This window comes from Lacisediminimonas sp., from assembly GCF_030645335.1.
In the GTDB taxonomy this organism is placed as follows: domain Bacteria; phylum Pseudomonadota; class Gammaproteobacteria; order Burkholderiales; family Burkholderiaceae_D; genus Lacisediminimonas.
The window spans coordinates 1-53,489 of the sequence record NZ_JAUSNH010000121.1; the positions used below are offsets into that span (position 1 = coordinate 1).

Here is a 53,489-nt window from a genome sequence, read left to right on the forward strand (position 1 = left end):
GCTACTGTGGTGGCCATGTCGTCTCCTTGTCTTGTCCTGGTGTGTGGCTGTGGCCGGCTTGATGGGGGCGCTTGCCGCTGGCAATCATGCGCGCCCGAGCGCCAATCCAATCATCGTACTGCCGGGGTCGCCGAGTTGCCAGCGCGCCGAAAAATGATCGACACCGGGCAAGACCAGCACGCGCGGCTGGTCCCGCGCACCCCGCCAGGCTGCGCCGAATTCGCGCGCCTGTCGCAAGTATTCATCGCCTTCATGTTCGCCCACGGCAATCGTCAGCGGGCACCAGACCAGGCGCGGCAGGCAGCGCGGACTGTTGCGGGCTACATGTTCGGGTTGCAGGTGCAGGGTCTCGTTGAGGAAGCACAGGCGTATCGGCTCCAGCTCGAAGATGCCGCTGATGGCGCAGGCATGTGTCATGGCCGGCATGCCGGCGCTGGCCAGCATCATCGCCGCGATATGGCCGCCGGCCGAGTGGCCGGAGATCGAGATGCGGGCAGGATCGCCGCCGTAGCGGGCGATATTGCTGGCCACCCAATGCAGCGAACGGCGGCATTGGGCGATCAATTCATCCATTGTCACGCCCGGCATCAGCGCGTAGTTCACCACCACCACGGTCACGCCTTGCGGCACGAAACCGTCGGCGATATAGCTGAAGTCTTTCTTGTCCAGCAAACGCCAGTAGCCGCCGTGGAAAAAAACATGCACCGGCGCGTCGGGCTGCGGCGCACGGAAGATGTCGAGCCGCTCGGCCGGGCTGTCGCCGTAGGGCAGGTCGAGCACGCAGTCATGGCTGGCGCGGGCGGCTTCGCACTTCTGTTCGCAATCGCGCAGGAAGCTGGCGAAATCGAAACCCGGCACCTTGTTGCGATTGTCGTATTCGCGGTCCAGTCCAGCGCGGTCATAGCCGCGGAACAGCAGCTTATTTTCCATGTTGCCGGGTTCCAGCCTGGCCAGCCTGGATGGCCGACAGGCGCTCCAGCACCTCGGACGTCGGCATCACGTCGGCGTACTTGCTGGCCATGTCGAACAGGTTGACCTTGTGCGAAACCTGCGAGCGGTCATACACCGCATCCTGCGGCACGATGGTCTTGTAGTTCAGCGAGCAGGCGTCCACCACGGTGCCGCGGATGCAGCCGCTGGTGGTGCAGCCGGTCATGACGAGTGTGTCGACTTTCAGGCTGACCAGGTAGCTGGCAAGCGAGGTGCCGAAAAATGCGCTGGCATGGTGTTTTGGTATGCAGATGTCGCCCGGCTGCGGCGCGACTTCGCGCACGAATTCATAGCCTTCCGGCGGGATCGTCATGACACCGGGCACCTTGTCAGCGAACTGGCCGCGGTCATGGCTGGCCTTGGGCGCAACATGCGGATAGATCACCGGCAGATTGTGGGCGCGAAACAGCGCGACCAGCCTGGCGATATGCGCCACTGCGCGCCAGCCGATCTCGCCGCAACTGGTCGGGTACTGTGCAATCGCCTGCTCGATCGGCATCGGGGTATTGCCGACGGTACGGTACTGGACGTCGATCACCAGCAAGGCGGCTCGTTCGCCGAAGCCGACCGGCTTGCCAAAGCCGGCGAGCCGGTAAATGTCCAGCTCCTGCTGGGGGATGATGTCGTCCCACGGATGGGTTTGCTTGTCCATTTTTCGCCTTTGTTCTATCGGTCAGATGGCGACCGTGTTGGCGTCGTAGGAGAACAGCCAGTCGTAGCGCTCTTTCATCTTGGCCGGACTCCAGTTCTGGTTCACATAGTCGGTCGCGGTGGCGGGATTGGCCAAGGCGTCATTGTGGAACACATACTGCATCGCCAGCGAGCGCTGGACCGTGGCGGCGCCGCGTTCGGCGCGCACGGCCGAGTAGCGCATCAAGGCTGCCGGCGTGTCGCCCTCACCCTGCATTTGCAGGCAGCGCGCCAGCACGCAGGCATCTTCGATCGACATGTTCACGCCCTGGCCCAGGTAGGGAACCATCGAATGGCAGGCGTCGCCCAGCAGGGTGGCGCGGCCGGTGCTCCAGCAAGCCAGCGGCTCGCGGATGAACAGGCCCCACTTGTACAGGGTCTCGGCGTTCTCGATCAGGTCGACGATATCCTGGTGCCAACCCTTGAAGTCTTGCAGGCAATCCGCAATCGAGCCTTGCTCCGACCAGGATTCGACGGTCCACTGGCTGGTTTCCGCCTGGCCGGAAAAGCTGACGAATTCCTGGTCCCCCTTGCGTACCGGATAGCTGGTCACGTGCGCCGTTGGTCCCAGCCAGGTCGAGGCCACCGGCAGTCGGTGATGTTGCGCCAGGCGTTCCATCGGCACCAGGCCGCGCCAGGCGACCGCATTGGTAAAGCGCCCGGGCGAGGGGCCGAATGCGGCCGCCCGCACTTTCGAATGCAGGCCGTCGGCGCCGACCAGCGCTGTGCCGCTGATGCTGCGGCCGTTTTCCAGTTGTAGTTGTACTTGTTGCCCGTCCTGCGTAAAGCCAGCGGCGCGGGAATCCAGGTGCAGCGCATCGGGCTTGATTGCCTGTACCGCTTCGGCCAGCACGCGGTGCAGTTCCGAGCGCAATACCATGATCAGGTTGTGGTCAGTGCCGGTCTGCTTGGTGTAGACCGACCATTCCTGGCCGGTGTTCCACATGCGCACGACGCGGTCGCGCGCCGACAGGTTGATGCTGTCGATGGCGGCTTGCAGGCCCAGCGCATTCAGCACCTTGGCGCCGTTGGGCGATATCCATAATCCGGCGCCGACCTCGCGCACTTGTGGCGCCTGTTCGTAGACGTCGACATCGATGCCTTGTTTCAGTAGCGCCAGCGCTGCCGTCAGTCCGCCCATGCCGCCGCCGGCGATCAATACATGCTGCTTGCTCATTCGGTGCTCCCCTCTCCAATTTTTTGGGGCGTGTTTGCGGCCAGTTGCGCCGCCACGTCCTTGATTGCTTCAATGATCTTCACGTAGCCGGTGCAGCGGCAGATGTTGCCGCGCAGGTAGTGGCGGATCTGTTCATCGGTCGGTTGCGCGTGCTCGGCCAGCAGGCTCTTTACCGCCAGCACCATGCCCGGCGTGCAGAATCCGCATTGCATGGCGCCGTGCTCGATGAAGGCGCGCTGGATCGGGTCCAGCCGTCCGCCCTGGCTCAAGCCCTCGATGGTGGTCACGCTGCGGCCGTCGGCGTCAGCGGCCAGCGTGCTGCAGCTCGACACCGGCAGGCCGTCGACCAGCACGGTGCAGGCGCCGCAGACTTCGACGTCGCACGAACGCTTGGTGCCGGTCAGGCCGAACTGGATGCGCAGTACGTCGATCAGCAGCTCGCGCGGTTCCACGCTGGCGCTGCGCTGTTCGCCATTGAGTTGCAGCACGATGTCGATGACGGGGTAGACAGGTGTCATGGGAGAAGGGTTCATGCCAGGCAAGCCTTTGCAGCACGGTGCACCAGCACCGATGCCAGGTGTCGTTTGTAATCGGCGCTGCCGTGCAGGTCGTCCTGCGCGTCCAGTGCCGCGCACAGCGCCGGCGCGTGCTGTTCGATGGTGGCGGCAAGCGCATGCGCGGGCAGGCCTGCGCACAGATCTTCCAGCGCCGCCAGCCTGGTCGGCGGCGCGCACAGGGCGCCGACCCAGAAGCGCCAGGCCAGCTTGCCGCCATTGTCGATGCAGACGGCAGCCACGCCGGCGGCCGGACGCTCAAGCTGTCCGAATGCGCGGTAGGCGGCGCGCATGCCGGCCGCCGGCAGGGGCAATTCAACGGCCACCATCAATTCGCCATCCGCGCGCGCGGTGGTGAATTCGCCGAGGATGAATTCGCCCATCGGTATCCGGCGCTGGCCATTCGGGCCGGCCAGCAGGACCACGGCGTCCAGCGCGCACAGCAAGGCCGGAGGGTCCGCATGCGGTTCGGCAAAACACAGGTTGCCGCCGATCGTGCCGGCTACCCGGACGCGTATGTTGGCCACGTTATCCGACAGTTCGGCATAGGCCGGAAAGTGCTCGCGCACCAGCGCGTGCTGCGCGATCTGGTAATGGGTCGACAGTGCACCGATCACCAGCTTGTCGCTGTCGATCCGGATGCCGTGCAGTTCCGGCACGCGCTTGATGTCGACTACCTGCGCATAGCGCAGCACGCGCGCCTTCATCGCGATCAGCAGTTCGGTGCCGCCAGCGTAGGCGGTGGCGTCGTCGCCATGTTCGGCCAGCAGGGCCAGAGCCTGCGCCAGCGTGTCGGGACGATGCAATGCAAAGCGTGCGGGCAACATCAGACTGTCTCCAGTTCGGCCCGCAGGCGGCGTTCGAATTCAATGAACAGCTCTTCGGATTTTTTCTTGACCACCGAATAGCCCAGCGAGGCCAGTCGCCCGTTGACCTGCATGTCGGCATCGACGGCCAAGCGGGCGCCACCATCCGGCAATGCAGCCAGCCCGACTGTCAGCAGCACTTCCAGCGTGGTGCCGGTGAACTTGTCGCGGCCGCTGGCGCGCATGCGCACACGGCTTGGCGCGGTGTGTTCTTCGACCTTGATGTCGGTGGGCATTTCCAGCTTGAACGGTCCGATCTTTTGCTTCATCACGGCAGCGTAGGATTCCAGCGGCGTGATTTCCCGCACGTTCTCGCAACCCGGGATCAGGGCGGCGACGCGCTGCACGTCGAAAAACAGTACCCACAGCCGTTCCGGTGTGGCCGGCAAGTCGGCGTTGATGGTGAAGTTCATGGTTTGTTTGCGTGTTTGGCTTGTTGCAGTGCGCGCCATACGCGCTCGGGCGTCAGCGGCAATTCCCGTATCCGTATGCCATGACTTCTGGCGAGTGCATTGGCAATGGCCGGTGCCACCGGCAGGATGGCGCCCTCACCCATGCCGCGCGCGCCGCCCGGTCCCGGGCCGTCGCCACTTTCGATCAGCAAGGTCAGCATGTCGTGCGGCGATTCATCCAGCGTCGGCACGTGATAGTCGAACAGGGTGCCGTTGATCAGCTGGCCGTCTTCATAGACATATTGCTCGGACAGCGCGTGGCCCAGGCCCATGATGGCAGCGCCTTCGTCCTGGCCTTCGGCCGCCTTGCGATTGATCACGCGTCCGACATCGGCGGCGCTGACGTAGCGCGCCAGCCTGATGGCGCCGGTATCCTCGTCGAGTTCGATTTCGCAAATGCCGGCGGCGGTTTCCCAGAACAAGGGCGCTATTGCAAAGTCGCCTTGCCGGGTCTTGGGCGTGACGCGGCCCACGCCTACGAATTCGCCGCTGTCGATGCCCTGGAAACGTCGCAGCAGTTCGCGCAGGCTGAATGTTCCCTGCGGACCGGTCACGCCGGCTTCGCACAGTTCCCAGGTGAGGGCCGTCGTGGCGTCGCCGCCGAAGACATCGATTGCCATTTGCCGCACCTGCTGCACGATGTCGGCGCAAGCCAGCTCCACCGCCAATCCGGTAATCACGGTGGAACGGCTGGCGCCGGTGCCCCAGTCGTAGGGAGCATGCTCGGTGTCCGGCTCGGCGGCCGTCACCCGCTGCAAGGGCTGGTTCAGCGCGGTCGATGCGACCAGGCGCTGGACGCCGCGCGTACCCTGGCCGATTTCCACCGTATTGGCCAGCACCCGCACCGAGCCGTCCGCCTTGAGCCGGACGATGGCGCTGCCGATCGGCATGATGCCGGGGTCAGTGGCGGCAACCGCCATGCCGCGTGCGCGCTGTCCATCGTCGGCGCCGGCCAGCGCCGTCATCGCGTCCGCGGCCTGGCGCAATGCACCCTTGAGATCGACGTCGAGCGCACGCAAGTCCGGCTTGATGGTCTCGCCTTTCTCGACCATATTGGCCAGCCGGAATTCAATCGGGTCGCGCCCGAGTGCGGCTGCCATGATGTCCATTTGCGATTCGGTCGCCCACACGCCTTGCGGCCCGCCGATCGAGCGAAACGCAGCGCCAGGGACGGTGTTGGTATAGACCGCCACCGCTTCCAGTCGCAGGTTGGGTATGCGGTACGGGCCGATCGCGCGGATTGCGGCCTTGATCGCCACCGCCGGGCCGGTGTCGGCATAGGCGCCGCCGTTCATCACCACCCGCACCGACTTGGCCAGCAGCTTGCCATCGGCATCCACCGCGGTTTTCAGGCTGATGTCGGCCGACAGGCGGCGACAGGTCAGCATCGATTCCTGGATCGACAGGCAGACCCGTACCGGCCGTTTGGCTTTCCAGGACAGCGCCGCCACCAGCGGGTCGATCTTGACCGAGGCCTTGCCGCCGAAACCGCCGCCGACATAGGGCGAGTGCACGCGCACTTGCGCCAGCGCGATGCCAAACAGATCCGAGCAGACCCGCTGCACGGCGGTCGGCGTCTGGCCGCAGCTCCACAGCTCCAGGCTGTCGTCGCGGCAATCGGCAATCACGACATGCGGCTCCATCGCGTAATGGAACACCATCGGGAAGCTGAAAGTGTCCTCGAAAATCCGGTGTGCGCGGGCAAACGCCTGCTCCGGCTGGCCGGATTCGTAGGCGTAGTCCTGGAAGATATTGGACCCTGCTACCGGGGTTGCCTTGCCGCGGAAATAAAAATCGCCGAGCGCCGTCATGTTGTCATGCAGGATCGGCGCGCCGGCTTCCATTGCCTCGGCCGAGGTGGTGACGTAGGGCAGCGGTTCGATGTCGACCAGGATCGCGTCCAGCGCTTCTTCTGCGCTGAACTCGTCGACGGCGGCAATCGCGGCAATCGGATCGCCCACATAGCGCACGCGATCGATTGCAATCACCGGACGATCCTTCAGCGACAAGCCCCAGAATGGGCTGCCGCCAGGCAGCCTGGCCAGGTCGGCGCCGGTCAGGATCGCGACCACGCCGGGCATGGCCAGCGCCGCCGAGATGTCGATGCTGCGGATGCGTCCGTGCGGCACGGTGCTGCGCAGGATCCGGCCGTGCAGCATGCCGGGGATGACCAGGTCGCTGGCGAATTTCGCCGCCCCGGTCACCTTTTCCAGGTAGTCGCTGCGCGCCTCGGTGTTGCGCTGTAATTCCTTGACATCCATCCGGCGCCCCAGTCCTTCAATGTGTCAGTTGGACAGCGAGATGTTGGCGCTCTTGATCAGGCGGCCCCATTTTTCGGTGTCGCGCAGCTCACGTTGCTTGAGCGCGGCTGGCGTGCTGGTGTCCGGCTCGACGCCGGCGCCAAGCAAGCGTGCGCGGATTTCTGGCGTCTGGAAACCCTTGCCGATTTCAGCCGAGAGCTTGTTCAGGATCTCGGCTGGCGTACCCGCTGGCGCATACACGGCAAACCAGGTCGATGCATCGAAGCCTGGCGAAACGGTTTCTGCAACCGTTGGCACATCCGGCAAGGCCACTGCGCGTTTTGGCGTGGTCACCGCCAAGGCTTTCAGGCGGCCCGACTTGATGTGCTGCAGCACGGCCGGGCCCTGCTCGATGCCCATCAGCACGCGGCCGGCAATCAGGTCCGTCACCATCGGCGCGCTGCCCTTGTAGGGTACGTGGAACATGTCGGTGCCGGTGGCCTGCTTGAACAGTTCGACGAACACATGCTGCGAAGTGCCGGGGCCGGCCGATGCATAGCCGTGCTTGCCGGGAGCCGCCTTCAGCATGGCGACCAGTTCCTGGATGGTGTTGATCGGCAGCGTCGCCGGCACCACCACATACGAGGGGTTGATGCCGACCGTCGTCACCGGCGTCAGGTTGGCCTGGGTCTTGCCCATGTTTTCATTGAGCAGCGGCAGGATCGTGTGCAAGGAGGCCGCACCGATCAGCAGCGAATAGCCATCGGGCGGCATGCGTGAGGCGAGTTCCGCACCGATCATGCCGGACGCACCCGGCTTGTTGTCGACCACCACCGGCTGGCCCCATGCCTTGGTCAGCGTGTCGCCCACTGCGCGGGCATACAAATCGGTTGCGCCGCCGGGAGGAAAGGGCGCCACGATCTTGATCGGCTTGTTGGGAAAGTCCGCAGTCTGGGCGAAGGCGGCAGGCGCTGCGGCCATGACCAGGGTCACGAGAAATGAACGGACGAACAGGCTTTTACGCATGCGAAAACCTCCAGATGGCAGGGCGGGCTTTTTCGGGTTTCCGAGTCGGGTTGGCCCTGGTGTGGCGCCAGCGCCCTTGCCGGATGGCGCACCGGCGCTGGCCTCTTTCCCGAATCGATTCTCTTAAAACAGAATTGCATTCTATTTAGCAGAATCCGGGGGTGTCAACTATAATTTCCCGCAATCTTCCCCAAAACCCTATCCGGTCGGAGTCGTCGTTGACTGAAAAACAATCTGGTGTTGCTGCTGTCGAGCGTGCGCTTGCCATCCTGAACAGTTTCAGGCCGGGCGATGGATCGCTCAGCCTGCATGACATCGCCGAACGTACCGGTCTGTACAAGAGTACGATCTTGCGGCTGATCGTGACGCTGACGCAGTCGCACTGCATCCAGCGGCTCGATGATGGCCGCTACCAGCTCGGTTCAATGCTGCTGCACTGGGGAAGCATGTACCAGTCTTCGCTGCGGCTGGACGACCATGTGTTGCCGGTTTTGCGCAAGCTGGTCGACCAGACCCTGGAAGGCGCGTCGTTTTTCACGCGCGAAGACAATGTGCGGGTGTGCCTGTTCCGTGTCGATTCGCCGCGCATGTTGCGCGACCACGTACGCGCCGGCGACTTGCTGCCGCTCGACAAGGGTGCCGCGGGGCGCGTGTTGTGCACCTTCGATCGGCAATTGCAGCCGGCCGGCAAGATGCCGACCTCGCCATTGGTCGTAACGATAGGAGAGAGGGAAGCGGAAATCGCGGCGGTTGCCGCGCCGGTGTTCGGCGCCGGCGGCAGCTTGCGGGGTGCGCTCGCCGTTTCCGGTCCGAGTACGCGCTTCGATGCACTCGCGATCCAGAAGATTTCCGATGCGGTGTACGAAGCGGCAGTCGACCTTACGCGCCGGCTCGGCGGCCACCCGGGCATGTTGCCGCCGTATGGTGGACCGCCTGAAACAAACCGGTCATCGCGCTAGATCACCAGCGCGATCCGGCATCAGAACCCGGACAGAACGCTGGCTATCAGAATTCGACAGCCTGGCCGGGTTCGATCGCATACACCTTGGTGGGACTGCTGCCCAATGCCGAAATGTACTCGGCCGGTGTGCCCTTGAGCACCGGAATCGTACCGTAGTGAATAGGGATTGCGTACTTCGGCTTGATCATGTCGCGTGTGGCCACGGCGGCGTCCTTGGGCGACATCACGAAATGCCCGCCAATCGGAATCAGCACCAGGTCCGGCTTGTAATAGGAGCCGATCAGGCTCATGTCGCCGAACAGGCCGGTATCGCCCATATGGTAAATCTTGAAGCCGTCTTCCATTTCAATGATGAAGCCGGCCGGCTCGCCGCCCACATGCACCTCGTCCTTGCCGGTTGCGGCATTCTTGTGCGCCACTTCGGAGCTGTGTTCCGCACGGGTCTGGGTGATCTTGATCTTGTCGCCCAGCGGCATGACGGTTCCGCCCTTGCCAAAGCGCACCGCCTGCGTGGCCGGCACCAGGCCCAGCGCCGCAAAGGTTTGCATCAGCCCGGCCGGACCGTAGATCGGCGCATTGTTCAATTTTGCCAGCGCAGGCGCATCGGCCATATGGTCGAAGTGACCGTGGGTGACCAGGATCAGGTCCACTTTGCCCAGCGCGCCCAGGTTCTTGTAGGCCGCCGGTGTCTTCGGATTGCTGGTCAGCCAGGGGTCGATGACGATCACCTTGCCGCCCGGGGTCGTGATCTTGGTCGTTGCCTGGCCAAGCCACTGCACCTGGGTCTTGTTCTGGGCCGATGCCCATGTTGCCGCGCCCGCGAGGCTGGCGAACAGGACCGCCGCGACGGCACGCATGTAATGACGATGACGCATGACTGCTCCTTGTGTTTTTGTGTCGAAGATCATGGACTGGCGCCCCGGCCACGGGAAATCATGGCCAAAGAGCAATTTTTTCTGCTGGACTGAAAGCGTAAAAATTATAGGCCAGTTCCGCATTGTCTTCTTGCCAGCGCCCAAAAGCAGCCGCAATGGCTTATCGCCAATAGGTGATTATGCGTATCTGGTTAACACGTGAATAACATGATAATGCAATGCAACATCGGTATAAAATCTTCCAAAACCCTCTGTTTTCAAGGGATTTCACGATCAAATGCTCTTGGATATGGTGCAAAGCACCATGAAAACAGCCATTGCGCTGAAATCGTTGTTCGTTAAAAATCACGCCTTGGCTAAAAGCAAGGCCTAAAAAATTTCAAAGGAGAGTGGCAGCAATGCACATCAAGAATCAGAAGGACTTCTGGGCGGGAGTGATGTTCATCCTGTTCGGCGGTTTCTTCGCCGGTTTCGGCACGCAATACACCTTTGGCACGGCTGCCCGCATGGGGCCCGGCTATTTCCCGACCGTGCTGGGCGTCTTGCTGATCGTACTTGGCCTGGTGGTCGCCGTCACCGGCCTCTCCAAAAACAATACCGAAGAAAAAGTCGATCGTTTTGCATGGGATGTGCTGGGCCTGATCATCGGTTCGGTAGTCCTGTTCGGTGCGCTGCTCAATCCGCTCGGACTGATCGGCTCGCTGCTGGTGCTGATCCTGGTGTCGAGCTATGCCAGCCATGAGCACACGTGGAAGGCATCGCTGGGCAATTCGGTCGTCCTGATCTCGCTTTGCATGTTTGTTTTCGTCTATGCGCTCAAGCTGCAATTCCAGCTCTGGCCTATATTTTTGAGGAGCTAAGGAGCAACCATGGAAACATTACTCGCAAACCTGGGAACCGGATTTGGTGCTGTGCTGGCGCTGTCGCCGTTCAGCATCATGGGCATCACGTTCCCGATGCCGATGAACCTGGTGTACTGCCTCATCGGCACCGTCATCGGCACCCTGATCGGCGTGCTGCCCGGCCTTGGCCCGATCGCCACCATCGCCATGCTGCTGCCGGCAACCTACGCATTGCCGCCGCTTGGAGGCCTGATCATGCTGGCCGGTATTTATTACGGCGCGCAGTACGGCGGCTCCACCACGGCCATCCTGGTCAACCTGCCGGGTGAGACCTCGTCGGTCGTGACCTGTATCGATGGCTACCAGATGGCGCGCCGTGGCCGCGCTGGCGTGGCGCTGTCGACAGCGGCAATGGGCTCGTTCTTTGCCGGCTGCGTCGGCACGCTGCTGTTGGCTGCATTTGCTGCGCCGCTGGCGGAAGTCGCCTTCAAATTCGGTCCTGCCGAATACTTTTCGCTGATGGTGCTGGGCCTGATCGGCGCCGTGGTGCTGGCGTCGGGCTCGCTGGTCAAGGCCATTTGCATGATCGTGCTGGGCCTGCTTGGCGGCCTGGTCGGTACCGACGTCAACACCGGCGTGTCGCGCTATGCGTTCAACATTCCGGAACTGACCGATGGCATCGGCTTTGTCGCCGTCGCCATGGGCGTGTTCGGTTTCGCCGAAGTAATCACCAACCTTGAACAGAAAGACAAACGGGAAGTGTTCACCAACAAGGTGACCAACATGTTCCCGACCAAGGAAGACTTCAAGCGGATGATCCCGGCTGTGCTGCGCGGTACCACGCTCGGGTCGGCGCTGGGAATCCTGCCTGGCGGCGGTGCTGCGCTGGCTGCTTTCGGCGCCTATTCCCTGGAGAAGAAAGTCTCCAAGCATCCGGAAGAATTCGGCAAGGGCGCAATCGAAGGCGTGGCCGGCCCGGAGTCGGCCAACAATGCTGCGGCCCAGACCTCGTTCATCCCGCTGCTGACATTGGGCATTCCGCCCAACGCCGTGATGGCATTGATGGTCGGCGCGATGACCATCCATAACATCCAGCCGGGTCCGCAAGTCATGACCAGCAACCCGACCCTGTTCTGGGGCCTGATCGTGTCGATGTGGCTGGGCAACCTGATGCTGATCATCCTGAACCTGCCGCTGATCGGCATGTGGGTCAAGCTTCTGACCGTGCCTTACCGCTTCCTGTATCCATCGATCCTGACGTTCTGCTGTATCGGCGTCTATACCGTCAACAACAGCACTTTCGACGTCTTCATGACGGCCGGGTTTGGCGTGATGGGATACATTTTCCTGAAGCTGGGTTGCGAAGGCGCGCCGCTGTTGCTCGGTTTCGTGCTGGGACCAATGATGGAAGAAAACTTCCGTCGTTCGCTGCTGCTGTCGCGTGGTGACTTCACGGTGTTCTTCACCCGTCCGCTGTCGCTCGGATTGCTTTTGGCAGCAGCATTGCTGATCGTGATCGTGGCATTGCCGGCGATCAAGTCCAAACGCGAAGAAGCGTTCCAGGAAGAGACGTGACCTGCTGACTCAGGCAGTCCGGATGGGCGGGTGATGAACCCGCCCATTTTTTTTGCTTCAGGCCGCCATCGCCAGCTTGCCGCACGCGGCATGGCGCCGCAGGGCCGTCAAACGTTGTCGCTGAACCGGTCGCGCAATTCGCGCTTGAGCACCTTGCCGATCGGACTGCGTGGCAGCGTGTCAAGCAGCCGGACTGCGGCGATCCGCTGCATTTTCCCCAGCCGCTCGTTGCACCATGCCAGCAACGCAGCTTCGTTGGCCGTGTGCCCGCTGCGCGCCACCACGAACGCAACCGGCGTCTCCCCCCACTTCTCGGACGGCACGCCGACGACGGCGGCATCGGCCACCGCCGGATGCGCCAGCAGCACCGCTTCGAGGTCGGTCGGATAGATATTGAAGCCGCCGGAAATGATCATGTCCTTCTTGCGGTCCAAAAGGACCAGGAAGCCGTCTGCATCGAAATGCCCGAGGTCGCCGGTGCGGATGAACCGCTTGCCGGACGGGTCGAACCATTCCGCTTCCGCGGTCTTGTCCGCTTGCTTGAAATAGCCGGTCATCATCGAGCCTGAGTGGCCGACGATTTCGCCGGTCTCACCCGCTTCGACCTGCTTGCCCTGCTCATCGATGAGCCGGATGTCGTGGCCCGGCGCCGGCAGGCCCACCGTGTGTAATTTGTCCGGATACAAATGGGCCGCCAGCGTGCAGGTGCCGCCGCCTTCGGTCATGCCGTAGTACTCGACCAGCCCGCCCGGCCAGCGCCGCAGCACATCGGCCTTGAGCGCCGGCGCAAACGGCGCACTGGTGCTGAACTTCATGCGGAATGCGGACAGGTCGTAGCGGTCGAAATCGGGATGCGCCATCAGTCGCTGGTATTGCACCGGCACCAGCATCGCGTGCGTGGCGCGCACCTTTTGCGCCATTTCCAGGAAGCCGGTGGCGTCGAACTTCGGCATGATCGCCGCAGCGCCGCCGAGTCCGATCGCAGGGAACAGGCTGACCAGCGTCGTGTTGGAATACATCGGTGTCGAAAGCAGCACCACCGCGTCCGGCCCATAGCCGGTCAGGCGGCCGCGATTGATGTGCATCCAACGCATCGAATGCGGCTGCATGATGCCCTTTGGCGTGCCCGTCGTGCCCGACGAGTAAATGATGTTGAAGGCCCACGACGGCTCGATCTTTACCGGCCGCGCCGCGTTGGCGTCGCCCAGCCAGTCCAGCCAGCGCACGCTGCCGGGCGCCGCAGCGCTGCCCGTGCTATCGCCGCCGCTGTCGAGCATGACCCGACGCAGCGCCGGCAGGCTGGTCGCCCGGTCAAGCAGGCCGGCGCTGGCTGCATCGAGCAGCAGATGGGTGGCTTCGCAATCGCGCAGCATGGCGGCCAATGCATCCGGGGTCGACGAAGGCGCCAGCGGTGCGACCACAGCGCCCGCGCGCAGCGCGCCCAGGAAGGCCACGGCGTAGTCGATCGAGCCTGCGGCGCAAATGGCAACGCATTGTTGGGGCTCAAGGCCGTCGCGCTGCAGGCTGGCGGCGACCCGGTTTGCCAGGTGATCGAGTTCGCCGTAGTCGATGCTGCGCGCCGCCTCGATTAAGGCCATGTGGCGCGGATTGGCGGCAGCATGCTGCGCCAGCAGGTCGGAAATGGAAATGAATGCAGGATCCGGCGACGCAATGGTGGTCATGGCATGGACTGAAATGGCGCCTGCGGGCAGGCGGGACTGGCGGTCGGGGAGGCGGCCCGGGCGGCAAGGTGACTCATGTCGGCCGGGGTGCAAAAATATCTATTCTAAACAACTGTCCGGCCAGCCAGCGCCCGATTTGTGGTTCGATGCAGACGGGCTGGCCGGCCGATCGACTTTGCTGCGAAGCGGGCGGGCCGGGCCGGTATAATCGTGCGCATCCCGCAACTCATTGCGCAGCGCCACGCGCCGCCGCCATTCCATGCTCGCCCTACAGAAACAACAGATAGTCGATCTTTTCCTGTCCGCGCTCGCGCCGATAGTGGACGGATCGGGGCTGTCGCCCGTCGTCACGCTCGAGCGCCCGCGCGATCCTGCGCATGGCGACATGGCGTGCAACATCGCCATGCAACTGGCCAAGCCGCTCAAGCGCAATCCGCGCGAACTGGCGCAAATGCTGGTGGCGGCGGTGCTGGCCGACCCCCGCCGCATCGGACTGGTCGAGTCGGCCGACATTGCCGGCCCCGGCTTCATCAACCTGCGGGTGGCGGCGGCAGCGCGGCAATCGGTGGTGCATGCAGTGCGCGAGCAGCTTGGCCGCTTTGGCATCAGCGATGCCGGCAAGGGCCAAAAAGTGGTGGTTGAATTCGTTTCCGCCAACCCGACCGGGCCCCTGCATGTGGGGCACGGCCGCCAGGGCGCGCTGGGCGACGCGCTGTCGGCGCTGCTGGAATCGCAGGGATACGATGTCACCCGCGAGTTCTACTACAACGACGCCGGTGCGCAGATCGGCAACCTGGCCTATTCGGTACAGGCGCGCGTGCGCGGCCTGAAGCCCGGCGATCCGCACTGGCCCGAGTCCGCCTACAACGGCGATTACATCGCCGATATCGCGGCCGACTTCCTGGCCAGGAAGACCGTATCAGCCAGCGATGGCGAACCGGTAACGGCCAGCGGCGACCAGAACGACCTGGAATCGATCCGCCTGTTTGCCGTGGCTTACCTGCGCCGTGAACAGGATCTCGACCTGCTCGCTTTCGGTGTGCGCTTTGACAACTACTTCCTCGAATCCTCGCTGTACCACGACGGCCGGGTTGAACAGGCAGTTGCCGCGCTGACCCGGGCCGGCAAGACTTACGAGCTCGACGGCGCACTGTGGCTGCGCACCACCGAGTATGGCGACGACAAGGATCGCGTCATGAAGAAATCCGACGGCTCCTACACCTATTTCGTGCCGGATGTCGCCTATCACATCACAAAATGGCAGCGCGGCTTTGCCAAGGCGATCAACGTGCAGGGCAGTGACCACCACGGCACCATTGCCCGGGTGCGCGCCGGCCTGCAGGCCGCTGGCGTTGGCATACCGCCGGCTTATCCCGACTATGTGCTGCACAAGATGGTGACCGTGATGCGCAATGGCGAAGAGGTCAAGATCTCCAAGCGCGCCGGCTCCTACGTCACGCTGCGCGACCTGGTCGAGTGGTCCACTGGTCCGCTTGAAGAGGACCAGCAGCGCGACCTGACCCGCGGCCGCGACGCCGTGCGTTTTTTCCTGATTTCGCGCAAGGCCGACACCGAGTTCGTGTTCGACGTCGACCTGGCGCTGGCGCAGTCCGACGAGAACCCGGTGTACTACGTGCAGTACGCCCATGCCCGGATCTGTTCGGTGCTGGCCCAATGGGGCGGCGACGAGAGCGAACTGGCTGGCGTTGACCTGTCCCCGCTGGTATCGGCGCGGGAGTCGGTGCTGCTGGGCAAGTTGTCGGCCTATCCCGAAGTGCTGGAGCGGGCGCTGGAAGAGCTGGGTCCGCACCAGCTGGCCTTCTATCTGCGGGAACTGGCCGGCGAACTGCACAGCTACTACAATGCGGAACGTGTGCTGGTCGACGACAATGCCGCCAAACTGGCCCGGCTGGCGCTGCTCACTGCAGTGCGACAGGTCATCCGCAACGGCCTGGGCCTGTTGGGCGTATCGACACCGGCACGCATGTAAGACGCGCAAAGACACATAAAACACACAAGAGCGGAACCAGCATGCAGAAAGCAAAAAACAGGCAGGCGGGCGGGACCCTGCTTGGCCTGATCCTGGGCCTGGTCATCGGCCTTTCCATCGCGGTGGTGGTTGCCATCACGATCAAGAATACGCCGCTGCCTTTTACCAACAAAGTCGGGCGGCCGGACAAGGCGCCGGATGCGGCCTCGGCCACGCCGCCGGTCGATCCCAACCGCGCGCTGCGCGGCAAGGAGGCGGCGCGCGCTGGCGACGCCGCGCCAGCCAAGCCGGCCGACGAAGCCAAGCCGGCAGATACCGCGCGTGAAGCGGCACAAGCCGCCCGGGAGGCGTCCAGGGAAGCCTCCCGCGAGGCCGTCAAGGAAGCTGCCAGGGAAACCGCCAGGGACGCCGCTGTAAAGGCGGAGAGCCGCGCCGACAGCAAGGCGCCGGTAGTGGATAAATCGGCGGCCGCCGACAGCCGCATTGCCAAGGCCGAGCCCTCGTCAGCAGCCGATGAGAAATTCACCTACTATTTGCAGGCAGGCGCATTCCTCGAGAAGGCAGACGCCGAGAACACCAGGGCCAAGCTGGCGCTGATGGGCATCAGCGCCAATATCGCCGAGCGCAAGAATGACAATGTCACCTTGCATCGTGTGCGCATCGGCCCGTTCGCGCAGCTCGAGGCAATGAACCGCGTGCGTGGCAAACTGACCGACAATGGCGTGGATGTTGCCGTGGTGCGGGTACCGAAATAACCGACAGCGAACAAACAAAGGAAGATTCCCTCATGCGTACGATCAAGCACTTCCTCGCAGCATGCAGCCTGGGCCTTGTGGCGCTGTCAGCCAGCGCCACGCCGGCCAATCCGCAAAATGGCGTGGATTACCGCACGCTGGACAAGGCCCAACCGACCGAAGCCGGCAAGAAGGTCGAAGTGACCGAGTTCTTCTGGTACGCCTGCCCGCATTGCTACGCGCTGGAGCCGGCCCTGGTGGATTGGGTCAAGAAGCAGGGCGACCGCATCCTCTTCAAGCGCGTGCCGGTGGCATTCCGCGAATCCTTCATCCCGCAGCAAAAGCTGTATTACGCGCTGGAAGCGATGGGTGAAGTCGGGCGGCTGCACAGCAAGGTATTTTCGGCCATCCATGCCGATCGCCAAGCCATCAACACCGACGCCACGATCACGGATTTCGTCGTCAAGAACGGGCTCGACAAGAAGAAATTCCTGGACGTCTACAACTCGTTCGGCGTGCAGACCAAGGCCCGGCGCGCTGCCCAGTTGCAGGGCGATTACAAGGTCGACGGCGTACCGATGGTGGCCATTGGCGGCAAGTACCTGACCTCGCCATCGATCGTCGGCGCAGCGATGGGCAACCAGCCCGAGCCGGTGTTGCACGCGGCGGCCTTGCAGGTGATGACGCACCTGGTGGCAAAGGTGGAGAAGGAAGCAGGCGCGCAGAAATAGACGACGCACAATGCGTGCCCGGGTGACATCGCCCGGGCTGCGCTTTGCGATTGCCCGGTCGTCCTGGATTTTTCGTGACTGCCGGCGTCCTGCCGGCAGCCTCGGCAATCGCAACATCAGGCGCTATCAGGACCTTGCGCTGAACCTGAATACGCCGTGCTCGTCCTGTGTGCGCACCAGGCTGCCAGCCAGCCACAGTTGGTGCAGGTGCGCCAGCGCCTCTCCCAGTGCGAACGAAATCTGGTGCGCATCGAGCTTGCGCCGGAACATGACCGGCACGATATCGAAGCCCGACATCGGCGCCTCGCGGCATGCCACCAAAACTTCTTCCAGCCGTTCGGCATGATGCTCGCGCAATTGCCGTATCCGGATATGCATGCCACGAAACGGTTTGCCGTGTGATGGCAACACCAGTGTGTCACCCGGCAGCGACGAAAACTTGCCCAGCGAGTCCAGGTAAAGCTGGACCGGATTGCCATCCGGCTCGAAACATTGCACCGAGACATTGGTCGAAATGCGCGGCAGCACCATGTCGCCGGCGATCAGCAGATTGCGTTCTTCGTTATACAGCGCAGCGTGTTCCGGCGAATGGCCAAAACCTGTAATGATGCGCCAGGCGGCATTGCCGATGCGGATTGACTGTCCGTCAATCATGCGCCGGTAGCTCGTCGGTACCGATGGCACCAGCGACGCATAGTGGTTCCTGCGCTGCCGGACTTCTTCAGTGACTTCGCCTGCCAGTCCATTGCGACGGAAATGCTCCACCATCGAGGCGCTGTCGAATCCCGGCAAGCCGGCCGACATCATGCGGGCGACCGCGTATTCGCCGGCAGTGGTCCATAGCTGTACTCCCCAGCGCTGGCAAAGCCAGCTTGCCAGCCCCATGTGGTCCGGGTGGTAGTGGGTGGCGATGACACGCAGCACTGGCCGGCCTTGCAAGGCCGTGGCGAACACGCTTTCCCAGGCCGTGCGGGTCGGATCGGTGGCAATGCCGCAGTCGATCACGGTCCAGCCGCGCACCATGCCCTGCCCGTTGTCCTGCTCGTCTTCCAGCAACCACAGGTTGATGTGGTTCAGCGCAAAGGGCAGCGCCATGCGCAGCCAGAGCACGCCAGGGGCTACCTGGTGCACGCCGCCGGTTTCCGGCAAGGTGTCGCCCAGGGGGTAATCCAGTTCCAGCTCAAGATGATTCATCACTCTTTCTCAAAACAAAGCGTGGCCGGCATCTGCTGTCCATTTGCCGGCCACGCGCTACAATGCATCGATGGTTTTCCAGTCGTCGACCGCAATTCTAGTTCACTAATCGTCTGGCGCGCTGCCAGTGCCTTGTCGGCGCTTCCTGCCCGCTGCATTCGAGGTCCCCATGCTTCATGTTCCCGGCCTGAGTTTTGACCACGGCGAAGACATCGCCGCCCTGCGCGAGAGCGTGCAACAATTTTCCGCCGCCGAGATTGCGCCGCGCGCTGCCGATATCGACCGCAGTGACCAATTCCCGCCGGACCTGTGGCGCAAGATGGGTGCAATGGGTCTGCTTGGCGTGACCGTCGAGGAGGAATACGGCGGCAGCGCGATGGGTTACCTCGCGCACATCATTGCGATGGAGGAAATCTCGCGTGCGTCGGCCTCGGTCGGCCTGTCTTATGGCGCGCACTCGAACCTGTGCGTCAACCAGATCCGCCGCAACGGCACCGACGCGCAAAAGCGCAAATACCTGCCCGGGCTGGTGTCGGGCGAACTCGTCGGCGCGCTGGCGATGTCGGAGCCCAACGCCGGCTCGGATGTGGTCGGCATGCGGCTGCGGGCCGACTTCAAGGGCGACCGCTGGGTGCTCAACGGCACCAAGATGTGGATCACCAACGGTCCCGATGCCGATGTGCTGGTGGTGTACGGGAAGAACGATATCGAAGCCGGTGCGCGTGGCATGAGCGCGTTCCTGGTCGAAAAAAGCTTCAAGGGATTTTCGGTTGCCCAGAAGCTCGACAAGCTGGGCATGCGCGGCTCCAACACCGGCGAACTGGTGTTCGAGGACTGCGAAGTGCCGGCCGAGAATGTGCTGGGTGGATTGGGGCGCGGCGTCAACGTGCTGATGTCGGGCCTGGACTTCGAACGCACGGTGCTGTCGGGCGGTCCCTTGGGCATCATGCAAGCCTGCATGGATGTGACGATTCCCTACCTGCATGAGCGCAAGCAGTTCGGCCAGCCGATCGGTGAATTCCAGTTGATGCAGGGCAAGCTGGCAGACATGTACTCCACCATGATGGCCTGCCGTGCTTATGTGTATGCAGTGGGCCAGGCCTGCGACCGCGCCGGCACGCCCGAAGCGGTGCGGGCATTGCGCAAGGACGCCGCCGGTGCGATCTTGTATTCCGCTGAAAAAGCGACCTGGATGGCGGGCGAGACGATACAGGCGCTGGGTGGTAACGGCTATGTAAATGACTATCCTGCCGGGCGCTTGTGGCGTGACGCCAAGCTCTATGAAATCGGCGCCGGCACCAGTGAAATCCGGCGCATGCTGATCGGCCGCGAGTTGTTTGCACAGACGCGGCAAGACTGAAAGCTGCGCTGCTTGCACCGGCCCGGCGCAACCGGGTGCAAGCTCATGCCCGGCGTGATCAGGACCCCGACCCACCGACATGGTGCAAAATACCGGTCACGCAATGCACAGCCGGACTTGGCAAACCAGCCAGTAAACAATGAAGCACACCTCAATAATGGAGCAAGCAAAATGAATGATCCGATCGTCATCGTCGGTGCCGCCCGCACGCCAATGGGCGCATTCCAGGGCGACTTTTCTTCGGTTACGGCCAGTGAGCTTGGCGCCGTGGCGATCCGCGCCGCGGTCGAGCGCGCCGGCATCGCAGCCGACCAGGTTCAGGATGTGATTTTTGGCAACTGCCTGATGGCCGGCCAGGGCCAGGCACCGGCACGCCAGGCAGCGATCAAGGCCGGCATACCGACTTCCGCCGGCGCCGTGACCCTGTCGAAAATGTGCGGCTCTGCGATGCAGGCTGCAATGTATGCGCACGACGCGCTGCTGGCCGGCACCAACGATGTCATCGTTGCCGGAGGCATGGAGTCGATGACCAATGCACCCTACCTGATCCCGAAAGCACGCGGCGGTTACCGCATCGGCCATGCCATGATGTATGACCACATGATGCTCGACGGCCTGGAAGACGCTTATGAAGCCGGTCGTTCAATGGGCACTTTCGGCGAAGAATGCGCCGCCAAGTACCAGTTCACGCGCGAAGCGCAGGATGCCTTTGCGATTGAATCGGTCAAGCGCGCCCAGGCCGCGACGGCGGACGGTTCTTTTGCATGGGAGATCGCGCCGGTCACGGTAAAAGGTCGCGGCGGTGACGTCGTGGTCGACAAGGATGAAGGTCCGCTCAAGGCAAAGCTGGACAAGATCGCTACGCTCAAGCCCGCCTTCAAGAAAGACGGCACCATCACCGCAGCATCGTCGTCATCGATCAATGATGGCGCCGCCGCGCTGGTGATGATGCGCGAATCGACGGCGCAGAAACTTGGCTGCAAGCCGATTGCCCGCATCCTGGGCCATACCCGCCATTCGCAGGCGCCGAACTGGTTCACCACCGCACCGGTGGGCGCAATCGACAAGCTCTACAAGAAAGTTGGCTGGAGCACCGCGGAAGTGGACCTGTTCGAAGTCAACGAAGCATTTGCCGCCGTCGCCATGGCCGCCATGGTCGAGCACAAGATCCCGCATGAGAAAATCAACATCCATGGCGGCGCCTGCGCGCTCGGCCATCCGATCGGTGCATCCGGCGCACGCATTATCGTCACGCTGATCGGCGCGTTGAAAAAGACGGGCGGCAAGCGCGGCGTTGCCACGCTGTGCATTGGCGGTGGCGAAGCCACTGCCATGGCAATCGAGTTGATGTAGCCATGCCGGTCGCTCTGGTCATCGGCGCGTCGCGCGGCATCGGCCGTGAATTCGCGCGTCAGTTGCTGGATGAAGGCTGGCAAGTGTTCGCGACGGCGCGTGATGCTGGCGCCGTAGCCGAACTCAATGCCGCCGGTGCGGCTGGCATCAAGCTCGACGTCACGCAGCCGGAGTCGCTGGCCGCATTGGGCTGGCAAATGGACGGCGTCGCGCTCGACCTGGTGCTTTATGTCGCCGGCGTGTACGGCCCGCGCATTGGGCCGACGCAGTCGCCAGGCGCCGCCGATTTCGACCTGGTGATGCATACCAACGTGCTGGGCGCAATCCAGGCCGTGCCGCTGCTGGCGCCGATGGTGGAAGCGGCGGATGGCCGCTTTGTTTTCATCAGCAGCGGCATGGGCAGCATCGGCGGCCTGCAATCTGGCGATGGCTGGCTTTACCGCGCGTCCAAGGCCGCGCTCAACATGGTGGTCCGGGCGGCTGCGTTCGAGTATGCGCGGATCACGATGATCACCATGTCGCCCGGCTGGGTAAAGACCGACATGGGCGGCGTCGATGCACCGATTGGCGTCGAACAAAGCGTGGCGGGCATGTTGCGCGCAATCGGCAGCACCACGCGCGCCGACAGCGGCAGCTTCATCAATCATGAAGGCAATATCGTGCCATGGTGACGCTGCCGATGGACCGGCAATAGCCGCCGGCCTGAGTGGCCGGTGGCAGCCGGCATCATGAAGAATTGAATAGCGAAGGGGACAGCATGGCAGCAGAGATCGAATTCTTTTTTGATTTTTCTTCGCCTTACGGCTATTTCGGATCGACCGCGATCGAAGCCTTGGCGGCGCGCCACGGTCGCACCGTGCGCTGGCGTCCGATCCTGCTGGGCGTGATCTTCCGCGCCACTGGCAGCGGTCCGCTGGTATCGATCCCGCTCAAGGGCGACTATGCCCGGCTCGACTTCAAGCGGACTTCGCGATTCCACGGCATCGATTTCAACCTGCCCGATCCGTTCCCGATATCGAGCACGGCACCGGCCCGCGCCATGTTGTGGACGCGCGCGGAACATGGCGACCAGCAAGCCGTGGCATTGGCCAAGGCCTTGTATCGCGCCTATTTCGTCGACAACATCGACATCAGTTTGGCGGCCAATGTCGTGCAGGTCGGCTCGTCGTTGGGTCTGGATGCCGCTGCGCTGGCCGTCGGGCTGGACAGTACCGAAGCCCGCGCGCAACTCAAGGCCGATACCGATGAAGCGATGCAGCGCGGCGTATTCGGTTCGCCATTCGTCATCGTCGACGGCGAGCCATTCTGGGGTTTCGACCACTTTGCGCATATCGACGCTTACCTGTCCGGAATGACGACGGCCGCCGCGACCCCAGCGGCTGCGCCGGGGCCGATCAAGGGCCATCGCCAGATGGTCGATGAGGCGAGCGCGAAGATCCGTCGTTACACGGTAGAAGAAGCGATGGCCAGGCTGCAGGATCCCGATGTGCAGTTTGTCGACATCCGCGACGTGCGCGAGCTCGAACGCGAAGGCGTGGTGCCGGGCGCGATGCATGCACCGCGTGGCATGATCGAGTTCTGGGTCGATCCATCATCGCCCTATCACAAGCCGCAGTTCGCCCAGCCCAAGGAATTCATTTTCTTTTGCGCCGCCGGTTGGCGCAGCGCGCTGACGACTGCCACTGTGCAGGAAATTGGCCTGCAGAATGTGGCCGACATCGAAGGGGGATTCGGCGCCTGGAAAGCGGCCGGCGCGCCGGTCGCAGAAAAGGCGAAGAAGGCTTGAGCGGCAAGAGCTTGCCTTGCCCCTGCGGCGGCGCCGACTATGCCCAATGCTGCGCGCGCATGATCGAGCACGGCGAGATCGCGGCGAATGCCGAAGTATTGATGCGCTCGCGCTACAGCGCTTTTGTGCTGCGCAATGAAGGTTACCTGCTGCAGACCTGGCATGCATCAACCCGGCCGCAGCCGCCGCTCACAGATGATGGCGTCAAATGGCTGGGACTGGAAGTCAGGCGGCACCAGCGGCAAGCGCAAGACGAGCGCGCTACGGTCGAGTTCGTTGCGTGCTACCGCAGCGGCGGACGTGGGCATCGTCTGCATGAGCTAAGCAATTTCGTACGGGAACAAGGCAGGTGGTGGTACGTGGACGGCAGTTTCCCGGGAAAAGAAAAATGACGAAGATAGAAAGCCGGCTCAATCCGCGCGCGGATGATTTCATTGCCAATGCCGCAGCGATGCGCGCGCTGGTGGCCGACCTAGAACAGAAAGTGGCCCAGGTTGCGCTTGGCGGTGGCCAGCAGGCGCGCGACAAGCACACTGGACGCGGCAAGCTGTTGCCACGCGACCGCGTGCAGGCGCTGCTAGACCCCGGCACGCCCTTCCTCGAATTTTCGCAACTGGCCGGCTACCAGATGCATCGCAATGAAGCGCCCTGCGGCGGAATCATCACCGGCATTGGCCGGGTGGCGGGCCGCGAGTGCGTGATCGTCTGCAACGATGCCACGGTCAAGGGCGGCACCTACTATCCGATCACGGTGAAAAAGCATTTGCGGGCACAGGAAATCGCCGAGCAGAACCGGCTCCCCTGCATTTATCTGGTCGACAGCGGCGGCGCAAACCTGCCCAACCAGGATGAAGTATTTGCCGACCGCGACCACTTTGGCCGCATCTTCTTCAACCAGGCCACCATGTCGGCCAAGGGCATTGCGCAAATTGCGGTGGTAATGGGTTCCTGCACAGCAGGCGGCGCGTATGTGCCGGCAATGAGCGACGAGTCGATCATCGTCAAGGACCAGGGCACGATCTTCCTGGGCGGCCCGCCGCTGGTCAAGGCAGCCACTGGCGAAGTGGTTTCCGCCGAGGACCTGGGCGGCGGCGACGTGCACACGCGCTTGTCCGGCGTGGTCGACCACCTGGCGCAAAACGATTTGCATGCACTGGCGCTCGCGCGCCGCATCGTCGGCAACCTGAACGCCAGCAAAAAACACGAACTGGAACTGCGTCCGCCGCAGGAGCCGGCCTACCCGGCCAGCGAATTGTATGGCGTGATACCGACCGACACGCGCAAGCCTTTTGATGTGCGGGAAGTGATTGCGCGTATTGTGGACGCCAGCGCCTTCGACGAATTCAAGGCGCGCTACGGCACCACGCTGGTGTGCGGCTTTGCCCATTTGCATGGCATGCCGGTGGGCATCATCGCCAATAACGGCATCCTGTTTTCCGAGTCCGCACTCAAGGGAGCGCATTTCATCGAGCTGTGCTGCGCCCGCAAGATTCCACTGGTGTTCTTGCAGAACATCACCGGTTTCATGGTCGGGCGCAAATACGAGAATGAAGGCATTGCCCGCAACGGCGCCAAGATGGTGATGGCGGTGGCCAACGCGGCAGTGCCCAAGCTGACCGTCATCATCGGCGGCAGTTTCGGCGCCGGCAACTATGGCATGTGCGGCCGCGCATTCGCGCCGCGCTTGTTGTGGATGTGGCCCAACGCGCGCATTTCGGTGATGGGCGGCGAGCAAGCCGCCAGCGTGCTGGCCACCGTGCGGCGCGACGGCATCGAGGCGCGCGGCGAGAGCTGGAGCGCGCAGGACGAACAAGCCTTCCGCCAGCCGATCCGCGAGCAGTACGAGCACCAGGGACATCCGTATTACGCCAGCGCCCGCCTGTGGGATGACGGCGTCATCGACCCGGCCGATACCCGCCGGGTACTGGCGCTGGGCCTGTCGGCGGCGCTCAATGCGCCGATCGGAGAGACTCGCTTTGGCATCTTCCGGATGTAATCGATTCAGTTGCAATGAAACCAGCCGCAATGAAACAAGGTGCAATGAGCAGACCATGACCCAGGAATACGCCGGCTACCAAACCATCGCCGTCGCCATCGACGCCCGGGTCGCGACCGTGACGCTGAACCGGCCCGCGTTGCGCAATGCATTCAACGAAATCACGATCGCCGAATTGAGCGCCGTATTCGGGCAGCTGGGGAACGATCCCGCGGTGCGGGTGATCGTGGTGGCTGCCAGCGGTCCGGCATTCTGCGCTGGCGCCGACCTGCACTGGATGAAGAAAATGGCCAGCTACAGCCATGCAGAAAACCTGGCCGATGCGGCCGCGCTGGCCGCCATGTTGCGCGCCATCGACCTGTGTTCGAAACCGGTCGTGGCCAGGGTGCAGGGCGATGCCTATGCCGGCGGCGTCGGCCTGGTCGCTGCGGCTGATATCGCGGTGGCCGCGCAGGGTGCGCAATTTTGCCTTTCCGAAGTCAAGATCGGGCTGATTCCTGCGACAATCTCGCCCTATGTGATTCGCGCAATGGGCGCTTCGGCCGCGCGCCGCTATTTCCTGACCGCCGAGCGATTTCCTGCACAGCAGGCGCACCGGATCGGACTGGTGCACGAAGTGGTCGAAGCACAAGCGCTGGACAGCACCGTGGCCGGCATTGTCAATGCGCTGCTGGCGGCCAGCCCGCACGCGGTGGGCGCGGCCAAGCAACTGGTGCGCGACGTCGCCGGGAAGGCGATCGACGATGCACTGATCGCCGACACGGTTGGCCGCATCGCCGACATTCGCGCCTCTGACGAGGGCCGCGAGGGCGTGCAGTCCTTCCTCGATAAACGCAAGCCGCGCTGGCTGGACTGAGCCAGCCGACTGCCAAGAACAATTCGGAGCATTCATTGAAGCCATCATCGCAGGATGATTGGGTGGCACGCAGCCTGGACAGCGTGTGGCACCCATGTACGCAAATGCAGCATCACGAAACCATGCCGCTGGTGGCGCTTGCGCGCGGCCAGGGCGCATGGTTGTTCGATCACGACGGCCGGCGCTATCTCGACGCCATCAGTTCCTGGTGGGTCAACCTGTTCGGCCACGCCAATGGCCGCATCAATGCCGCGCTGGTGGATCAGTTGCAGCGGTTGGAGCACGCCATGCTGGCCGGCTTCACCCACGAGCCGGTGGTGCAACTGTCCGAGCAGCTTGCTGCGCGCACCGGCCATGCGCTCGGCCATTGCTTCTACGCTTCCGATGGTGCGTCGGCTGTCGAGATTGCACTCAAAATGAGTTTTCATTCCTGGCGCAACGGCGGCCAGTCGGACAAGCAGGAATTCGTCTGCCTGCAAGGCAGCTATCACGGCGAGACCATCGGCGCGCTGGGCGTGACCGATGTCGCACTGTTTCGCGACGCCTATGGGCCGATGCTCAAGTCCGCCCATGTGGTCGCCACGCCGGACGCCCGCCTGGCAGCGCCGGGCGAGACCGCCGCCGACGTCGCGGCACGCGCTGCGGGGGCGCTTGAAAGTTTGCTGCAGCAGCGCGGCGAGCGTATCGCCGCCGTCATCGTCGAGCCGCTGGTGCAGTGCGCGGCCGGCATGGTCATGCATGACCCGTCCTACCTGCGCGCCGTGCGCAATTTATGCGACCGCTACCAGGTGCACCTGATCGCCGACGAAATTGCCGTCGGCTGCGGTCGCACCGGCACTTTCTTCGCCTGCGAGCAGGCCGCCATCTGGCCCGATTTCCTGTGCCTGTCCAAAGGCATCAGCGGCGGCTACCTGCCCTTGTCGCTGGTGATGACGACCGATGCCGTGTACCAGGCCTTCTATGATCGTGACATGGCGCGCGGCTTCCTGCACTCGCATTCCTATACCGGCAATCCGCTGGCCTGCCGCGCCGCGCTGGCAACGCTGCAGATTTTCGATGAAGACGATGTACTGAATCAAAACCGCCAGCGCGCAAGCCAGTTGGGCCAGGCCCTGGCGCCGCTGGCGGCGCATCCGCAGGTGCGCCATTTCCGGCAACGGGGAATGATCCTGGCTTTCGATGCGCAGGTCGACAACCCGACGCAGGCTGCGTCGTTTGCGCGCCGCATGTTTGCCGCCGGGCTGGAACAGGAAGTCCTGTTGCGTCCGATCGGGCGCACGGTCTACCTGATGCCGCCCTATGTGCTCGACGAGGAAGAAATCGCGCTGCTGGCGCAGCGCACCCAATCCGTATTTGAACAAGAGGTATCACGCTGATGGAATTGATCGATCAATTGCAGCAACAGCTGGACCAGTTGAGCCATGCCCAGCTGCGCCGCCGCCGGCGCGTGGTCGGCTCGCCCTGCGCGCCCGCCATGCAGGTGGATGGCCAGCCCTTGCTGGCATTTTGCAGTAACGACTATCTTGGCCTGGCCAATCATCCGGCATTGGTCGAGGCGCTGGCCGAAGGCGCGCGCATCTATGGCGTCGGTAGCGGCGCATCGCACCTGATCAACGGCCACAGCCATGCCCACGTCGTGCTGGAGGAGCGTTTTGCCGACTGGTTGTCGCCGCACATCCCGTCGCCTGGCGCGCTGACTTTCTCGACCGGGTACATGGCCAACCTGGGCGTGCTGACAGGTCTGGGCGGGCCACACGCTGAATTGTTTTCCGAGGAACTCAACCATGCCTCGCTGATCGACGGTGCGCGGCTGTCGCGCTCGCAGGTCCGGGTCTATCCGCATGGTCGCATCGACATGCTGGCCGAACTGCTGGGGCAAAGCCAGGCGCAGGTCAAGATCGTCGTCACCGACAGCGTGTTCAGCATGGATGGTGACATTGCGCCCTTGCCGGCGATGTTGGCATTGTGCGAGCGCCATGGCGCGTGGCTGGTGGTGGATGACGCCCACGGCTTTGGCGTACTGGGCCAGCGCGGGCGTGGCGTGCTGTCGCATTTCGACTTGCGCTCACCATATCTCGTGTATGTCGGCACGCTGGGCAAGGCAGCCGGTGTCGCCGGCGCCTTCGTCGCCGCCCATGAGACCGTGATTGACTGGCTGGTGAACCGTTCGCGGCCGTATATTTACACCACCGCCTCACCGCCCGCACTGTCGCACGCGCTGATGAAGAGCCTGGACCTGATCGAAGGCGACGAGGGCGAGCAGCGCCGCGCGCACCTGCGCGCGCTGATTGCGCAAGTCAAACATGAGCTGCGCGACATGCGCTGGCAATTGATGGCATCGGAAACCGCGATCCAGCCGGTGATCATCGGCAGCAACAGCGAAGTGCAGAAGGCGGCGGCCGCCTTGCAGGAGCAAGGCATCTGGGTGCCGCCGATTCGCCCGCCAACCGTGCCGGCCGACTCGGCCCGCCTGCGCGTCACCCTGTCGGCCGCGCATACGCGCGAGCAGGCCAGCCGGCTGACATCGGCATTGCTGGCCATCGACAGCCTCGACCTGTGCCCGGCGCCATGACACAGGGCGCCGCCTGGTTCGTCATCGGCACCGATACCGAGATCGGCAAGACGCTGGTTTCGGCGGCGCTGCTGCACACATTGGCGCAGCGTGGCGTGCGCGCGGCGGGCATCAAGCCGGTTGCGGCCGGCGCCACCTGGCGCGATGGCGCCTGGCATAACGAAGACGCCGACATGCTCGCCGCCAACGCCGGTGTCGAACTGCCGCTGGAATTGTTGACGCCCTGCCTGCTGCGCCAGCCGATGGCGCCCCATATTGCCGCCGAGCTGGAACTGCACCGGATCGACCTGCCCCACCTGCGCGCCTGCTACGACCAGGTCGCTGCGATGGCGGATGCGGTGGTGGTCGAGGGCGTCGGCGGTTTTCGCGTGCCCCTGACCGATGGCGCCGATACGGCCGACATGGCGGTACAGTTCGGACTGCCGGTGATCATGGTGGTCGGCCTGCGCCTGGGTTGCCTGAGCCATGCCTTGCTGACCGCTGAAGCGGTCGCGGCCCGCGGCCTGGACCTGGTGGGTTGGGTCGCCAATACCGTCGATGCCGACATGCTGCAGATACAGGCGAATATCGATGCGCTGCAACAGCGTTTGCCCGCGCCGCTCTTGGGCGTGGTGCCGCGACTGGCGATTGCCGACGCTGCCCATGCGGCAGCGTACCTGGATTTTTCTTGCCTGCCGGGCTGGACTGCCGGCCGTGCGCAATAGCATGAACATGAGCCCACCAAAGGAACAACAGATGTCAAGTCAAGTCGTCGAATTCTTTCCCGCCGCCAAAGCCACGGCGGCCAATGCCAACGCAGCAGAAAGCCGGTGGCCGGTAGAGCAAGTGGCGGCATTGTTCGCCCTGCCCTTCAGCGATTTGCTGTACCGTGCGCAGCAAACGCATCGCGCGCATTTCGACCCGACCGAAGTCGAGCTGGCGACCCTGCTGTCGGTGAAGACCGGCGGCTGCGCGGAGGATTGCGGCTACTGCCCGCAGGCGGCGCGTTATGACACCGGCGTGACGGCGCAGAAAATCCTGCCGCTCGATACCGTGCTCGAACACGCCCGCGAGGCAAAGGCGCATGGCGCGACACGCTTCTGCATGGGCGCTGCCTGGCGCGAACCGAAGGAGCGCGATCTCGACCAGATCGAGGCGATGGTGCGCGGCGTCAAGGCGCTTGGCCTGGAGACCTGCGTCACACTGGGCATGCTGGGCGACGGCCAGGCCGAGCGGCTCAAGGGCGCGGGGCTTGACTACTACAACCACAATATCGATACCGCGCCGGAGTTTTACGACAAGGTCATCACCACGCGCGACTACCAGAATCGGCTCGACACCCTGGGCCGGGTACGCGACGCCGGCCTCAAGGTTTGCTGCGGCGGTATCGTCGGCATGGGCGAATCGCGCCTGCAGCGTGCCGGCCGGGTTGCGCAACTGGCCAACATGGATCCGTATCCGGAGTCGGTGCCGGTGAACCACCTGGTGCAGGTGGAAGGCACGCCATTGCATGGCACCGACCCGCTCGATCCGCTGGAGTTCATCAGGACCATTGCGGTGGCGCGCATCACGATGCCCAAGGCGCGGGTGCGCCTGTCGGCCGGCCGGCGCCAGATGAGCGACGCGGTGCAGGCCCTGTGTTTCATGGCCGGCGCCAATTCGATTTTCTATGGCGACAAGCTGCTGACCACCGGCAATCCGGAAGTGCAAGCTGATGCCGTCCTTCTCGACAAGCTGGGCATGCACAGCCGCAGCGGCCATGTCGATGCCCGCTGCGAGCTGGAATAGCAGAAGTACGGCCGGCGCCGGTGTGACCAACGCAGGACCATGACCGGCGCCGGCCGGATTTGCATCAGCATCAGCACCAGTATCAGAAACAGCGTTAGCAGCAGCATTAGCAGCAGCAGGACCACGCCCCGTATCCGTACCGGCCATCCACAACAGGAGCTACTGTGTTCACCAAGATACTGATTGCCAATCGCGGAGAGATCGCCTGCCGGGTGGCGGCGACTGCCCGTCGCCTCGGCATCAAGACTGTGGCGGTGTACTCCGAAGCGGATGCGCAGGCACGCCATGTTGCCGCTTGCGATGAAGCGATCCTGATCGGGCCGGCTGCTGCGCGCGACAGTTACCTGCGCGCCGACCGCATACTGGCTGCGGCCAGGGCCAGCGGTGCGCAGGCAATCCACCCGGGCTATGGCTTCCTGTCCGAGAACGATGCTTTTGCCGAAGCCTGCGCCGCGGCCGGCATCGTATTCATCGGACCGCCGGCGTCGGCCATCCGCGCAATGGGCTCGAAGTCGGCTGCCAAGACGCTGATGGAAAAAGCCGGCGTGCCGCTGGTTCCCGGCTATCACGGCGCAGACCAGGACGGTGCGCTGTTGCGCCGTGCGGCCGACGCCATTGGCTATCCGGTCTTGATCAAGGCCAGCGCCGGCGGTGGCGGCAAAGGTATGCGGATCGTTGAAACCAGCGGCGAGTTCGACGCCGCGCTGGCTTCCTGCCAGCGCGAAGCGATCAACAGTTTTGGCGACGACAGCGTGCTGGTCGAGAAGTACCTGACACGCCCGCGCCATATTGAAATCCAGGTATTTGCCGATAGCCATGGCGAGTGCGTCTACCTGTTCGAGCGCGATTGCTCGGTCCAGCGGCGGCACCAGAAAGTGCTGGAGGAGGCGCCGGCGCCAGGCATGAGCCATGAGCGGCGGCGGGCAATGGGCGAAGCGGCGGTTGCCGCCGCCCGGGCGGTCGGCTATGTCGGCGCGGGCACGGTGGAATTCATCGCCAACCAGGATGGCTCGTTTTATTTCATGGAAATGAACACCCGCCTGCAAGTCGAACATCCGGTGACGGAAATGATCACCGGCACCGACCTGGTGGAGTGGCAGTTGCGGGTGGCCTGCGGCGAGCCGCTGCCGTGCCGCCAGCAGGACCTGAGCATGTCCGGCCATGCGATCGAAGCGCGCGTGTACGCCGAAAATCCGGACAAGGGATTCCTGCCGGCCATCGGCACGCTGCACTATTTCTGCCAGCCGCCAGCGCTTGAATTCTGCACACCGGCCCGGCCATTGACGGCGGCGGCGGTGGCGGCAGAAGCGGCGGTGGCGACCAGGCCGGTGGTCCGGATCGACTCCGGCGTCGCGCAAGGCGATGCGATTTCGCCCTATTACGATCCGATGATCGCCAAGCTGATCGTCTGGGCGCCCACTCGCGACCAGGCCTGCGTGGCGATGGTCGCAGCACTGGCGCAAGTCGAAATCGCCGGCCTGGCGACCAATGTCGCCTTCTTGAAGCGGCTGGTCGGCAGCGCGCCGTTTCGCGCTGCCGACCTGGACACCGGCCTGATCGAGCGCCATCGCGATGCGCTGCTGCCTGCACCATGCCCGGCATCCCGCCATGCGCTGGCGCTGGCTGCGGCGTCGATCCTGGCGGCCGAGTTGCGACAGGCGGTGGGCAACAGCGACCCCTGGGCCGATGTCGGCGGCTGGCGCATGAACAGCCGCCTGACGCGAACCCTGCGCTTCGATGACGAAGTCGGTGCGCGCGCCGCATCGATCGCTTACAGCGGCGACCACTGGACCTTCACGCTCGATGGCAAGTCCGATGACATGCTGCTGGTGGCGGCAGAAGGCCAGCGGCTGGCGCTGCGCCTGGGTCATGAGACCGTGCATGGCAACGCCGTGCGGGTGGGCGAGATGGTGCATGTGTTCGTCGATGGCGAACATGCCCAGCTGCACTGGCAGGATCCGATGGCGCATGCCGGCGAGCTGGAGGAAGAAGGCGGCCGGCTGACCGCGCCGATGCCGGGCAAGATCGTGGCGCTGCTGGTCGAGCAGGGCGCCAGTGTGCAAAAAGGTGCGCCCTTGCTGATCATGGAAGCGATGAAGATGGAACACACGATTTGCGCGCCGCATGATGGCGTGGTCGCCGAGCTGATGTATGCCGTGGGCGACCAGGTTGCCGATGGCGCGCAACTGATCGTCTTTGCGCTTGGCGCCACACCAGCGGCGGCCTGAAGTCGCACCCGCTCGCAGCGGCCCGAACAATTCCAATCCCGAACAACACCAGCACGCAAGCAAGATCGAACCACAAGCCATGCAAATCCTGTTCTATGCACCCGAAGGCCGGCCCGAGCCCTGGCTGGCCGAATTGCAGTCCCACCTGCCGCAGGCGCAACTGCGGGCCTGGCAGCCGGGCGACAGCCAGCCGGCCGATTACGCCGTGGTCTGGGAGCCGCCGGTGGAACTGCTGCAGCAGCCGGGCCTGAAGGCCTTGTTCAACCTTGGCGCCGGTGTGGATGGCATCCTGCGCCATGGCGAGCAGATCCCGGCGGGCTTGCCGATCGTGCGGCTGGACGACGCCGGCATGGGCGAGCAGATGGCGCAATACGTCAGCTGGGCGGTGCTGGGCTACTTCCGCCGCTTCGCCGATTTTGCACGGCAGCAGCAGCAGGCCAGTTGGCGCTTCCTCAAACCGAACAACAAGCAGCAATTCACCATCGGCATCCTGGGCATGGGCGTGCTGGGCCAGTGCATTGCCGCTTCGCTGCTGCACTTCGGTTTTCCGGTCAATGGCTGGAGCCGCACTGGCAGGTCGACGCCGGGCGTCACCTCGTTCGCGGGGGACGGACAACTCGACGCTTTCCTGCGTGCTTCGCGCGTGCTGGTTTGCATCCTGCCGCTGACGCCGGCCACCACCGGCATCCTGAACCGGGAAAACTTGCAGAAGCTGCCGCCGCAATCGTTCGTGATCAATGTCGCGCGCGGGCCGCATGTGGTTGAAGAGGATTTGCTGGCATTGGTGCAGAATGGCCATATCGCCGGCGCGACGCTGGACGTGTTTTGCGAAGAACCGTTGCCGCCTGCCCATCCGTTCTGGTCCGAGCCTGCGATCACGGTCACGCCGCATATCGCCGCAGTGACCTTGCGGCCGGTGAGCCTGGCGCAGATTGCCGGCAAAATACGCAAGCTCGAAAACGGCGAGGAAATCGCTGGAGTAGTCGATCGCACAAAAGGATATTGAACATGACAAAACCCAATCTGCCGGGCAAGGTCAGGATTGTAGAAGTCGGCCCGCGCGATGGCCTGCAAAACGAACAGGCGACCATCCCTGCGGATGTCAAAGTGGAACTGATCGACCGCCTGACCCGGGCCGGCTTTCCGAATATCGAGGCGGCATCGTTCGTGTCGCCCAAGTGGGTGCCGCAGATGGCGACCTCGACCGAAGTCATGGCGCGCATACAGCGCAAGCCTGGCGTGGTCTATTCCGCGCTGGTGCCGAACATCAAGGGGTTCGAGGCGGCGCTGGCAGCACGCGTGGACGAAGTCGTGATCTTTGGCGCGGCATCGGAAGCCTTCTCGCAAAAGAACATCAACTGCTCGATTGCGGAATCGATCGAGCGCTTTGCCGAAGTAGCGCGCGCCACCAAGGCGCATGGCCTGCGCTTGCGCGGCGCCGTCAGTTGCGCCTTTGGCTGCCCGTACCAGGGCGCAGTGCCGGCGCAGGCAGCGGCCGATGTGGTGCGCCGCCTGCGTGACATCGGTTGCGATGAAATCGACATTGCCGACACCATCGGCGTGGCCACCCCCAACATGGTGGTCGACGTGATGGAGCAGGTCATCCGCGATTTTCCGGTGTCGCAATTGTCGGGTCATTTCCATGACACTTACGGGCAGGCGCTGGCCAATATTTACGCCAGCCTGGAGTGCGGCATCACGATCTATCATTCCTCCGTGGCGGGCCTGGGCGGTTGCCCGTATGCGAAAGGCGCGACCGGCAACGTCGCCACCGAAGACGTGCTGTACCTGATGCAGGGCCTGGGCATTGAAACCGGCATTGACCTGGACCAGGTGGTTGAGGCCGGCCAGTTCATTTCGGCTGCGCTTGGGCGCAAGTCCACCAGCCGTGCCGGCAATGCCATTGCCGCGAAGCGGGCGGCCTGATGGTGACGACCCTGCCTCGCCCACTGCCTACTTCCCTGAAGCCGCAATCGATGAACGACAAGCTGCCGCCACCATCGCCCTGCATTGATATCTGTCGCATGGAGCAGCACACCGGCCTGTGCGTCGGATGCCTGCGCACGATCGACGAAATCACGGCCTGGGGCGGTGCCCCGGACGAGTACAAGCGCGGCATCTGGCGCGCCATCGAACGCCGGCGCAGCGAGCTTGCCGACGTGGCCGCCAACGCCACCGACGCGGTCGTGACCGGGGGCCTGCAATGAGCCTGAATTTTTACCAGCCGGACCGCACCGTCACCGGCCCTGCCTACAGCGCCTGGTTCAAGATATTGGCGACACTGGTATGCACCGCCCTTGCCGTGTACAGCGTGCGCATCATCCTCGGATTTCCGCTGCTGCAATATGGCTTTGGTGTGAAAGTGCTGCTGGCGGGTGCGGCGCTGATGCTGGTGATCAGCTACTACTGGTTCCTGCGTTCGATGGTGACGATTGACGGCCGGGGCATCTCGCAAACATGGATGTATAACCGGCGGGTCGAGTGGCCCGACGTGCGCAGTGCCAAGATGATCGGCATTCCCTACCTGAGCTGGCTGTTCCCGCCGCGCCTGGTAGTGCGCACCGGCACCGCTTTCGTCACTTTCAATGGCGGCAACCGCGAATTGCTGATCGAGTTCGCAAAAATTTCGATGGCTTACCGGATGAAGCGATGAAGCTGCCGGCGGGCATGCTGGTACTGGAACGGGGCTGGCTGTCGGCCAACAACATCCTGTTCCTCGGGCAGGACGACAGCGCTTTGGTCGATACCGGCTATGTCACACACGCCGCGCAAACCCTGGCCCTGGTCGCCCACGGCCTGGCTGGCCGGCCGCTGGACCGGCTGCTCAATACCCACCTGCACTCCGATCATTGCGGCGGCAACGCGGCGCTGCAAGCACAATATAACTGCCACACAACGATTCCACAGGCCGAAGCCGCCGCCGTGCGCGACTGGAACGAAGACGCGCTGACTTACCGCGCCACCGGCCAGTCATGCCCCCGCTTTGCGTTCGACGCCACTCTTGCCGGCGGCCAGACCGTGCGGCTGGGCGACCTCGACTGGCAGGCGCTGGCCGCACCCGGGCACGATCCGCATTCACTGGTGCTGTACTGCCCGGCAGAAGGCTTGCTGATATCGGCGGATGCGCTTTGGGAAAACGGCTTCGGCGTCATATTCCCGGAACTGGCTGGCGAGCCCGGTTTTGCCGCTACCCGCGCCACGCTGGAGATGATCGCCCAACTTGATGTGCGCGGCGTGATACCCGGCCATGGCGCCCCCTTCGCTGACGTGGGCGCCGCGCTGGAGCGCGCATTCAGCCGGATTGATTACCTGGCGGCAGATCCGCTGCGCAATGCGCAGAACGGTGTCAGGGCGCTGGTCAAATTCCGCTTGCTGGAGCGGCGCGAAGTGACGCTCGCAGAGCTGGCCAACTGGCTGCGTGATGTGCCCTTGTTTGCGACCATGAACCGGCGCTACCTGAAGATGGACGAGCATGCATTGGCAGAATGGACCGCGCATGAATTGGTCAGGGCTGGCGTGGCGACGCTTCATGAGGACATGCTGCGGGACTGCTAGCTTGCCTGCACCGGATCGTGGCCAGACCTGAATCGTGTTTTGTTTCGTGCCCTATAATCTGCGTTTCCTGCGGCCGCGCCAGCGGCGCTTGACTGACGTTCAACCTGATTCGAGGCTTCAATGGCTTTGCCCCCAGTCCTTAAGAACCTTGCATTGCCGGTAATCGCTTCACCCTTGTTCATCGCCAGCGGCCCGGCGCTGGTGACGGCGCAATGCATGGCGGGCATTGTCGGCAGTTTCCCGGCGCTCAATGCGCGGCCACAGGAAATGCTCGACCAATGGCTGACCACGATCGAGTCCGACTTGCGCGACTACAAGCAAGCGCATCCTGATGCCATCATCGGTCCGATTGCGGTGAACCAGATCGTGCATCAATCCAATACGCGGCTGGCACAGGACGTGGAAACCTGCGTCAAGCATCGCGTGCCGATCATCATTTCTTCACTGCGCGCACCGCCGCCGGAAATGCTGGAGGCGGTACACAGTTATGGCGGCATCGTGCTGCATGACGTGATCTCGATCCGCCATGCAAAGAAAGCGCTGGAAGCCGGCGTCGACGGGCTGATCGTGGTTGCGGCCGGCGCCGGCGGGCATGCCGGCACCATGTCGCCGTTCGCACTGGTCGGCGAGGTGCGCCAGTTCTTTGACGGACCGATCGCGCTGTCCGGTTCGATCGCGACTGGCGATGCCGTGCTGGCGGCGCAAGCCTGCGGCGCGGACCTGGCCTATATCGGATCGCGCTTCCTGGCCACGCCGGAAGCCAATGTCGATGACGTCTACCGGCAGGCGATACTCGACTCTTCGGCAGCGGACATCGTCTACACCAACCTGTTTTCCGGCGTGCATGGCAACTACTTGCGCAGCTCGATCGAACGGGCCGGCCTGGACCCGGAAAACCTGCCGCAGGCCGACAAGAGCAAGATGGATTTCGGCGCGGCCAAAACCTGGCGTGACATCTGGGGCGCAGGACAGGGCGTGGGCCTGATGGAAAATGTTTTGCCGACCGCAGAAGTGGTGGCAAAGTTGAAACGGGAATACGATGCTGCCCGTCGCCGGCTCTCATTACAAGGATAAATCACATCATGAAAAAAGCTTATATCATCGCGGAAATCACCGTGACTGATCCTGCCGGCTACGCCGAGTACGGACCGATGGCTTCGGCCAGCGTCGCCGAACACGGCGGCCGCTTCCTGGTCCGTGGCGGCCAACGTGAGCAGCGCGAGGGGGCGGATGCACAGCACAGCAACGCCTTGCGTACGGTGATCGTGGAATTCGATTCGCTGGAAAAAGCGCGCGGCTGGTATGAGTCGGTTGAGTATACGAAGGCCATCGCGGTGCGCCAGGCAAACTCGATCGGACGGCTGTGCATTGTGGAAGGTTTCCAGCCCTGACCCGGCAGCTGGCGCGGCGGGACAGCCGGTCCCTTGCCGCGCCGATGCGCCTGGTGTTTTGCTGATGCCGTCAGGGATTGATTGATCGGCTGTATTACTTGCATCCATACAGATGCACGCTTTGCCAACGCCTTTTCAGCGATTGATTTCTTGTTGCAGTCAATCGCTGCATGCCACCAGACTCACTCATCTCCGTCCTTGCCCGTCACCCGCCTTGGCGAGCGCATCCGGATTTCTGCACCAGGCATTGAATTTCTCCCGCTTCATCGACTCCAAACGAAGGTAGCCGGATCGTTTCGGCAATTATTCGACAAGGGAGGGTGCAATGAAAACCGACCGCCGGCCATTCCAGGTCAGGACCGGGCGACCGGTTCGCAATGACGCCACGCCGCGTCAACCGAACGAGATCGATGAATCCGAAGACAGTCAGCAAAGTGGGCCGCGCAGTGACATGGTGCAAGCGTACAAGGATGTCATGAGCGGCCAGCAGGATACCGATTGCCGTGAACAGCGCGGTGTGGAAGCGGTGGTGAAAAATACTGCCGAGCAGAATGCATGTCCGGGCGGCACACCCGCCCGGCGTGGGGGGAAATGATGGAAAGGCTACTTGCTGCGTGACCGGCGCTGTGAAAACGATTGCGCAGCCTGGCTGGAAAGCACGCCGGGAATCCGGTCTTCCATTTGTTGCAGCCGGGACGCACGACGCGTCCCGCTGTCGGCAGAGTCCCCGGGCGCCCCCTGTGCGGCACCCGGCGTATCGGTCTTGACCAATCGCAGCACCGGGTTGGGTGCGGCATTTGACGTGTTGCCGTGAATTAATTTGCTGGCCAGTCTTTCGTCAAGTTTGCCGTTCTTGCGGAAGTACAGGAGGATTTCACCGTCACGCTCGACCTTGTGCAAGGTGGCCCCGCCTTCGCTGGCATGCAGGAAGCGGTGCAGCGCCCGCATCATCGATTCGTCCACCGGCAAGTTGATCATGCCGTCACCTGCCGGGTTGTCGCTTGCAGCACTGCAGCGGCGCGAACTGTGCCGGTGGCGGGCTTGCCCTCGACATGTTCCTGGCTGTCAGGCAAGCGCGGCGGTGCGGACTGATGGATGAACGGTGTGGCGGCTTCGGACATCGCAGCTCCTTGCGTTGGTCGAATCGGATGGGTAGCGGGGTTCTAGTGGAGAGTCGTGCAACTTTATCAATGCTGCGCCAATGGAACGGGTGGTCGCAAAAGCATTGCCCGCCAGCCTTGGTAACAAAAGGTCCGAAATAGTTCCCGTCAGGAAATCCGTCGGGGAAAGCCATCCTGGGCAGGTGGGAGTTTCTTCGCCGGGCCGGCTGAATATCCTGAGGCTGCCGCCGGAGCCGGTGCCCGCCGGCACCCGCTGGCACCCGTACGCGATCGGATTGAAGGCCCGCGCCGCTTGCAGATTCGCCTGTCAGTGAGCTTTCGCACATGGCATGGCCGCAGTTTGCGACATGCTGTGCGCTGACCTGTTGCAAATCCTGCCGACAGTGGCATGTGGATTGAAAGCACCAAACATGCAATCTTTTCGGTTTTCATTACGCTTCATTTTGCCGCTGGCCCTGGTCGTAGGATTGTTCGCCTATGCCGTGATGCCAGTCGTCAATGACATGACCGTGCGCTGGTTCGTCCGTGATCTCGAAGCGCGCTCGCAAATGCTGGCCAGCGCGCTGCAGCAGCCCTTGCTGGAATATGTCGCCGACAAGAACCAGAAAAAAATAAGGCAACTGTTCGACCGCTCCGTGCAGGAAGGCGGACTGTACGCATTGGGATTTTGCAGTCCCTCGGGCCAGTTGTTGTATCGCAGTTCGACCTATCCGGTCGTATTGGGCTGTCGCGCCGGAGGCGCCGGGTCCGAGACGCAGCGCTCGCTGGTCGACCTGCCTGACGGCCGGGTCCATGTGACTGAAAGCCAGGTGCGACAAGGCACGGAAGTGCTGGGCCAGCTGATACTGGTGCACGATATGCGCTATATCGAACGGCGTACGGCAGAGACGCAGCATTACCTGATCACCTTGTTTGCACTGCTGGCGGTGGTGATTTCGCTGATCACCGTATTCATCGCGCACCTGAGCTGGCGTGGCTGGATCAATGCGGTCAAGGGAATATTGCACCTCGACGAGCGCTCGTCGCGGTCGCTATCGGCGCCGCCGGAAGTGCAGCCGCTGGTGGGCGACCTGCGGGCATTGCTGCATGAGATGCGGGTGGACCGGCGTGGCGAGGGGGTCTCTGCGATCAACTGGACGCCGGAAAAACTGCGCTCCCTGCTGCATGACGAGTTGTCGGGCGACCAGATCCTGGTGGTGTCGAACCGCGAGCCTTACATCCACACGCGCACACCGGAGGGGATTGAAGTGCGCCGCCCGGCCAGCGGATTGGTGACGGCGGTGGAACCGGTGATGCGCGCCTGCTCCGGCACCTGGATTGCCCATGGCGCAGGTACTGCCGATCGGGAAACGGTGGATGCCAATGACCATGTGGCGGTGCCGCCGCGCAAGCCGTCCTACACCTTGCGGCGTGTCTGGCTGAGCAAGGAAGAAGAGCAAGGGTACTACTACGGATTCGCCAATGAAGGACTATGGCCGCTGTGCCACATCGCCCATGTACGCCCGGTATTCCGCACCAGCGACTGGGAGCAATATGTGGCGGTCAACCAGCGCTTTGCCGACGCCGTCATCAAGGAGGCGCATTCGGAAGATCCGGTGGTGCTGGTGCAGGATTACCATTTCGCGCTGCTGCCGCGCATGGTGCGCGAAAAGCTTCCGCGGGCGACGATTATAATGTTCTGGCATATCCCCTGGCCCAACCCTGAATCGTTCGGCATTTGCCCTTGGCGCGAGGAAATTCTTGAAGGCTTGCTGGGCAATACCCTGCTAGGATTCCACACGCCATTCCACTGCAAGAATTTCCTGGAAACGGTTGACCGGTATCTGGAGGCGCGTATCGAACATGAAGCTTCTACCATTTCGTATGGCGGCGAACTGACCGAAGTCGAGCCGTATCCGATCTCGATAGCCTGGCCGGATGAATTCCCGCGTTCGGTGCCGGATTGCCGCGCCGATGTGCGCCGCGAGCTTGGCCTGTCGGACAAGCATTTGCTGGCGCTTGGCGTGGACCGGCTGGATTACACCAAGGGCATCATCGAGCGCATACAGGCAGTGGAGCGGGTACTGGAATTGTATCCCTCGCTGATCGGCCATTTTTCGCTGGTGCAGATCGCCGCGCCCAGCCGCTCGTCGCTGGACGAGTACCAGAACCTTGAGTCGAGGGTGCGCGCGCTGGCGCTGCGCATCAACAAGCGCTTTTCCAATGGCAGTTACGAGCCTATCATCCTCAAGATCGAACATTACGACTCGGAAGACGTCAACCGATACTATCGTGGCGCGGACGTCTGCATGGTGACCAGCCTGCATGACGGCATGAACCTGGTGGCCAAGGAATTTGTCGCCGCGCGCGACGACGAGCGGGGCGTACTGATACTGTCCCAATTCACAGGTGCGGCGCGTGAACTGCATGAGGCACTGATCATCAATCCTTACCATATCGAACAAGGCGCAGAAGCGCTGCACCGGGCGCTGACCATGCCTGAAGGCGAGCAACGGGAACGCATGCGCAGCATGCGCATCCTGGTGCGCGATTTCAATGTCTATCGCTGGGCCGGGCGCATGCTGATCGATGCAGCGCGGCTGCGGCGGCGCGAGCGGGTGACAGCGCGTATCCATTCGCAATCGCGCAAGGCCTTGCGCAGGGTAGTCTGACATGCAGCCACTTTTTTCCATCGCCGGCCGGCGCAGGCTGGACCAGATCGTGCAGCCGGGCGTGCTGTGCGTGTTCGACTTCGACGGCACGCTGTCGCCGATCACGCCGCTGCCCGATGATGCGCAACTTCCCGACGAGGTGTTCCAGCGGCTTTTGAGCCTGTCGCAGATCGCGCCGGTCGGTGTGCTCACAGGACGTTCGCTGGAAGACATCCGCCACCGGCTTGGATTCGACCCGCACTACCTGGTCGGCAACCATGGCATGCAGGGTCTGCCCGGCTGGGAAAATGACAGCGCAACTTATTACGCGCTGTGCCGGGACTGGGTCAGCCAGTTAACCGCAGGCCTGCCGGCTGACACGGGGGTATTCATCGAAGACAAGACATATTCGCTGTCATTGCATTATCGCTCCGCGCGCGATCCGGTCGTGGCCGCTGCGCAACTGCGCGAGCTGGTCGACCTGCTCGACCCGCCACCGCGCATCGTGGACGGCAAGTTCGTGCTTAACTTGCTGCCGCAGGGCGCGCCCGACAAGGGGCTGGCGCTGGAACGCCTGATCGCGCTGAGCGCATGCAGCACGGTACTGTATGTCGGTGACGATGTGACGGACGAAGATGCATTCCGGATCAATCATCCCGGCCTGCTGTCGGTCCGGATCGAGCCGCATCAGCAAAGCGCGGCCGAGTTCTACCTTCCACGGCGGCACGACATCGTGCACTTGCTGGACAACCTGATCGAGCGGCTTTGCGCGGATACGGTCGGCGGTCACGCTTGCATGGTGCAGCGGGCCGGCAACGAGTAATGAGGACACACGTTTGAGTAATCTTGATCTTGGCCTGATCGGCAATTCGCGCACCAGCGCGCTGGTGGACAAATCCGGCGCGATCGTCTGGTGGTGCTTTCCCTATTTCGACAGCGATCCGCTGTGCTGTTCGCTGCTCAAGGGCGCGCAGGATGACCCGTGCGGAATGGTCGATGTACTGTTTCCCGAGGCGCGCCTGGTGGACCAGCATTACGAGCGCAATTCGGCGATCCTGGTCACGCGTTTTGAAGACGGCGCCGGCAACGGCATCGAGATCACCGATTTTGCGCCGCGCTTTTATTTGCATGGCCGCATGTTTTCGCCATCCATGCTGGTGCGCATCGTGCGCCGCACAAGCGGCCGGCCGCGCATTGTCTTGCGTGTGCGGCCGATGGCAAATTACGGCCGCGAGCCTGCCCAGGCGCGTTGCGGTGCGCACCATATTTCCTACACCGGTTCGTCGCAGTCGATGCGGCTGACGACCGATGCGTCGGTGTCTGCCGTGATCGATGAAAAGCCGTTCTTCCTGCAGGACGCCGTCACCCTGCTGATGGGGCCGGACGAAACGGTGGACGGATCGCCCCGCGATGTCGGCCGCAATTTCCATGAAATGACGCGCGCCTATTGGCATCGCTGGGTGCGCAACCTGGCCATTCCGTTCGAATGGCAGGACGTGGTGATCCGCTCGGCGATCACGCTCAAGCTCAATGCATTCGAAGATACCGGCGCCGTGATCGCCGCCACCACCACCTCGATTCCCGAGGCGCCCAACAGCGGGCGCAATTGGGACTACCGCTTCTGCTGGCTGCGCGATGCCTACTTCGTGGTGAATGCCCTCAATGGCCTGGGCGCCACCGGCACCATGGAGCGATATCTCGACTACATCCTCAACATCATTGCCGATACCCGCGATGCACCCTTGCAGCCGGTGTACGGCCTGCGGCGCGAAGCCGTGCTCGACGAGCGGGTAGAGACCGCGCTATCGGGCTATCGCGGCATGGGGCCGGTGCGGGTCGGCAACTCGGCCTACTTCCAGATCCAGAATGATGTTTTTGGTGAAGCGGTACTGGCCAGCGCCCATGCATTTTTCGATCAGCGGCTGGAACGGCCCGCCGACCGACATATCTTTCATGACCTGGAGCGCCTGGGCGAGCAGGCGATCATCAACTACAACGTGCCTGATGCCGGCATATGGGAGTTGCGTGGCATCAAGCGGATCCACACGTTCTCCAGCCTGATGTGCTGGGCCGCTTGCGACCGGCTGGCCAGCATTGCCACGCAGTTGCAGTTGCCTGATCGCGCCCAGTACTGGAGCATCCACGCACAGAAAATCCACGATGAAATCTGCGCCCGTGCCTGGAATGAACAACTGGGCAGTTTTGCCTCGACCTTCGAAGGCGACCGGCTCGACGCCAGCCTGTTGCTGATGGCCGAAATCCAGTTCCTGCCGGCGCGCGATCCGCGCTTTGTCTCGACGGTGCGCGCCATCGAAAAAAACCTGCAGCGCGGCGACTTCCTGTTGCGCTACGATGAGGAAGATGATTTCGGCTTGCCCGAGACGGCCTTCCTGGTCTGCACCTTATGGTGGATCCTGGCGCTGTCGCACATGGGCGAGAAGGACAAGGCGCGCGGGCTGTTTGAAAATGTACTGGCGCGGCGCAATCATCTGGGTCTGTTGTCCGAAGACCTGATGCATGACAGCGGCGAGCTATGGGGCAATTTCCCGCAGACCTACAGCATGGTCGGCCTGATCCAGTGCGCGTCACGGCTGTCGCAATCGTGGGATAACGCTTACTGAGCCAGTAGGCAGTCTGATCTTGTGATGCAGCCAGGGTTTTACCAGGGAGCAAAGGGTGGAAAAAGGCGTTATTGGCGGAATCGACATTGGCGGCACCAAGGTCGCGGTCACGGTCGCGACTGCGCAGGGCGTACTGTGCCGATTGTCCGAACCTACCTGCAAGACCGGCGCCCCCGAAGCCCTGCCCGAGCAGTTGATCGCGCTGCTCGACGCAGCCATGGCGCAAGCAGGTGTCCCCGGCGTGGATGCGGTCGGCGTGAGCTCCTGTGGCCCGTTTGCCCGCCTCGACGGCCGGCTCGCACTGGTCACGCCGAATATCTGCGGCGCCTTGTCGGTTGCTGATGATTTGCCCAACGACTGGGCCAGCATTCCATTGGAGCGCGTGCTGCGAAGTCGTTTTTCCAGCATGGTCATCTGCAACGACGCAGTGGCGGCCTTGCATGCCGAGCGAATCTTCGGTGCTGTGCAGGATGAACCCGATTGCATCTACGTCACCTGGAGTACCGGCGTTGGCTTCGGACTGTGCGTGGATGGCAATTTGTTGGCCGGCAAAAGCGGCAATGCCGGCCATGCCGGACACATGTTGATGAGCGAAAGTTCGGACGCCCTGTGTGGCTGCGGTAACCGCGGCGACCTGGAAGGCATGATTTCCGGCCGCAACCTGGCGCGCCGGCTGGGGCGTACCACCGCGGATATTTTCAATGACGCCCGCGAGGGCAATGCCGCGGCGCGCGAGATCGTCATGGACGCCGCCCATTGGCTGGGCCGCGCGCTGTACAACCTGACTGCCACGCTGGACACCCGCCGCATCGTGATCGGCGGCGCGGTCTGGGAGCATCACGGCGACTGGCTGGCGCCGATCGTGCAACAGGAAATCAGTTCGCGCTTGCCGGCGCTGAGCCAGGGCGTGCAGGTGCTGTCTGCCGGCTTGGGACGGCTGGTCGCCGACATTGGCGCGCTGTCGCTGGTGATGCCGCCAGCTTGGCAGGCCCAATGGCGCACGACGCGGCCGTGGCAGGAGCAACTGGCCGATCCGTCCTGACAATTCGCGGGCAGATCGGCGGCCGGTCGCTAGCCCGGTGTTTCCACCGGATTCAATTCCGCCCCGCAATCCTTGCAAAACCGTGCCGTAGGTTCATGCCCCTCCGAGAGGCACGCCGGGCACACGCGCGGCCGAACGATCCGCGTGAAGCGCTGCGCGGTCATTTCCGAACTGATGATGCCGGTCGGCACGGCCAGTATTCCCCAGCCGGTCAGCATCATCAGCGATGCAATCGCGCGGCCGAGATCGGTTTTTGGCACGATGTCGCCGAATCCCACCGTGGTCACCGCCGTAATCGCCCAGTAGATTGATGTGGGTATGCTGGTGAAGCCGTTCCCCGGGCCTTCGACGACGAACATCACCGTGCCCATCACCAACACAATGATACCCACCACCGACAGGAAAATCAGGATCTTGCGCCGGCTGGCCATCATGGCGCGACCGAGCAGGCCATATTCTTCGACATAGGCGGTCAGCTTGAGTATCCGGAAGATGCGCAGTACGCGCAGGATCCGTATGTCGAGCAGCACTTCGGTGCCGGGAACCAGCAGCGCAACGTAGGTCGGCAGGATGGAAAGCAAATCGATGACACCGAAGAAGCTGGTCACGTACCGCCGCGGATTGCGCACGCAGGCGATGCGCGCCAGGTACTCCAGCGTGAACGTGATCGTGAACAGCCACTCCAGCACGTTAAGCATTGCGCTGTGGCGCGCCGACACCGACTGGACTGTATCGAGCATGACGACCAGCACACTGACGATGATCGCTGTGATCAATGCCAGGTCGAACAACTTGCCAGCTGGCGTGTCCGATTCGAAGATGATGATGTAAAAGCGCTGGCGCCAGCCCGATTCGGCTGGTTTGCCGAATCGAGCCCCCGGATCAGCGGGGATGGCAGTTGGTTTTTCGCGTTCGGTCATCTGTAATCTTCGTCGGATCTGCAGGGCTGAAGAGCATCAGGAGCTAACCGGGCGGTGTCGCAAGCGGCGCTCGTCCAGCCGCCATTATGGGCCACGAATCGATGAGAAATTGCTCTGCTTCGGCCACACCATCAAAAACCTGAGGGCCGGCAATAAGGCCTGTCAGCAACATGACAGGCGCATCCGGCCGCAGGAGACTTTTTTTCTTGGTATTCGGTCCTTGTTGGTCAGTCGGGACGAGACTTTTTCTTCGTACGTGTTACCAAGCCGCTCCAAAAATCTGGACTATGAGGAGTGCTCCATGCAGGTCACTGGAAAACGGGCAAGGGAAGACGAATTTTTTAACGAGTCCAAGCGGCAAAGACGCGACCAAGCGGAATCGATGCAGGTTTCTGTGCCGAATATGGTCGAAAGGAACCGTGGGATCGAGCACCGCGCGGCGATTCCTCTACCCACACTCGGGCCGTGGGGATTATTTATTCCCTGGCTGGCGAGAGCCCCTGTTGCCCCCAACATTGTTGTTCGTGATCCGGTTCTCTGGCAAGCCTCCGCTGCGGACAAAGAGGAGAACCTCAATGGCCACCACCGTGCGGAATGGCCGGCCGCCGACGATGAAGCTCGATCATCAGCGTCTGGTTTCCTTGGGGACGAAGAGTATTCCTTGTTCCCTTTCGATGAGAAAAATCCCGGCTTCCGGGTGGACGAAAATGGTGAATCGCTCCCTGAGGAGGCGGGCTTGATGTTTTACGGATACCAGTCGTCGTCAGAAAGATCCCCTCTGCCATCTCCCGAATTCGAGAACAGCGCCGGCTATGGCGAAACCAATGAAGCGTCTTTCGATGAGCAAGACCGCGATCTTCCGATGGACGAAAATAGTCAATCGACCAACGAGGAGTCCGATTCGATGGTTGACGAACGCCCGTCCAGTGAAAGATCCCCCAGTGTGCACTCTCCCAGCGTCGGCTACAGCGAAACCACCGAAGAATCTTCTACAGACGATGAAGACGACCTCTGGCCGGCCGTAAGGGCAGATATCCTCGAAGACCTTGCGCAAGCCCGCAGGAAAAACCAGGAAGCCTGGGACGCAGGGGCCGCAGAGCGTGAGAAAAGAGAGCCAAGATCCTTTGAGGGAAACGGGTTTCGTGCGTCCGTGAGCATGGGCGTGTCCAGCTATCCGTCCATATTTCTGGGCTGCGAAGGTGAACTCGGCGACGAATACTTGCAGCCCTTGGTCGAGGCGGTGCAGGAGAAGCTCTCGTTGAGCAGCAAGCTTTGGATTTCAGTTGACGAGGAAGGCGGCGGCACCGCGTCGGAGGTCCTCCGGCGTATTCCGCAGTCCCAGCTGGCCGGCATTTCATGGCTGCAATTTCCCCTCTGTCAGGACCCGGCATACCTTCTACACCCTGACTTTCTTCAGCCGGGTAGCTTGGGCAAGCTGCTACCCGCCATTCGAACCCTTAAGGTGACTTCATGGGTATTGGGGACCTTGCTGGGGAGTTGCAGTGAATCGATGGCCAAGCTTTCCAAGCTGAAGCTGGTCCTCCAGCACGGCTACGCACCGTCCATTGCAGAGTGGCTAGCTCAGCACTCGCACTTGAAGAACCTGACCATCAAGCACTGGTACGCCATCCCTGAGGGGCAGGGGGTGGAGCACGCCATTGAGCCAATGCTGCGCGCACTGGAAACAAATGAAAGCTTGCAGGGTTTGTGCCTGGATTTGAATCTCAACTTGCACAGTCAAGCCATCATCAGCCTTATCGGGAAAAATTCGGGAATCAGGCAACTCGCGCTGCCGGATTACTTGATGAACGAAGAAGGCGCGGCAATCATCGAGGCGTTTCATTCACGCCCGCGCCTTGACAAATTGAAGATTGGGCTATTCGGCTCAGGGGTTTGGACAGCGCTTGCGCGTTTGATCGCATCACCTTCTTGTCCTCGTGAAATTGAAGTGACAGATCTTGACCCATATCGCCAGTTCGACGACGAATTGATCATTTCGGCCTTGGCTGAGAACCGCAATCTCGAGATGCTGAATTTAAGTTTGTACCACTTTAGCCGACAAGCTGTTCCAGGCTTTGTCGACATGGTGGTGTCCCATCCGACTCTCAAGGGAATCCTTTTCGGACACGTGCTATTTTCTCGTGACGATAAAGAAAGGATCGAGCGGGCACTGAACAGGAACAGGCACAGGGACAAGACGCTGGGCGATGCAAGCGTCGCACTTCAACGGCTTGCGGGGGATATTCCCCCCGAAATTGCCAACATGATCGTTGATGAGTTCCTCCTGCTTCCGCAGCGGTACATACGGTCGTCATTGCAGACCCTGGATAACCTGGCCAGCCTTGTTGATGACAATGGCGCAGACGACGAATCACAGAACTCGTCTGCCTCTGAATAGCCGCAGAGAACCGTGCTCGACGGAACCATATCGCACAGCCCTGCAACAAAACGCGGACCGCATGGCGAGCACGGGTGAAACAAGCGGCACGCATTGATCGCTGGCCGCTTTTCCGCGATGTCCGTTTACCCGTGCAGCGGCTTGTACCGTATCCGCTTCGGCTTGGCGCCTTCTTCGCCAAGCCGTTTTCTCTTGTCGGCTTCGTATTCCTGGTAATTGCCGTCAAAGAAAGTGACTTGCGAGTTGCCTTCGAACGCCAGGATGTGGGTCGCAATGCGGTCGAGGAACCAGCGATCGTGCGAGATCACGAGCACGCTGCCGGCGAACTCCAGCAAGGCATCTTCCAGCGCGCGCAGGGTTTCCACGTCGAGGTCATTTGACGGCTCATCCAGCAGCAAGACATTGCCGCCCATCAGCAGCGTTTTGGCGAGGTGCAGCCGGCCACGTTCGCCGCCCGACAGATTGCCGACCAATTTTTGCTGGTCACCGCCCTTGAAGTTGAAGCGACCAAGGTAAGCCCGTGACGACATTTCGAAACGGCCCACGGTCAGCATGTCGGAACCACCCGAGACATCGTCGAACACGGTCTTGCCGTCGGTGAGCGAATCGCGCGATTGGTCCACCAGCGACAGTCGCACGGTGGAGCCTATTGTGATCTCGCCGCTGTCCGGCTGCTCCTTCCCGGCCAGCATGCGGAACAGGGTCGACTTGCCGGCGCCATTGGGGCCAATGATGCCGACGATGGCGCCGGGCGGTACCTTGAACGACAGATCGTCGATCAGCAAACGATCGCCGTAGCTCTTGCTGACGTTCTTGAATTCGATCACTTCATTGCCCAGACGCTCAGCGACCGGGATGAAGATCTCCTGGGTTTCATTGCGCTTTTGGTATTCGTGTTCGGACAATTCATTGAAGCGCGCCAGGCGCGCCTTGCTTTTGGCCTGCCGACCTTTCGGGTTCTGCCGTACCCATTCCAATTCTTTTTTCAAGGCTTTCTGGCGCGCTGACTCGCTGGATTCCTCCAGCTTCAGGCGGTCTTGTTTTTGATCGAGCCAGGAACTGTAGTTCCCCTTCCACGGAATGCCATGCCCGCGGTCCAGCTCAAGTATCCACTCGGCGGCGTTGTCGAGGAAGTAGCGATCATGGGTAATGGCCACCACGGTGCCGGGGAAGCGCAGCAGGAATTGTTCCAGCCAATCGACCGATTCCGCGTCCAGGTGGTTGGTCGGTTCGTCCAGCAACAGCATGTCGGGGCGCGACAGCAGCAACTGGCACAGCGCCACGCGCCGTTTCTCGCCACCCGACAGTACGCCGATTTTGGCCTCCCACGGAGGCAGGCGCAGCGCGTCGGCGGCCATTTCCAGTTCCAGGTCGAGGTTGCCGCCGGATGCGGTCGACAAGATCGCTTCCAGCCGTGCCTGTTCAGTTGCCAGCGCGTCGAAATCAGCGTCCGGCTCGGCATACGCCGCGTACACCGCATCAAGCTTGCCCTTGGCCTCGAATACTTCGCCCAGTCCGCTTTCCACGGCCTGGCGCACGGTCTGTTCGGGATCGAGTTGCGGCTCTTGGGGCAGGTAGCCGATCTGCAAGCCCGGCATCGGCGTGGCTTCGCCTTCGATGTCCTTGTCGATGCCGGCCATGATTTTAAGCAGGGTCGACTTGCCGGAGCCGTTCAGGCCGAGCACGCCGATTTTCGCGCCGGGAAAGAAAGACAGCGAGATGTCTTTCAGGATCTGGCGCTTGGGCGGAACGGTCTTGCCGACCCGGTTCATGGTGTAGACGTAATTTGCCATGTGGTAAATCCGATGAAGAATGGAGGACAGGCGGGAAGGATAACTGATGCCGAAGGCTGTCGGTTGTACTGCCGGCCGGGGAATGTCCTTGCGCCCAAAAAAACGGGCTGCACATCGCAGCCCGCCTGGTACGCATCCCGACTGTTTACGGAAGGCTATTTCTTTTTGTCGGCGGCCGGAGCTGCCTTCTTGTCAGCGGCGGCGGAAGCGCCCTGCTTGGCAATCACGCTGTCCTTGATGCCGTCATAGACCTTCTGACCCAGGATCTTTTTGGAGACTAGTTCATCCTTGCGCGCGTAGGGCCGACCGGCAACGATTGCCTTGGCTCGCACCTCGCCAATTTGCGGCAGGGTAGCCAACTCTTTTTCCGAGGCCGTGTTCAAATCCATCGGTGCGCTTGCCTTGGCTTTTGCGGCCGGCGCCGCAGCGGCAGCAGCAGGCTTGTCAGCGCTGACTGCTTTCGCATCTTCCTTTGCGGCAAACGCACCAGTATTTAGAAATGTCAGGCTGGCTATCAGTAGCAAAGTCTTGATTAAGCGGTTCATGCCGGTCTCCTAATGGTTATTGATCGAAAGTTCGATTAACGCTCGACAAATGAATTGTAGAGCAAGTATTCGGCATGTTGTTCGTTTGATTGGTTCCCAAAAAAAAGCCAGCGCGCGGGGGATGATCCCGGTGCTGGCTTTGCAGGTCCGTATGAGGTCAATCTTATTGCTGGCCCTGCCGCTCTCTTTGCTACCGGAATCGAGAGTCTGGAATCAAGTCAGGGGAAAGGTGAACCCATCAAGCGGCGACGGCTTCTACTTTCGGCGTGTGTTCCTGTTCCTCGGGCGCGGAGGAACGGATCAGGTAATCAAACGCCGCCAGCGCAGCGCGCGAACCCTCACCCATTGCGATCACGATCTGCTTGTACGGCGTGGTGGTGGCGTCACCTGCCGCAAACACGCCGGCAACCGAGGTTCGCCCGTGCGAGTCGACTTCAATCTCTCCGCGCGGCGACAGGTCGACCACGCCCTTGAGGAAATCGGTGTTCGGCAACAAGCCGATCTGCACGAAAATGCCTTCGAGTTCGACGCTGCGTGGCTCGCCGGTCTGGCGGTCGGTGTAGGCGATTGCCTTTACCCGGCTGCCGTCGCCGATCACTTCCGTGGTTTGCGCCTGGGTGATGACGCGCACGTTGGGAAGACTCAGCAGCTTGCGCTGCAGTACGGCGTCGGCGCGCAATTGGGCGTCGAACTCCAGCAGCGTGACGTGGCTGACAATGCCGGCCAGGTCGATTGCCGCCTCGACGCCGGAATTGCCGCCGCCGATGACTGCCACCCGCTTGCCCTTGAACAGCGGACCGTCGCAATGCGGGCAGTAAGTCACGCCCTTGTTGCGGTATTCCTGCTCGCCGGGCACGTTCAGGTTGCGCCAGCGCGCGCCGGTTGCCAGCACGACAGATTTCGCTTTCAGGCTGGCGCCGCTTTCCAGCTTTACCTCGATCAATTTGCCGGCAGTGAGGCTGATCGCGCGTTGGGCATTCATTACATCGACGTCATATGTTTTGACGTGTTGTTCCAGTGCGGCGACCAGCCTGGGTCCTTCGGTTTCCTTGACCGAAATAAAGTTTTCGATCGACATGGTGTCCAGCACCTGACCGCCAAAGCGCTCGGCAACGATGCCCGTGTTGATCCCCTTGCGGGCGGCGTAAATCCCGGCCGCTGCACCAGCGGGTCCGCCGCCGATGATCAGCATGTCGAATACCCCCTTTTGCGACAGCCTGGCGGCGTCGCGCGCGCCGGCGCCGGTGTCGAGCCTGGCGACAATTTCTTCCAGGCTCATGCGGCCCTGGCCGAATACTTCACCGTTGAGCAATACGGTCGGTACCGCCATGATCTGGCGCTGGTTCACTTCGTCCTGGAACAAGGCACCGTCGATCATGACGTGCTGGATGTTCGGATTGATGACGGCCATCAGGTTGAGTGCCTGCACCACATCGGGACAGTTCTGGCACGACAGCGAAATGAAGGTTTCAAACCGCAAGGGGCCGGGCAGCGAGCGAATTTGCTCGATCACCGCTGCATCGACCTTGGGCGGGTGGCCGCCGACCTGCAGCAACGCCAATACCAGCGAGGTGAATTCATGGCCCATCGGAATGCCGGCGAAGCGAATGCGCGCCCCGGCCTGCTGGCCGCGGCCGGCAATGGCAAACGACGGTGTGCGTTGACCATCGTCAGCGCTCTCGACCAGGGCGATCTTGTCTGACAGCCCGGCGATGTCGTTGAGCAGGGAGCGCATCTCGGCCGCCGCTGCGCTGTCGTCGAGCGCGGCGATGATGTCGATCGGCTGGGTCAGCTTTTCGAGATAGGCTTTGAGTTGGTTTTTCAGGTTGGTGTCGAGCATGGCTGTTCCGATATGAAGGTTGCGGGTGGTATGGCCGCGCGCTGCCCGCTGGCAGCTCGTGGCCGCCAGCCAGGCATTGTTTGTCGGGCATTGCGCCGCCCGTGCTGGCGGCGCAGGGCGTACTCAGATCTTTCCGACCAGATCCAGTGATGGCGCCAGGGTTTGTGCGCCCGGTGTCCACTTGGCCGGACACACTTCGCCCGGATGACTGGCCACGTACTGGGCCGCCTGCACCTTGCGCAGCAATTCCTTGGCGTCACGACCAATGCCGTTGTCATGGATTTCGCACAGTTTGATCTGACCTTCCGGATTGATCACGAAGGTGCCGCGCAGCGCCAGGCCTTCCTCTTCGATCATGACGCCGAAGTTGCGGGTGAGGGTGCCGGTCGGGTCGCCGATCAGCGCGTAGTCGACCTTCTTGATGGCATCCGACGTGTCGTGCCAGGCCTTGTGCGCGAAGTGCGTGTCGGTGGAGATGCCGTAGACCTCGACGCCCATGTCCTTGAATGCGGGGTAGTGCTCGGCCAGGTCTTCGAGCTCGGTCGGGCAGACGAAGGTGAAGTCGGCCGGGTAGAACATGAAGATGGCCCACTTGCCCTTCAGCGACTGCTCGGTGACTTCGATGAACTTGCCGTTCTTGTAGGCCTGCGCCTTGAAGGGCTGGACTTGGGTATTGATGAGCGACATGAAAACTCCTTGAGGTTGAGAGAAACAGCGGAATGCAGCGACAACGGACGTCAGTATTGCTGCGCTGCGTCATTGCGTGGGTTGATTGGAATAATGTCTGCGATGCAGAAAAGCTATTGATCACGTCGAGCGACGCACCGCCCACGGGCCGCCGGTGGGCGCGCCGTCGGCGCGACGGGCCGGGATCAGCGGCCGTTGCGGCCGTGCAGCAGGGCCTCGATCTGCGCGTCCTTCTCCTGCCACAGCTGTGACAGCCAGCGCTGGAAGGTGTCGCGGAAGGCGGCGTCTTCGGCGTAGTCGCCGGTGCAGAAGGCCGGCGGGATGGGCAGCGCCCGCACGCGCACGATGACGCGGGGCGTATCGCCGCACAGGAACTGCCAGAAGCTGGGCGCGCCGGCCGGGTAGACGATGGTGACGTCGATGAGCGAATGGAATTTGTCGCCCATCGC

49 protein-coding genes and 2 pseudogenes are annotated in these 53,489 nt (G+C 62.6%); 32 read left to right on the forward strand and 19 right to left on the reverse strand.

Annotation, left to right across the window (positions count from 1 at the left end; translation table 11 throughout):
- Positions 1–84 precede the first annotated feature (84 nt).
- The 8 genes from Q7T64_RS08450 to Q7T64_RS08485 are packed head-to-tail and all read right to left on the reverse strand — an operon-like array spanning position 85 to position 7,995.
- On the reverse strand, positions 85–930 hold the full coding sequence (locus Q7T64_RS08450) for an alpha/beta hydrolase (RefSeq protein ID WP_304794284.1): 846 nt from the start codon (positions 928–930) through the stop codon (positions 85–87).
- The gene (locus Q7T64_RS08455) at positions 920–1,642 is read right to left on the reverse strand and encodes an isochorismatase family protein (protein ID WP_304794288.1); all 723 of its coding nucleotides are present in this window, start codon (positions 1,640–1,642) and stop codon (positions 920–922) included. Before Q7T64_RS08455 ends, Q7T64_RS08450 begins: the two co-directional genes overlap by 11 nt.
- A gap of 21 nt (positions 1,643–1,663) precedes the next feature.
- The gene (locus Q7T64_RS08460) at positions 1,664–2,857 is read right to left on the reverse strand and encodes an FAD-dependent monooxygenase (RefSeq protein ID WP_304794291.1); all 1,194 of its coding nucleotides are present in this window, start codon (positions 2,855–2,857) and stop codon (positions 1,664–1,666) included.
- Positions 2,854–3,375, reverse strand: a complete 522-nt coding sequence (locus Q7T64_RS08465) for a (2Fe-2S)-binding protein (protein ID WP_304794294.1) — start codon at positions 3,373–3,375, stop codon at positions 2,854–2,856. The genes Q7T64_RS08460 and Q7T64_RS08465 overlap by 4 nt, the downstream gene beginning before the upstream one ends.
- An 11-nt stretch (positions 3,376–3,386) precedes the next feature.
- On the reverse strand, positions 3,387–4,238 hold the full coding sequence (locus tag Q7T64_RS08470) for a xanthine dehydrogenase family protein subunit M (RefSeq protein ID WP_304794298.1): 852 nt from the start codon (positions 4,236–4,238) through the stop codon (positions 3,387–3,389).
- Entirely contained in the window at positions 4,238–4,690 is a 453-nt protein-coding gene (locus Q7T64_RS08475) for a CoxG family protein (protein ID WP_304794301.1), read from the reverse strand. The genes Q7T64_RS08470 and Q7T64_RS08475 overlap by 1 nt, the downstream gene beginning before the upstream one ends.
- Entirely contained in the window at positions 4,687–6,990 is a 2,304-nt protein-coding gene (locus Q7T64_RS08480; protein WP_304794304.1) for a xanthine dehydrogenase family protein molybdopterin-binding subunit, read from the reverse strand. The genes Q7T64_RS08475 and Q7T64_RS08480 overlap by 4 nt, the downstream gene beginning before the upstream one ends.
- Before the next feature lie 24 nt (positions 6,991–7,014).
- Positions 7,015–7,995 (reverse strand): tripartite tricarboxylate transporter substrate binding protein, encoded by a 981-nt coding sequence (locus tag Q7T64_RS08485; protein WP_304794307.1) that lies wholly within the window; start codon positions 7,993–7,995, stop codon positions 7,015–7,017.
- Positions 7,996–8,213: 218 nt separating this feature from the next.
- On the opposite strand from Q7T64_RS08485, the gene Q7T64_RS08490 reads away from it, so the two are divergent.
- Entirely contained in the window at positions 8,214–8,954 is a 741-nt protein-coding gene (locus tag Q7T64_RS08490; protein ID WP_304794310.1) for an IclR family transcriptional regulator, read from the forward strand.
- Between the two features lie 46 nt (positions 8,955–9,000).
- Here the strand turns inward: Q7T64_RS08490 and Q7T64_RS08495 are convergent, their stop codons facing one another.
- Positions 9,001–9,831: a metal-dependent hydrolase gene (locus tag Q7T64_RS08495; RefSeq protein WP_304794313.1), complete on the reverse strand. Its 831-nt coding sequence runs from the start codon at positions 9,829–9,831 to the stop codon at positions 9,001–9,003.
- 398 nt (positions 9,832–10,229) lie between these two features.
- Between Q7T64_RS08495 and Q7T64_RS08500 the strand changes: the two genes are divergently transcribed.
- Together Q7T64_RS08500 and Q7T64_RS08505 are read left to right on the forward strand one after the other, a co-directional pair.
- The gene (locus tag Q7T64_RS08500) at positions 10,230–10,691 is read left to right on the forward strand and encodes a tripartite tricarboxylate transporter TctB family protein (protein WP_304794316.1); all 462 of its coding nucleotides are present in this window, start codon (positions 10,230–10,232) and stop codon (positions 10,689–10,691) included.
- 9 nt (positions 10,692–10,700) lie between these two features.
- Positions 10,701–12,248, forward strand: a complete 1,548-nt coding sequence (locus Q7T64_RS08505; protein WP_304794319.1) for a tripartite tricarboxylate transporter permease — start codon at positions 10,701–10,703, stop codon at positions 12,246–12,248.
- Between the two features lie 107 nt (positions 12,249–12,355).
- Here the strand turns inward: Q7T64_RS08505 and Q7T64_RS08510 are convergent, their stop codons facing one another.
- Positions 12,356–13,930: a class I adenylate-forming enzyme family protein gene (locus tag Q7T64_RS08510; RefSeq protein WP_304794323.1), complete on the reverse strand. Its 1,575-nt coding sequence runs from the start codon at positions 13,928–13,930 to the stop codon at positions 12,356–12,358.
- Positions 13,931–14,189: 259 nt separating this feature from the next.
- Here Q7T64_RS08510 and argS point away from each other — a divergent pair, with 259 nt between their 5' ends.
- Genes argS through Q7T64_RS08525 form a run of 3 tightly spaced genes read left to right on the forward strand, consistent with a single transcriptional unit; the run spans position 14,190 to position 17,385 of the window.
- Positions 14,190–15,920, forward strand: coding sequence for an arginine--tRNA ligase (argS, locus tag Q7T64_RS08515; RefSeq protein WP_304794326.1), 1,731 nt, complete (start codon positions 14,190–14,192; stop codon positions 15,918–15,920).
- Positions 15,921–15,961: 41 nt separating this feature from the next.
- Positions 15,962–16,675: an SPOR domain-containing protein gene (locus tag Q7T64_RS08520; protein WP_304794330.1), complete on the forward strand. Its 714-nt coding sequence runs from the start codon at positions 15,962–15,964 to the stop codon at positions 16,673–16,675.
- A 32-nt stretch (positions 16,676–16,707) separates the two neighbouring features.
- Positions 16,708–17,385, forward strand: a complete 678-nt coding sequence (locus Q7T64_RS08525) for a thiol:disulfide interchange protein DsbA/DsbL (protein ID WP_304794334.1) — start codon at positions 16,708–16,710, stop codon at positions 17,383–17,385.
- Positions 17,386–17,511: 126 nt separating this feature from the next.
- Here the strand turns inward: Q7T64_RS08525 and Q7T64_RS08530 are convergent, their stop codons facing one another.
- Positions 17,512–18,579 (reverse strand): MBL fold metallo-hydrolase, encoded by a 1,068-nt coding sequence (locus Q7T64_RS08530; RefSeq protein ID WP_304794337.1) that lies wholly within the window; start codon positions 18,577–18,579, stop codon positions 17,512–17,514.
- A gap of 169 nt (positions 18,580–18,748) precedes the next feature.
- On the opposite strand from Q7T64_RS08530, the gene Q7T64_RS08535 reads away from it, so the two are divergent.
- From Q7T64_RS08535 to Q7T64_RS08635, 21 genes and pseudogenes are all read left to right on the forward strand, one after another.
- Positions 18,749–19,939, forward strand: coding sequence for an isovaleryl-CoA dehydrogenase (locus Q7T64_RS08535; protein ID WP_304794341.1), 1,191 nt, complete (start codon positions 18,749–18,751; stop codon positions 19,937–19,939).
- 171 nt (positions 19,940–20,110) lie between these two features.
- Positions 20,111–21,292 carry an acetyl-CoA C-acetyltransferase gene (locus Q7T64_RS08540; protein ID WP_304794344.1) on the forward strand — a complete coding sequence of 394 codons (1,182 nt, stop codon included), beginning with the start codon at positions 20,111–20,113 and terminating at the stop codon, positions 21,290–21,292.
- 2 nt (positions 21,293–21,294) lie between these two features.
- On the forward strand, positions 21,295–21,963 hold the full coding sequence (locus tag Q7T64_RS08545; RefSeq protein ID WP_304794348.1) for an SDR family oxidoreductase: 669 nt from the start codon (positions 21,295–21,297) through the stop codon (positions 21,961–21,963).
- Positions 21,964–22,049: 86 nt separating this feature from the next.
- Positions 22,050–22,622: pseudogene (locus Q7T64_RS08550) on the forward strand (2-hydroxychromene-2-carboxylate isomerase); the annotation flags it as partial.
- 21 nt (positions 22,623–22,643) lie between these two features.
- Complete coding sequence (locus tag Q7T64_RS08555) at positions 22,644–23,078, forward strand: rhodanese-like domain-containing protein (RefSeq protein WP_304794436.1); 435 nt, start codon at positions 22,644–22,646, stop codon at positions 23,076–23,078.
- A gap of 59 nt (positions 23,079–23,137) precedes the next feature.
- Positions 23,138–23,470 carry a YchJ family protein gene (locus Q7T64_RS08560; protein WP_304794439.1) on the forward strand — a complete coding sequence of 111 codons (333 nt, stop codon included), beginning with the start codon at positions 23,138–23,140 and terminating at the stop codon, positions 23,468–23,470.
- Positions 23,467–25,074 (forward strand): carboxyl transferase domain-containing protein, encoded by a 1,608-nt coding sequence (locus Q7T64_RS08565; RefSeq protein ID WP_304794351.1) that lies wholly within the window; start codon positions 23,467–23,469, stop codon positions 25,072–25,074. Before Q7T64_RS08560 ends, Q7T64_RS08565 begins: the two co-directional genes overlap by 4 nt.
- Before the next feature lie 55 nt (positions 25,075–25,129).
- Complete coding sequence (locus Q7T64_RS08570) at positions 25,130–25,930, forward strand: enoyl-CoA hydratase/isomerase family protein (protein ID WP_304794354.1); 801 nt, start codon at positions 25,130–25,132, stop codon at positions 25,928–25,930.
- Between the two features lie 35 nt (positions 25,931–25,965).
- Positions 25,966–27,306 carry an adenosylmethionine--8-amino-7-oxononanoate transaminase gene (gene bioA, locus Q7T64_RS08575; RefSeq protein ID WP_370653282.1) on the forward strand — a complete coding sequence of 447 codons (1,341 nt, stop codon included), beginning with the start codon at positions 25,966–25,968 and terminating at the stop codon, positions 27,304–27,306.
- Positions 27,306–28,502: an 8-amino-7-oxononanoate synthase gene (gene bioF, locus Q7T64_RS08580; protein ID WP_304794360.1), complete on the forward strand. Its 1,197-nt coding sequence runs from the start codon at positions 27,306–27,308 to the stop codon at positions 28,500–28,502. Before bioA ends, bioF begins: the two co-directional genes overlap by 1 nt.
- Positions 28,499–29,206 (forward strand): dethiobiotin synthase, encoded by a 708-nt coding sequence (gene bioD, locus Q7T64_RS08585; RefSeq protein WP_304794364.1) that lies wholly within the window; start codon positions 28,499–28,501, stop codon positions 29,204–29,206. Before bioF ends, bioD begins: the two co-directional genes overlap by 4 nt.
- Positions 29,207–29,237: 31 nt before the next feature.
- A complete protein-coding gene (bioB, locus tag Q7T64_RS08590; protein ID WP_304794367.1) occupies positions 29,238–30,269 on the forward strand; it encodes a biotin synthase BioB in 1,032 nt (343 codons plus the stop codon).
- Positions 30,270–30,433: 164 nt separating this feature from the next.
- Positions 30,434–32,497 carry an acetyl/propionyl/methylcrotonyl-CoA carboxylase subunit alpha gene (locus tag Q7T64_RS08595; RefSeq protein WP_304794370.1) on the forward strand — a complete coding sequence of 688 codons (2,064 nt, stop codon included), beginning with the start codon at positions 30,434–30,436 and terminating at the stop codon, positions 32,495–32,497.
- A gap of 79 nt (positions 32,498–32,576) precedes the next feature.
- Positions 32,577–33,503, forward strand: coding sequence for a glyoxylate/hydroxypyruvate reductase A (locus tag Q7T64_RS08600; RefSeq protein ID WP_304794374.1), 927 nt, complete (start codon positions 32,577–32,579; stop codon positions 33,501–33,503).
- 2 nt (positions 33,504–33,505) lie between these two features.
- Positions 33,506–34,423, forward strand: coding sequence for a hydroxymethylglutaryl-CoA lyase (locus tag Q7T64_RS08605; protein ID WP_304794377.1), 918 nt, complete (start codon positions 33,506–33,508; stop codon positions 34,421–34,423).
- Between the two features lie 50 nt (positions 34,424–34,473).
- Positions 34,474–34,704, forward strand: a complete 231-nt coding sequence (locus Q7T64_RS08610; protein ID WP_304794380.1) for a DUF1289 domain-containing protein — start codon at positions 34,474–34,476, stop codon at positions 34,702–34,704.
- On the forward strand, positions 34,701–35,150 hold the full coding sequence (locus tag Q7T64_RS08615; RefSeq protein ID WP_304794383.1) for a hypothetical protein: 450 nt from the start codon (positions 34,701–34,703) through the stop codon (positions 35,148–35,150). The genes Q7T64_RS08610 and Q7T64_RS08615 overlap by 4 nt, the downstream gene beginning before the upstream one ends.
- Complete coding sequence (locus Q7T64_RS08620; protein WP_304794386.1) at positions 35,147–36,052, forward strand: MBL fold metallo-hydrolase; 906 nt, start codon at positions 35,147–35,149, stop codon at positions 36,050–36,052. The genes Q7T64_RS08615 and Q7T64_RS08620 overlap by 4 nt, the downstream gene beginning before the upstream one ends.
- A gap of 120 nt (positions 36,053–36,172) precedes the next feature.
- A complete protein-coding gene (locus tag Q7T64_RS08625; RefSeq protein ID WP_304794389.1) occupies positions 36,173–37,126 on the forward strand; it encodes a nitronate monooxygenase family protein in 954 nt (317 codons plus the stop codon).
- Between the two features lie 8 nt (positions 37,127–37,134).
- Positions 37,135–37,443 carry a DUF1330 domain-containing protein gene (locus Q7T64_RS08630; RefSeq protein WP_304794393.1) on the forward strand — a complete coding sequence of 103 codons (309 nt, stop codon included), beginning with the start codon at positions 37,135–37,137 and terminating at the stop codon, positions 37,441–37,443.
- Between the two features lie 325 nt (positions 37,444–37,768).
- The gene (locus Q7T64_RS08635; protein WP_304794396.1) at positions 37,769–38,038 is read left to right on the forward strand and encodes a hypothetical protein; all 270 of its coding nucleotides are present in this window, start codon (positions 37,769–37,771) and stop codon (positions 38,036–38,038) included.
- An 8-nt stretch (positions 38,039–38,046) separates the two neighbouring features.
- Here Q7T64_RS08635 and Q7T64_RS08640 read toward each other — a convergent pair whose 3' ends face one another.
- Entirely contained in the window at positions 38,047–38,421 is a 375-nt protein-coding gene (locus tag Q7T64_RS08640; RefSeq protein ID WP_304794399.1) for a hypothetical protein, read from the reverse strand.
- On the reverse strand, positions 38,418–38,564 hold the full coding sequence (locus Q7T64_RS08645; protein WP_304794402.1) for a hypothetical protein: 147 nt from the start codon (positions 38,562–38,564) through the stop codon (positions 38,418–38,420). Before Q7T64_RS08645 ends, Q7T64_RS08640 begins: the two co-directional genes overlap by 4 nt.
- 410 nt (positions 38,565–38,974) lie before the next feature.
- Between Q7T64_RS08645 and Q7T64_RS08650 the strand changes: the two genes are divergently transcribed.
- Genes Q7T64_RS08650 through Q7T64_RS08665 form a run of 4 tightly spaced genes read left to right on the forward strand, consistent with a single transcriptional unit; the run spans position 38,975 to position 44,857 of the window.
- Entirely contained in the window at positions 38,975–41,215 is a 2,241-nt protein-coding gene (locus Q7T64_RS08650; protein WP_304794405.1) for a trehalose-6-phosphate synthase, read from the forward strand.
- A 1-nt stretch (position 41,216) separates the two neighbouring features.
- Positions 41,217–42,017 carry a trehalose-phosphatase gene (otsB, locus tag Q7T64_RS08655; protein ID WP_304794409.1) on the forward strand — a complete coding sequence of 267 codons (801 nt, stop codon included), beginning with the start codon at positions 41,217–41,219 and terminating at the stop codon, positions 42,015–42,017.
- Between the two features lie 13 nt (positions 42,018–42,030).
- On the forward strand, positions 42,031–43,815 hold the full coding sequence (locus Q7T64_RS08660) for a glycoside hydrolase family 15 protein (RefSeq protein ID WP_304794412.1): 1,785 nt from the start codon (positions 42,031–42,033) through the stop codon (positions 43,813–43,815).
- A 55-nt stretch (positions 43,816–43,870) separates the two neighbouring features.
- Complete coding sequence (locus Q7T64_RS08665) at positions 43,871–44,857, forward strand: ROK family protein (RefSeq protein ID WP_304794415.1); 987 nt, start codon at positions 43,871–43,873, stop codon at positions 44,855–44,857.
- A gap of 29 nt (positions 44,858–44,886) precedes the next feature.
- Here Q7T64_RS08665 and Q7T64_RS08670 read toward each other — a convergent pair whose 3' ends face one another.
- Entirely contained in the window at positions 44,887–45,777 is an 891-nt protein-coding gene (locus Q7T64_RS08670) for an ion transporter (RefSeq protein WP_304794417.1), read from the reverse strand.
- A 301-nt stretch (positions 45,778–46,078) separates the two neighbouring features.
- Between Q7T64_RS08670 and Q7T64_RS08675 the strand changes: the two genes are divergently transcribed.
- On the forward strand, positions 46,079–48,175 hold the full coding sequence (locus tag Q7T64_RS08675) for a hypothetical protein (protein WP_304794420.1): 2,097 nt from the start codon (positions 46,079–46,081) through the stop codon (positions 48,173–48,175).
- Positions 48,176–48,300: 125 nt separating this feature from the next.
- Here the strand turns inward: Q7T64_RS08675 and ettA are convergent, their stop codons facing one another.
- The 5 genes and pseudogenes from ettA to Q7T64_RS08700 all read right to left on the reverse strand — a co-directional run.
- On the reverse strand, positions 48,301–49,968 hold the full coding sequence (ettA, locus tag Q7T64_RS08680; RefSeq protein WP_304794423.1) for an energy-dependent translational throttle protein EttA: 1,668 nt from the start codon (positions 49,966–49,968) through the stop codon (positions 48,301–48,303).
- Between the two features lie 155 nt (positions 49,969–50,123).
- Positions 50,124–50,513, reverse strand: a complete 390-nt coding sequence (locus tag Q7T64_RS08685; RefSeq protein WP_304794428.1) for a helix-hairpin-helix domain-containing protein — start codon at positions 50,511–50,513, stop codon at positions 50,124–50,126.
- Between the two features lie 238 nt (positions 50,514–50,751).
- Complete coding sequence (gene ahpF / locus Q7T64_RS08690) at positions 50,752–52,353, reverse strand: alkyl hydroperoxide reductase subunit F (RefSeq protein ID WP_304794431.1); 1,602 nt, start codon at positions 52,351–52,353, stop codon at positions 50,752–50,754.
- A 123-nt stretch (positions 52,354–52,476) separates the two neighbouring features.
- Positions 52,477–53,040, reverse strand: a complete 564-nt coding sequence (ahpC, locus tag Q7T64_RS08695; protein WP_304794433.1) for an alkyl hydroperoxide reductase subunit C — start codon at positions 53,038–53,040, stop codon at positions 52,477–52,479.
- Positions 53,041–53,225: 185 nt separating this feature from the next.
- Positions 53,226–53,489 (reverse strand): annotated as a pseudogene (locus Q7T64_RS08700) (acyltransferase); the annotation flags it as partial.

Excerpts from the sequence above, each read along its gene's own strand:
- Q7T64_RS08535 (WP_304794341.1), top strand. The coding sequence starts at position 18,749 with ATGCTTCATGTTCCCGGCCTGAGTTTTGACCACGGCGAAGACATCGCC.
- Q7T64_RS08635 (WP_304794396.1), top strand. The coding sequence starts at position 37,769 with ATGAAAACCGACCGCCGGCCATTCCAGGTCAGGACCGGGCGACCGGTT.
- Q7T64_RS08610 (WP_304794380.1), top strand. The coding sequence starts at position 34,474 with ATGAACGACAAGCTGCCGCCACCATCGCCCTGCATTGATATCTGTCGC.
- Q7T64_RS08540 (WP_304794344.1), top strand. The coding sequence starts at position 20,111 with ATGAATGATCCGATCGTCATCGTCGGTGCCGCCCGCACGCCAATGGGC.
- Q7T64_RS08675 (WP_304794420.1), top strand. The coding sequence starts at position 46,079 with ATGCAGGTCACTGGAAAACGGGCAAGGGAAGACGAATTTTTTAACGAG.
- bioF (WP_304794360.1), top strand. The coding sequence starts at position 27,306 with ATGGAATTGATCGATCAATTGCAGCAACAGCTGGACCAGTTGAGCCAT.
- Q7T64_RS08530 (WP_304794337.1), bottom strand. The coding sequence starts at position 18,579 with ATGAATCATCTTGAGCTGGAACTGGATTACCCCCTGGGCGACACCTTG.
- Q7T64_RS08645 (WP_304794402.1), bottom strand. The coding sequence starts at position 38,564 with ATGTCCGAAGCCGCCACACCGTTCATCCATCAGTCCGCACCGCCGCGC.
- Q7T64_RS08600 (WP_304794374.1), top strand. The coding sequence starts at position 32,577 with ATGCAAATCCTGTTCTATGCACCCGAAGGCCGGCCCGAGCCCTGGCTG.
- Q7T64_RS08545 (WP_304794348.1), top strand. The coding sequence starts at position 21,295 with ATGCCGGTCGCTCTGGTCATCGGCGCGTCGCGCGGCATCGGCCGTGAA.
- Q7T64_RS08505 (WP_304794319.1), top strand. The coding sequence starts at position 10,701 with ATGGAAACATTACTCGCAAACCTGGGAACCGGATTTGGTGCTGTGCTG.
- Q7T64_RS08520 (WP_304794330.1), top strand. The coding sequence starts at position 15,962 with ATGCAGAAAGCAAAAAACAGGCAGGCGGGCGGGACCCTGCTTGGCCTG.
- Q7T64_RS08620 (WP_304794386.1), top strand. The coding sequence starts at position 35,147 with ATGAAGCTGCCGGCGGGCATGCTGGTACTGGAACGGGGCTGGCTGTCG.
- Q7T64_RS08450 (WP_304794284.1), bottom strand. The coding sequence starts at position 930 with ATGGAAAATAAGCTGCTGTTCCGCGGCTATGACCGCGCTGGACTGGAC.
- Q7T64_RS08465 (WP_304794294.1), bottom strand. The coding sequence starts at position 3,375 with ATGACACCTGTCTACCCCGTCATCGACATCGTGCTGCAACTCAATGGC.
- Q7T64_RS08650 (WP_304794405.1), top strand. The coding sequence starts at position 38,975 with ATGCAATCTTTTCGGTTTTCATTACGCTTCATTTTGCCGCTGGCCCTG.
- Q7T64_RS08630 (WP_304794393.1), top strand. The coding sequence starts at position 37,135 with ATGAAAAAAGCTTATATCATCGCGGAAATCACCGTGACTGATCCTGCC.
- Q7T64_RS08605 (WP_304794377.1), top strand. The coding sequence starts at position 33,506 with ATGACAAAACCCAATCTGCCGGGCAAGGTCAGGATTGTAGAAGTCGGC.
- Q7T64_RS08560 (WP_304794439.1), top strand. The coding sequence starts at position 23,138 with ATGATCGAGCACGGCGAGATCGCGGCGAATGCCGAAGTATTGATGCGC.
- Q7T64_RS08480 (WP_304794304.1), bottom strand. The coding sequence starts at position 6,990 with ATGGATGTCAAGGAATTACAGCGCAACACCGAGGCGCGCAGCGACTAC.
- argS (WP_304794326.1), top strand. The coding sequence starts at position 14,190 with ATGCTCGCCCTACAGAAACAACAGATAGTCGATCTTTTCCTGTCCGCG.
- otsB (WP_304794409.1), top strand. The coding sequence starts at position 41,217 with ATGCAGCCACTTTTTTCCATCGCCGGCCGGCGCAGGCTGGACCAGATC.
- Q7T64_RS08495 (WP_304794313.1), bottom strand. The coding sequence starts at position 9,831 with ATGCGTCATCGTCATTACATGCGTGCCGTCGCGGCGGTCCTGTTCGCC.
- Q7T64_RS08570 (WP_304794354.1), top strand. The coding sequence starts at position 25,130 with ATGACCCAGGAATACGCCGGCTACCAAACCATCGCCGTCGCCATCGAC.
- Q7T64_RS08625 (WP_304794389.1), top strand. The coding sequence starts at position 36,173 with ATGGCTTTGCCCCCAGTCCTTAAGAACCTTGCATTGCCGGTAATCGCT.
- Q7T64_RS08510 (WP_304794323.1), bottom strand. The coding sequence starts at position 13,930 with ATGACCACCATTGCGTCGCCGGATCCTGCATTCATTTCCATTTCCGAC.
- Q7T64_RS08470 (WP_304794298.1), bottom strand. The coding sequence starts at position 4,238 with ATGTTGCCCGCACGCTTTGCATTGCATCGTCCCGACACGCTGGCGCAG.
- Q7T64_RS08460 (WP_304794291.1), bottom strand. The coding sequence starts at position 2,857 with ATGAGCAAGCAGCATGTATTGATCGCCGGCGGCGGCATGGGCGGACTG.
- ettA (WP_304794423.1), bottom strand. The coding sequence starts at position 49,968 with ATGGCAAATTACGTCTACACCATGAACCGGGTCGGCAAGACCGTTCCG.
- Q7T64_RS08565 (WP_304794351.1), top strand. The coding sequence starts at position 23,467 with ATGACGAAGATAGAAAGCCGGCTCAATCCGCGCGCGGATGATTTCATT.
- Q7T64_RS08640 (WP_304794399.1), bottom strand. The coding sequence starts at position 38,421 with ATGATCAACTTGCCGGTGGACGAATCGATGATGCGGGCGCTGCACCGC.
- Q7T64_RS08455 (WP_304794288.1), bottom strand. The coding sequence starts at position 1,642 with ATGGACAAGCAAACCCATCCGTGGGACGACATCATCCCCCAGCAGGAG.
- Q7T64_RS08685 (WP_304794428.1), bottom strand. The coding sequence starts at position 50,513 with ATGAACCGCTTAATCAAGACTTTGCTACTGATAGCCAGCCTGACATTT.
- bioD (WP_304794364.1), top strand. The coding sequence starts at position 28,499 with ATGACACAGGGCGCCGCCTGGTTCGTCATCGGCACCGATACCGAGATC.
- Q7T64_RS08525 (WP_304794334.1), top strand. The coding sequence starts at position 16,708 with ATGCGTACGATCAAGCACTTCCTCGCAGCATGCAGCCTGGGCCTTGTG.
- bioB (WP_304794367.1), top strand. The coding sequence starts at position 29,238 with ATGTCAAGTCAAGTCGTCGAATTCTTTCCCGCCGCCAAAGCCACGGCG.
- Q7T64_RS08555 (WP_304794436.1), top strand. The coding sequence starts at position 22,644 with ATGACGACGGCCGCCGCGACCCCAGCGGCTGCGCCGGGGCCGATCAAG.
- Q7T64_RS08615 (WP_304794383.1), top strand. The coding sequence starts at position 34,701 with ATGAGCCTGAATTTTTACCAGCCGGACCGCACCGTCACCGGCCCTGCC.
- Q7T64_RS08485 (WP_304794307.1), bottom strand. The coding sequence starts at position 7,995 with ATGCGTAAAAGCCTGTTCGTCCGTTCATTTCTCGTGACCCTGGTCATG.
- ahpF (WP_304794431.1), bottom strand. The coding sequence starts at position 52,353 with ATGCTCGACACCAACCTGAAAAACCAACTCAAAGCCTATCTCGAAAAG.
- Q7T64_RS08500 (WP_304794316.1), top strand. The coding sequence starts at position 10,230 with ATGCACATCAAGAATCAGAAGGACTTCTGGGCGGGAGTGATGTTCATC.
- ahpC (WP_304794433.1), bottom strand. The coding sequence starts at position 53,040 with ATGTCGCTCATCAATACCCAAGTCCAGCCCTTCAAGGCGCAGGCCTAC.
- Q7T64_RS08475 (WP_304794301.1), bottom strand. The coding sequence starts at position 4,690 with ATGAACTTCACCATCAACGCCGACTTGCCGGCCACACCGGAACGGCTG.
- Q7T64_RS08670 (WP_304794417.1), bottom strand. The coding sequence starts at position 45,777 with ATGACCGAACGCGAAAAACCAACTGCCATCCCCGCTGATCCGGGGGCT.